General features: G+C 71.1%; 54 protein-coding genes and 1 tRNA gene (1 of these 55 cut by a window edge). 31 read left to right on the forward strand and 24 right to left on the reverse strand.

The features are described from left to right. On the forward strand, nucleotides 1-165 hold the 3' end of the coding sequence (locus FHX74_RS07990) for a Fic family protein (RefSeq protein ID WP_182559527.1). The gene continues 615 nt to the left of window position 1, outside the view; only the last 165 of its 780 coding nucleotides appear in the window; the start codon falls outside the window, past its left edge; it ends in the stop codon at nucleotides 163-165. Nucleotides 166-664: 499 nt separating this feature from the next. Here the strand turns inward: FHX74_RS07990 and FHX74_RS07995 are convergent, their stop codons facing one another. Beyond that, nucleotides 665-1429 carry an HAD family hydrolase gene (locus tag FHX74_RS07995; RefSeq protein ID WP_182559528.1) on the reverse strand — a complete coding sequence of 255 codons (765 nt, stop codon included), beginning with the start codon at nucleotides 1427-1429 and terminating at the stop codon, nucleotides 665-667. 144 nt (nucleotides 1430-1573) lie between these two features. Here FHX74_RS07995 and ssd point away from each other — a divergent pair, with 144 nt between their 5' ends. From ssd to FHX74_RS08015, 4 genes are read left to right on the forward strand one after another with little or no spacing between them, the layout of a single operon-like run. Next, nucleotides 1574-2854 carry a septum site-determining protein Ssd gene (gene ssd / locus FHX74_RS08000; protein WP_182559529.1) on the forward strand — a complete coding sequence of 427 codons (1281 nt, stop codon included), beginning with the start codon at nucleotides 1574-1576 and terminating at the stop codon, nucleotides 2852-2854. After that, nucleotides 2851-4098 carry a TadA family conjugal transfer-associated ATPase gene (locus FHX74_RS08005; RefSeq protein WP_328823702.1) on the forward strand — a complete coding sequence of 416 codons (1248 nt, stop codon included), beginning with the start codon at nucleotides 2851-2853 and terminating at the stop codon, nucleotides 4096-4098. Before ssd ends, FHX74_RS08005 begins: the two co-directional genes overlap by 4 nt. After that, on the forward strand, nucleotides 4095-4964 hold the full coding sequence (locus FHX74_RS08010) for a type II secretion system F family protein (protein WP_182559530.1): 870 nt from the start codon (nucleotides 4095-4097) through the stop codon (nucleotides 4962-4964). The genes FHX74_RS08005 and FHX74_RS08010 overlap by 4 nt, the downstream gene beginning before the upstream one ends. Beyond that, on the forward strand, nucleotides 4964-5863 hold the full coding sequence (locus tag FHX74_RS08015; protein ID WP_182559531.1) for a type II secretion system F family protein: 900 nt from the start codon (nucleotides 4964-4966) through the stop codon (nucleotides 5861-5863). Before FHX74_RS08010 ends, FHX74_RS08015 begins: the two co-directional genes overlap by 1 nt. Before the next feature lie 42 nt (nucleotides 5864-5905). Here the strand turns inward: FHX74_RS08015 and FHX74_RS08020 are convergent, their stop codons facing one another. Further along, entirely contained in the window at nucleotides 5906-6358 is a 453-nt protein-coding gene (locus FHX74_RS08020; protein WP_328823703.1) for a GNAT family N-acetyltransferase, read from the reverse strand. A 462-nt stretch (nucleotides 6359-6820) separates the two neighbouring features. Here FHX74_RS08020 and FHX74_RS08025 point away from each other — a divergent pair, with 462 nt between their 5' ends. The 3 genes from FHX74_RS08025 to FHX74_RS08035 all read left to right on the forward strand — a co-directional run bounded on the left by FHX74_RS08025 (nucleotide 6821) and on the right by FHX74_RS08035 (nucleotide 8036). Beyond that, on the forward strand, nucleotides 6821-7144 hold the full coding sequence (locus FHX74_RS08025) for a DUF4244 domain-containing protein (protein WP_182559533.1): 324 nt from the start codon (nucleotides 6821-6823) through the stop codon (nucleotides 7142-7144). Between the two features lie 68 nt (nucleotides 7145-7212). Then, nucleotides 7213-7590, forward strand: coding sequence for a TadE family type IV pilus minor pilin (locus FHX74_RS08030; RefSeq protein WP_182559534.1), 378 nt, complete (start codon nucleotides 7213-7215; stop codon nucleotides 7588-7590). A 59-nt stretch (nucleotides 7591-7649) separates the two neighbouring features. Then, nucleotides 7650-8036 carry a pilus assembly protein TadG-related protein gene (locus tag FHX74_RS08035; protein WP_268925933.1) on the forward strand — a complete coding sequence of 129 codons (387 nt, stop codon included), beginning with the start codon at nucleotides 7650-7652 and terminating at the stop codon, nucleotides 8034-8036. Between the two features lie 45 nt (nucleotides 8037-8081). Here the strand turns inward: FHX74_RS08035 and FHX74_RS08040 are convergent, their stop codons facing one another. Together FHX74_RS08040 and FHX74_RS08045 are read right to left on the reverse strand one after the other, a co-directional pair. Further along, complete coding sequence (locus tag FHX74_RS08040) at nucleotides 8082-8459, reverse strand: hypothetical protein (RefSeq protein WP_182559536.1); 378 nt, start codon at nucleotides 8457-8459, stop codon at nucleotides 8082-8084. 729 nt (nucleotides 8460-9188) lie between these two features. After that, on the reverse strand, nucleotides 9189-11660 hold the full coding sequence (locus FHX74_RS08045) for a DEAD/DEAH box helicase (RefSeq protein WP_328823704.1): 2472 nt from the start codon (nucleotides 11658-11660) through the stop codon (nucleotides 9189-9191). Between the two features lie 280 nt (nucleotides 11661-11940). On the opposite strand from FHX74_RS08045, the gene FHX74_RS08050 reads away from it, so the two are divergent. Beyond that, nucleotides 11941-14253, forward strand: a complete 2313-nt coding sequence (locus FHX74_RS08050) for a sodium-translocating pyrophosphatase (RefSeq protein ID WP_407941469.1) — start codon at nucleotides 11941-11943, stop codon at nucleotides 14251-14253. 98 nt (nucleotides 14254-14351) lie between these two features. Then, nucleotides 14352-15566 (forward strand): CPBP family intramembrane glutamic endopeptidase, encoded by a 1215-nt coding sequence (locus FHX74_RS08055; protein WP_182559538.1) that lies wholly within the window; start codon nucleotides 14352-14354, stop codon nucleotides 15564-15566. Here FHX74_RS08055 and FHX74_RS08060 read toward each other — a convergent pair. Continuing rightward, entirely contained in the window at nucleotides 15545-16519 is a 975-nt protein-coding gene (locus tag FHX74_RS08060) for an oxygenase MpaB family protein (RefSeq protein WP_182559539.1), read from the reverse strand. The genes FHX74_RS08055 and FHX74_RS08060 overlap by 22 nt on opposite strands. Nucleotides 16520-16571: 52 nt before the next feature. On the opposite strand from FHX74_RS08060, the gene hutH reads away from it, so the two are divergent. The 9 genes from hutH (at nucleotide 16572) to tmk (ending at nucleotide 29446) form a co-directional block, all read left to right on the forward strand. Further along, nucleotides 16572-18113, forward strand: coding sequence for a histidine ammonia-lyase (gene hutH / locus FHX74_RS08065; protein WP_182559810.1), 1542 nt, complete (start codon nucleotides 16572-16574; stop codon nucleotides 18111-18113). Nucleotides 18114-18162: 49 nt separating this feature from the next. Further along, the gene (gene hutU / locus FHX74_RS08070) at nucleotides 18163-19818 is read left to right on the forward strand and encodes a urocanate hydratase (RefSeq protein ID WP_182559540.1); all 1656 of its coding nucleotides are present in this window, start codon (nucleotides 18163-18165) and stop codon (nucleotides 19816-19818) included. A gap of 64 nt (nucleotides 19819-19882) precedes the next feature. Then, on the forward strand, nucleotides 19883-20968 hold the full coding sequence (locus FHX74_RS08075) for a FecCD family ABC transporter permease (protein ID WP_182559541.1): 1086 nt from the start codon (nucleotides 19883-19885) through the stop codon (nucleotides 20966-20968). After that, a complete protein-coding gene (locus tag FHX74_RS08080) occupies nucleotides 20965-22068 on the forward strand; it encodes a FecCD family ABC transporter permease (protein ID WP_328823705.1) in 1104 nt (367 codons plus the stop codon). The genes FHX74_RS08075 and FHX74_RS08080 overlap by 4 nt, the downstream gene beginning before the upstream one ends. A gap of 2 nt (nucleotides 22069-22070) precedes the next feature. Further along, nucleotides 22071-22925, forward strand: coding sequence for an ABC transporter ATP-binding protein (locus tag FHX74_RS08085; RefSeq protein WP_182559542.1), 855 nt, complete (start codon nucleotides 22071-22073; stop codon nucleotides 22923-22925). Nucleotides 22926-22972: 47 nt separating this feature from the next. Then, nucleotides 22973-24475 (forward strand): DUF7059 domain-containing protein, encoded by a 1503-nt coding sequence (locus FHX74_RS08090; RefSeq protein ID WP_182559543.1) that lies wholly within the window; start codon nucleotides 22973-22975, stop codon nucleotides 24473-24475. 84 nt (nucleotides 24476-24559) lie between these two features. Continuing rightward, nucleotides 24560-27313 carry a type I DNA topoisomerase gene (gene topA / locus FHX74_RS08095; protein WP_182559544.1) on the forward strand — a complete coding sequence of 918 codons (2754 nt, stop codon included), beginning with the start codon at nucleotides 24560-24562 and terminating at the stop codon, nucleotides 27311-27313. A 19-nt stretch (nucleotides 27314-27332) separates the two neighbouring features. Next, nucleotides 27333-28817 (forward strand): CYTH domain-containing protein, encoded by a 1485-nt coding sequence (locus FHX74_RS08100; protein ID WP_182559545.1) that lies wholly within the window; start codon nucleotides 27333-27335, stop codon nucleotides 28815-28817. Next, a complete protein-coding gene (gene tmk, locus FHX74_RS08105) occupies nucleotides 28814-29446 on the forward strand; it encodes a dTMP kinase (RefSeq protein ID WP_182559546.1) in 633 nt (210 codons plus the stop codon). The genes FHX74_RS08100 and tmk overlap by 4 nt, the downstream gene beginning before the upstream one ends. A gap of 285 nt (nucleotides 29447-29731) precedes the next feature. On the opposite strand, the gene FHX74_RS08110 is transcribed toward tmk, so the two are convergent. Continuing rightward, nucleotides 29732-30739: a GNAT family N-acetyltransferase gene (locus FHX74_RS08110; RefSeq protein WP_182559547.1), complete on the reverse strand. Its 1008-nt coding sequence runs from the start codon at nucleotides 30737-30739 to the stop codon at nucleotides 29732-29734. Between the two features lie 184 nt (nucleotides 30740-30923). Between FHX74_RS08110 and FHX74_RS08115 the strand changes: the two genes are divergently transcribed. The 5 genes from FHX74_RS08115 to FHX74_RS08135 all read left to right on the forward strand — a co-directional run bounded on the left by FHX74_RS08115 (nucleotide 30924) and on the right by FHX74_RS08135 (nucleotide 36163). After that, nucleotides 30924-32108: a DNA polymerase III subunit delta' gene (locus tag FHX74_RS08115; RefSeq protein WP_182559548.1), complete on the forward strand. Its 1185-nt coding sequence runs from the start codon at nucleotides 30924-30926 to the stop codon at nucleotides 32106-32108. Between the two features lie 468 nt (nucleotides 32109-32576). Then, nucleotides 32577-33194 carry a LysM peptidoglycan-binding domain-containing protein gene (locus FHX74_RS21070; protein WP_182559549.1) on the forward strand — a complete coding sequence of 206 codons (618 nt, stop codon included), beginning with the start codon at nucleotides 32577-32579 and terminating at the stop codon, nucleotides 33192-33194. Nucleotides 33195-33303: 109 nt separating this feature from the next. After that, nucleotides 33304-34224, forward strand: coding sequence for a PSP1 domain-containing protein (locus FHX74_RS08125; protein WP_328823706.1), 921 nt, complete (start codon nucleotides 33304-33306; stop codon nucleotides 34222-34224). Nucleotides 34225-34389: 165 nt separating this feature from the next. Continuing rightward, nucleotides 34390-36021 carry an alpha/beta hydrolase gene (locus FHX74_RS08130; RefSeq protein WP_182559550.1) on the forward strand — a complete coding sequence of 544 codons (1632 nt, stop codon included), beginning with the start codon at nucleotides 34390-34392 and terminating at the stop codon, nucleotides 36019-36021. A 70-nt stretch (nucleotides 36022-36091) separates the two neighbouring features. Next, nucleotides 36092-36163: transfer RNA gene (locus FHX74_RS08135), tRNA-Thr, on the forward strand. A 35-nt stretch (nucleotides 36164-36198) separates the two neighbouring features. On the opposite strand, the gene FHX74_RS08140 is transcribed toward FHX74_RS08135, so the two are convergent. The 7 genes from FHX74_RS08140 to FHX74_RS08170 form a co-directional block, all read right to left on the reverse strand. Continuing rightward, nucleotides 36199-37404 (reverse strand): tyrosine-type recombinase/integrase, encoded by a 1206-nt coding sequence (locus FHX74_RS08140; protein ID WP_182559551.1) that lies wholly within the window; start codon nucleotides 37402-37404, stop codon nucleotides 36199-36201. Next, nucleotides 37401-37583, reverse strand: a complete 183-nt coding sequence (locus FHX74_RS08145) for a helix-turn-helix domain-containing protein (RefSeq protein ID WP_182559552.1) — start codon at nucleotides 37581-37583, stop codon at nucleotides 37401-37403. The genes FHX74_RS08140 and FHX74_RS08145 overlap by 4 nt, the downstream gene beginning before the upstream one ends. Before the next feature lie 187 nt (nucleotides 37584-37770). Beyond that, nucleotides 37771-39291: a replication initiator gene (locus FHX74_RS08150; RefSeq protein WP_182559553.1), complete on the reverse strand. Its 1521-nt coding sequence runs from the start codon at nucleotides 39289-39291 to the stop codon at nucleotides 37771-37773. Further along, nucleotides 39288-40619, reverse strand: a complete 1332-nt coding sequence (locus FHX74_RS08155) for an FtsK/SpoIIIE domain-containing protein (RefSeq protein WP_220483597.1) — start codon at nucleotides 40617-40619, stop codon at nucleotides 39288-39290. Before FHX74_RS08155 ends, FHX74_RS08150 begins: the two co-directional genes overlap by 4 nt. 155 nt (nucleotides 40620-40774) lie before the next feature. After that, on the reverse strand, nucleotides 40775-40972 hold the full coding sequence (locus FHX74_RS08160) for a hypothetical protein (protein ID WP_182559554.1): 198 nt from the start codon (nucleotides 40970-40972) through the stop codon (nucleotides 40775-40777). Further along, nucleotides 40969-41436, reverse strand: a complete 468-nt coding sequence (locus tag FHX74_RS08165) for a hypothetical protein (RefSeq protein WP_182559555.1) — start codon at nucleotides 41434-41436, stop codon at nucleotides 40969-40971. Before FHX74_RS08165 ends, FHX74_RS08160 begins: the two co-directional genes overlap by 4 nt. Nucleotides 41437-41438: 2 nt before the next feature. Then, nucleotides 41439-41846, reverse strand: a complete 408-nt coding sequence (locus FHX74_RS08170) for a hypothetical protein (RefSeq protein ID WP_182559556.1) — start codon at nucleotides 41844-41846, stop codon at nucleotides 41439-41441. Between the two features lie 173 nt (nucleotides 41847-42019). On the opposite strand from FHX74_RS08170, the gene FHX74_RS08175 reads away from it, so the two are divergent. The 3 genes from FHX74_RS08175 to FHX74_RS08185 all read left to right on the forward strand — a co-directional run bounded on the left by FHX74_RS08175 (nucleotide 42020) and on the right by FHX74_RS08185 (nucleotide 45423). Further along, a complete protein-coding gene (locus FHX74_RS08175) occupies nucleotides 42020-43234 on the forward strand; it encodes a helix-turn-helix domain-containing protein (protein ID WP_182559557.1) in 1215 nt (404 codons plus the stop codon). Next, a complete protein-coding gene (locus FHX74_RS08180) occupies nucleotides 43231-43776 on the forward strand; it encodes a flavoprotein (protein ID WP_182559558.1) in 546 nt (181 codons plus the stop codon). The genes FHX74_RS08175 and FHX74_RS08180 overlap by 4 nt, the downstream gene beginning before the upstream one ends. A gap of 1032 nt (nucleotides 43777-44808) precedes the next feature. Continuing rightward, a complete protein-coding gene (locus FHX74_RS08185) occupies nucleotides 44809-45423 on the forward strand; it encodes a hypothetical protein (RefSeq protein ID WP_182559559.1) in 615 nt (204 codons plus the stop codon). A 588-nt stretch (nucleotides 45424-46011) separates the two neighbouring features. Here FHX74_RS08185 and FHX74_RS08190 read toward each other — a convergent pair. The 3 genes from FHX74_RS08190 to FHX74_RS08200 all read right to left on the reverse strand — a co-directional run bounded on the left by FHX74_RS08190 (nucleotide 46012) and on the right by FHX74_RS08200 (nucleotide 48411). Beyond that, entirely contained in the window at nucleotides 46012-46581 is a 570-nt protein-coding gene (locus FHX74_RS08190; protein ID WP_182559560.1) for a hypothetical protein, read from the reverse strand. Nucleotides 46582-46824: 243 nt separating this feature from the next. After that, nucleotides 46825-48030, reverse strand: a complete 1206-nt coding sequence (locus tag FHX74_RS08195; protein ID WP_182559561.1) for an MFS transporter — start codon at nucleotides 48028-48030, stop codon at nucleotides 46825-46827. Nucleotides 48031-48108: 78 nt separating this feature from the next. Beyond that, a complete protein-coding gene (locus FHX74_RS08200; RefSeq protein WP_182559562.1) occupies nucleotides 48109-48411 on the reverse strand; it encodes a hypothetical protein in 303 nt (100 codons plus the stop codon). A gap of 143 nt (nucleotides 48412-48554) precedes the next feature. Here FHX74_RS08200 and FHX74_RS08205 point away from each other — a divergent pair, with 143 nt between their 5' ends. The 3 genes from FHX74_RS08205 (at nucleotide 48555) to FHX74_RS08215 (ending at nucleotide 50846) form a co-directional block, all read left to right on the forward strand. Further along, nucleotides 48555-48860, forward strand: coding sequence for a hypothetical protein (locus tag FHX74_RS08205; protein ID WP_182559563.1), 306 nt, complete (start codon nucleotides 48555-48557; stop codon nucleotides 48858-48860). A gap of 135 nt (nucleotides 48861-48995) precedes the next feature. Beyond that, nucleotides 48996-49904, forward strand: a complete 909-nt coding sequence (locus tag FHX74_RS08210; protein ID WP_182559564.1) for a serine hydrolase domain-containing protein — start codon at nucleotides 48996-48998, stop codon at nucleotides 49902-49904. Between the two features lie 144 nt (nucleotides 49905-50048). Further along, complete coding sequence (locus FHX74_RS08215; RefSeq protein ID WP_182559565.1) at nucleotides 50049-50846, forward strand: nucleotidyltransferase domain-containing protein; 798 nt, start codon at nucleotides 50049-50051, stop codon at nucleotides 50844-50846. 117 nt (nucleotides 50847-50963) lie between these two features. On the opposite strand, the gene FHX74_RS08220 is transcribed toward FHX74_RS08215, so the two are convergent. Together FHX74_RS08220 and FHX74_RS08225 are read right to left on the reverse strand one after the other, a co-directional pair. Further along, entirely contained in the window at nucleotides 50964-51467 is a 504-nt protein-coding gene (locus FHX74_RS08220) for a hypothetical protein (RefSeq protein WP_182559566.1), read from the reverse strand. Nucleotides 51468-51959: 492 nt separating this feature from the next. Beyond that, on the reverse strand, nucleotides 51960-52262 hold the full coding sequence (locus tag FHX74_RS08225; protein WP_182559567.1) for a hypothetical protein: 303 nt from the start codon (nucleotides 52260-52262) through the stop codon (nucleotides 51960-51962). 303 nt (nucleotides 52263-52565) lie between these two features. Between FHX74_RS08225 and FHX74_RS08230 the strand changes: the two genes are divergently transcribed. Next, nucleotides 52566-53048: a hypothetical protein gene (locus tag FHX74_RS08230; RefSeq protein WP_182559568.1), complete on the forward strand. Its 483-nt coding sequence runs from the start codon at nucleotides 52566-52568 to the stop codon at nucleotides 53046-53048. A gap of 226 nt (nucleotides 53049-53274) precedes the next feature. Here FHX74_RS08230 and FHX74_RS08235 read toward each other — a convergent pair whose 3' ends face one another. The 6 genes from FHX74_RS08235 to FHX74_RS08260 all read right to left on the reverse strand — a co-directional run bounded on the left by FHX74_RS08235 (nucleotide 53275) and on the right by FHX74_RS08260 (nucleotide 56804). Continuing rightward, complete coding sequence (locus tag FHX74_RS08235) at nucleotides 53275-53808, reverse strand: HIT family protein (protein ID WP_182559569.1); 534 nt, start codon at nucleotides 53806-53808, stop codon at nucleotides 53275-53277. Between the two features lie 247 nt (nucleotides 53809-54055). After that, nucleotides 54056-55075 carry a phosphotransferase enzyme family protein gene (locus tag FHX74_RS08240; RefSeq protein WP_182559570.1) on the reverse strand — a complete coding sequence of 340 codons (1020 nt, stop codon included), beginning with the start codon at nucleotides 55073-55075 and terminating at the stop codon, nucleotides 54056-54058. 35 nt (nucleotides 55076-55110) lie between these two features. Next, nucleotides 55111-55602, reverse strand: a complete 492-nt coding sequence (locus FHX74_RS08245; RefSeq protein ID WP_182559571.1) for a hypothetical protein — start codon at nucleotides 55600-55602, stop codon at nucleotides 55111-55113. A gap of 75 nt (nucleotides 55603-55677) precedes the next feature. Further along, nucleotides 55678-56097 (reverse strand): hypothetical protein, encoded by a 420-nt coding sequence (locus FHX74_RS08250; protein ID WP_182559572.1) that lies wholly within the window; start codon nucleotides 56095-56097, stop codon nucleotides 55678-55680. A gap of 231 nt (nucleotides 56098-56328) precedes the next feature. After that, the gene (locus FHX74_RS08255) at nucleotides 56329-56502 is read right to left on the reverse strand and encodes a hypothetical protein (protein WP_182559573.1); all 174 of its coding nucleotides are present in this window, start codon (nucleotides 56500-56502) and stop codon (nucleotides 56329-56331) included. After that, nucleotides 56499-56804 (reverse strand): hypothetical protein, encoded by a 306-nt coding sequence (locus FHX74_RS08260; protein ID WP_182559574.1) that lies wholly within the window; start codon nucleotides 56802-56804, stop codon nucleotides 56499-56501. The genes FHX74_RS08255 and FHX74_RS08260 overlap by 4 nt, the downstream gene beginning before the upstream one ends. Nucleotides 56805-56970: the final 166 nt, after the last annotated feature.

Raw genomic sequence — 56970 nt, forward strand, 5'->3', positions numbered from 1 at the left:
ATGATCGTCACCGAGGCCGGCCACCTCCGCGCCGGCGCCGACTACGCCCGGCTGCTCGCGGGCTACGCCACCGGACGGGCGGACGCCGTCCGGGCCTGGGTGCTGCACTGCGTCGCCGCGATCGTCCACGGGGCTGAGGTGTCGCCGGTCGCGCGACGTCGCTGACGCGGACGGTGACCGGCGCGATGATCATCGCCGGTTGATCATCAGCGTGCGGAAGCACCCCGGAACAGGGTTGGGCCGACGCCCACCGCAGTGGACGCCGGCCCGACACGACCCTGGGTGACCATGCGTGCATCGTGTGCGTTGGTCCGCGCAAGCACGGAGTCAACAACCCTCTGTGGATGGGTGATCGCCGCGTGGGTGCCCTGGTGCGTGTGACACTCGGCTCGCTGACTCCGACTGCAGACGACCACGTGGTCGGTGCCGCGGGACCGACCACATTCGTTCTGCAGTCAGCCCTGCGCTCCGAGAGCACGTCCGTTGGTCGCTGTTCCTGCACTCGACACCAGCGATTCGGAGTGTGTTGTGGGTCTCTTTCTACTCCTCCGACAGCGGCTTGGAAAGACTTGCAGACAACGCAAAAGTGTGCATCCAACGCCTGGTTGAGAGCGGTCCGGACCACGGCGTGCGCGGCTGCCGACCAGCGCGGACCGGGGGCCGCTCAGGATCGACGGCGCCGCGCGGCGAGGCCGACCAGGACGCACGCCGCGAGCACCGCGGCCACGGCCGGGAGGAGGCGCCGCGCGCTGACGCTCGCGACCGACCCCCGCGGGCCGAAGTCGTGAACCGGCCAGCCTTCCGCGACGGCGATCCGACGCAGCGCGGCGTCCGGATTGACCGCGTGCGGCGAGCCGACCTCGCGGAGCATCGGCAGGTCGGTGACCGAGTCGGTGTAGGCAGCGCAGGCCGCGAGGTCGTGACCGTGCTCGAGCGCCCAGGCCCGGATCGCCTCGGCCTTGCGCGGTCCGTACATGTAGTCGGCGATCTCGCCGGTGTAGTGGCCGTCGACCTCCACCATCCGGGTGCCGAGCACCTCGTCCACCCCGAGCAGCGCCCCGACCGGCTCGGCGAGGTCGAGACCGGTCGAGGTGACCACCACCACGGTGTCCCCGGCGTCCTGGTGGGCGCGGATCAGCGTCCGCGCTTCGTCGAAGACCAGCGGCGTCACCACCTCGGCCAGCTGCTCGCCGACGATCGACCGCAGGTGGTCGGCGTCCCATCCGGCCACCAGCGCCGACAGCGCGGCGCGCATCCGCTCCATCGCCGCGTGGTCCACCCGGCCGCGGACCAACGCCGCCTGGGCCAGCGCGCTGCGGGCGACGTCGCGCCGGGTGATCAGCCGGGCCACGTAGAGCGGTCGGGCGAAAGCGAGCACCACCGAGCGGGACAGGATCGTCTTGTCCAGGTCGAAGAAGGCGGCCGGCACCCGGGCACTGTACGTGCCCGCGCCGGCAGGCGGCGGTGTTGTCCGGGCACCCGGTCCGTCCACAGGTCCGGGCCGGTCGGACCGCCGTCCACAGCGGAGCCGGACTCCCGCTGCCGGTCCGTGGCACCGTCCCAGGGTGCGGGTGTGCGAACAGCGAGCACGCTCACCCACCGCCGTCCCGACACCCTGGACGCCCGCTCCGGTCCGAGCCGTACGGCCTCCGCCGGGCGCGGCGTACGGCCGCTCGTCGTCGGTGCCGATCCTGGGCTGCTCCGGCAGCTGTCCGCCGTGGCCGCAGCGGCGTCGGTCGAGCCGGAGCTGGCGGCCGACGCCGCCTCGGCGGTCCGCGCCTGGCGCACGGCACCGCTGGTGCTGGTCACCGCCGGGGCCGCCGAGACGTTGGCGCACCGGGGCCTGCCGCGCCGGGCGGAGGTCTTCCTGGTCGGCGAGGGGACGCAGCGCGCCGAGCTCGAACGGTGGTCGGCGCCCCTCGGCGCCGCGGTCGTCCTGCTGCCGGAGGCCTCGCCCTGGTTGACCACCACCCTGGCCGACGTGGCCGGGCGCGCCGCCGGTCACGGTCGGGTCGTCGCGGTGCTCGGCGGCTCCGGTGGGGTCGGCGCCTCGACCGTGGCGGCGGCCCTCGCCGTCGGCGCGGCGGAGGCGGGACACCGCGCTCTGCTGGTCGACCTCGATCCCTGGGGCGGCGGCATCGACCTGCTGATGGGTGCCGAGGACCAGCCCGGGTGGCGCTGGCCGCGACTGGCGGGTGCCCGCGGGCACGTGGCCGACCTGCTCGAGCACCTGCCGCGCGCCGCCGAGGTCTCCGTCTTGTCGATGGAGCGGGTGTCGAGGACTCGCGACGGCGAAGAGAACGGGGAACCGTCTCCGGCGTCCGTCCGCTCGGTCCTGGCCTCGGTGGTCCGACGCTGTGCGCTGGTGGTCGTCGACCTGCCGCGCAGCCCGGGACCCGCAGCCGACGAGGTGGTGCGGGCGAGCAGCGAGGTGGTCGTGGTCTGCGCCGCCGAGGTGCGAGCGATCGCCGCCGCCCGGGTGCTGCTCGACCGGCTACGGAGCGAGGGGCACGACCCCGCCGTCCTGGTGCGGCGCTCCCGCGGGGCGCTGCCCGCCGAGCGGGTCGCCGCGGCCCTGGATGCTCCACTGTTGGCCGTGCTGCCCGACGACCCCGCGGTCCACCGGGCCGAAGCGGCCGGCGAGCCGCCCGGCCGGGCCCGGCGCAGTCCGTTGGCGCGGACGGCGAGCACCGTGTTGGGCGAGTTGCTCGCCGATGTCGACCACGACGGCCCGCCCGACGGTCACGCCCGCAGCCGGGCCGACAGCGACGCCGATCCCCACACCGGTGCGCCTGCCGACGGACCGGCCGGGGCCCCCGGGCGGCAGCGACCCGGTCGGAGGGCGGTCGCGTGAGCACCGCGGCGACGTCCCCGCCGATGCGGAGGATCACGCCGCCGCGGCGGGCCCGGCCGTCGGAGCCACCCGCAGCACCTCCGCCGGCCGGCGGGGCTGTCCCCGCCGGCGACCTGGACCGGATCCGCGCCGTCCTGGTCGACCGCGGCGAGCGCGCCGACCCGTCGAGCGTGGCCGCGATCATGCGGACCGAGGGGATGGTGGTCAGCGACGCCTCGCTGGCCGCGACCGTCGAGACGTTGCGCCAGCAGAGCGTCGGCGCCGGCCCGCTCGATCCGCTGCTCCGCTCCGACGGCGTCACCGACGTGGTGGTGAACGGTCCCGACCAGGTCTTCGTCGACCGCGGCGACGGTCTCGAGCTCTCGGCGGTGCGCTTCGGGTCGGACGACGAGGTCCGCCGGCTGGCGCAACGGCTGGCAGCCTCGGTGGGGCGGCGGTTGGACGACTCCGTCCCGTTCGTCGACGCCCGGCTGTCCGACGGCACCCGGGTGCACGCAGTGCTCGGCGTGCTCGCCGACCGGGGCACCTGCCTCTCGCTGCGGGTCCCGGCGCGACGGACCTTCTCGCTCGACGAGTACGAGGCTCGCGGCTCGATCGGCTCGGGTGGGGCCCGGCTGTTGCGCCGGATGATCGCCCGGCGGGTGCCGTTCCTGGTCAGCGGCGGCACGGGCTCGGGCAAGACCACGCTGTTGGCGGCCCTGCTCGGGCTCGTCCCGGCCTGTGACCGGATCGTGGTGGTCGAGGACTCCCGCGAGCTCGCCCCGGCGCACCCGCACGTCCTGCGGCTCGAGGGGCGGCCGCCGAACGCCGAGGGGGCCGGCGCGGTCACGCTGACCGACCTGGTCCGCCAGTCCCTGCGGATGCGGCCCGACCGGGTGGTCGTCGGCGAGGTGCGCGGAGCCGAGATCTGCGACCTGCTGGCCGCGATGAACACCGGGCACGAAGGCGGGTGCGGGACGGTGCACGCCAACTCCGCCGGCGACGTCCCGGCCCGCCTCGAGGCCCTGGCCGCGCTCGGCGGGATGAGCCGCGCCGCGCTCCACGCCCAGCTGGCCTCGGCACTCAGCGCTGTGGTCCACGTCCGGCGCGAGCGGGACGGCCAACGGCGGGTGGCCGAGATCGCGGTGCTGGTCCGCGACCCGGGCAGTGGCCTCGTCGAGAGCCGGACCGCCGTGGCCTTCGACCGCGACGGCACCAGTCGACTCGGCCCGGGCGCCGCGCGGCTCGACGAGGTGCTCCGGTGACCCCGACCCTCGAGCTCGGTCACGGAGCCGCGCTGGTCGTGGCGGCCGTGCTCGCGCTGGCTGCGGTCGGCGCCGGGGTGTCCGCCCCGGGGAGGGTGACCGCCCGCCGGCTGCTGGCGCTGGACGAGCCGGTGCCTACTCCGGGGGTGCCGCGGACCGGTCGGCACCGGCACCGCGGTCACCGTGTCGTGCTGCCGGTGGTCGGGCTGCTGATCGTCCCGACGATCGCGGGGGTCCTGGTCGGCGCCGCCGGCCTGCTGCTGGGGATCGCCGCATCGGCGGTCACCGGGACGGTGGGCCTCCTGCTGGCCCGTCGTGGTCGCCGCCGCCGGGCCGAGGCCGCGCGGCGGGACGTGGCACAGGCCTGTGCCCTCCTCGCCGGTCAGGTGCGGATCGGGCAGGTCCCGGCGAGCGCGCTGCGCTCGGCCGCGGAGGACTGCCCGGTGCTGGGTCCCGCGGTCGACACCCTCGAGCTCGGCGGCGACCCGGTCGAGTGCTGGCTGGCCCAGTCGGCCCGGCCGGGACACCTCGGCCTGGCCGACCTGGCCCGGGCCTGGCGGTTGGCGGCGGTGACCGGCGCCGCCCTCGCGCCCGTGCTCGAAGCGGTCTCCGCGGGCCTCGAGGCCGACCGGGCGCTCGGTCAGGTCATCGCCACCGAGACCTCGGCCCCGCGGGCCACCGGCAAGATCATGGCCGTCCTGCCCCTGGTGGGCATCGCCCTCGGCTACGTGCTGGGCGGTGACCCGGTCGCCTTCCTGCTGCACAGCCGGGCCGGCTGGGCGTGCCTGGCCGCCGGCTCCCTCTGCGCGTGCAGCGGGGTGCTGTGGATGGAGAAGATCGCCGACCGTGGAGCGAGGGATCCGTGATGGGCATCGGGCTGTTCGACGCGGGACCGGCCCGGCTGTTCGGCGTCGTCCGCGCCGTCGGGGTCATCGGTCTCGTCGACCCGGACCAGGGTGCGCTGCTGGTCGCCGCCTGCGGGCTGGCGCTGGCGACGGTGCTGCTCGGGATGGCCTCACCGGCCGGGCGTCTGCGCCGGCTCGCCCGGCTCGACCGACCCGATGACCAGGACGGGCCGACGGACGTGGGCCCGGTCCGGTCGGCCTCGCGGAGGGTGGCAGGCCTGCTGGCCGCGCGCCCAGAGGCCAGTCCGCTCCGCGCTCGGGTGGCCATCGCCGCGGTCACCGGGGTCGGCGTCCTCGCGGTGTCCACCGTCGCGCAGGCCTTCGCCGCGCCCGGACGGCTGGTCGCCGCCCTGCTGGCGGCCGCCGTCTGCCTGGTGCTGGCCGGGAAGCTCGAGCCCGGGGCCGCCCGCGAGCGACGGCTCCGGGCGGTGATCGACCTCCCGCACCTGCTCGACCTGCTGGCCGCCGGGCTCGGCGCCGGCCTCCCGCTCCGGGTCGCGGTCGGCCAGGTCGGACCGCTCGTCGGCGGTCCGCTCGGCGAAGCCCTGGATCAGGTGCTCCGCCAGATCGAGCTCGGAGTCCCCGAGGCGCGGGCCTGGCGAGCGCTGCGCGACCACCCGGCCCTCGGCCGGCTCTCACTCGACCTGGCGCGTTCGGTCGACTCCGGGCTGCGGCTGTCGGCGACGCTCGCCCACCACGCCTCCGACGCGCGCGGCAGCCGCCGGGCGGCCCTCGAGGCCCGGGCGCGTTCGGTCGGGGTGCACAGCGTGCCGCCGCTGATGGTCTGCTTCCTGCCGGCCTTCCTCCTGATCGGCGTCGTCCCCACCGGGGTCAGCGCCTTCCTGCACGCCCTGGGCTGACCCGTGTAACCCGGCCTCTGTGCGGGTCGGCGTGCCGTCGGCTCAGATCGCGCGCACGAGGATCTGGGTCGGCCCGGGCCAGTCGATCCCGGTCCGCTCCTCGAGCGGGCAGAAGCCGAGCGCCCGATAGAAGGCGCGGGTGGCCGCGTAGCCGGCGTGCTCGAAGCTCGGACCGACGGTGTGCACCACCAGGTAGCGACCGCCGTCCGCGGCGAGCTGCCTCGCGTGCGCCTCGACCAGCTCGCGTCCGATCTCACGGCCACGCCAGGAGGGGTCGACCGCGATGAGGTGCAGTTCGGCGCTCTCCGGATAGTGCCGGTGGAGCAGGGCGAACCCCACGACCTCACCGGCACGCTCGGCGACCAGACAGGGGAACGCGTCGTTCGCGACGTCGTTGACGTACTCCTCGACCGCCTCCGGGATGCCGAACCAGTCGGGGAGGGCGGTCAGGATGCGCCGGGCGGATTCCGGGTCGCGGCGGGCGGTGATGGTCACTGCGTCGCGATCGCGCGCTGGCACGGCGGGCCGGTTCGGGTGCGGGTGGGTGTCGGGCATGGGGTGTTCCGTTCCTGATCATGGCGCGCCGGTGCCGCTGGGCGCACGGATCATCGATGGGGTCGCTGCTGAGGAAGGCCGGCTGGATGCCGGCGCCGACTGTCGGACCGGACGGTGCGCGGGAGGTCACGACGGTCCCTGGGAGTTCGCCTCGGTGACCGAGGCGTCGCTCAACGGAACACCGCCCGAGCCTAGACCGAGCGGTCGTCGTCGGCGAGGTGTGGTCCGGAAGGAGTCGGGTGTTGTCCGGACGCCTGGCCGTCCACACCCCGGCCGTCCGGCCCGGTCCGTCAACAGCGCGAGGTCGGTGTGCGACCCGGCTCGCCGGACCGGCCCAGTGTCCTGGGCAGATCCACCACGGATCAGGCATCGACAGGGATGCCGTCGACAGAGGAGTGGAAGATGTCCACCTTGATCACTACCGGCGCCGTCGCCACCGACGCCGCCACCGAAACCCCGCGCCTCCCTGCGGTGGAGCTGCCGCTCGCCCAGCGGATGGTCATCGGCTGCCTGGCCGCCGTCATCGGGCTCGGCCGCCCGCTCGCCCGCGACCAGCGCGGGATCACCACCGTCGAGTACGTCATCGGCATCGTCGCCGGGATCACCATCGTCGGCGTCCTGGTGCTGGCGCTCAGCAACCCGAGCGTGCAGCACGCGCTCGTGGGGCTGATCGAGCACCTCTTCGGGATGGGCGCGGACCCCGCGAAGCAGGTCAAGAAGGGGTGAACGCCCGTACCGGTGCCGGGCGGGAACGTCCGGCACCGGTTCACCCGCCACAGCAGAGGGAGCGACGGATGAGCTTCGGACACCGCCTCGCGCGGTGGATCCCGGGCGGACGCGGGATCACCACGGTCGAGTTCGCCGTCGGGCTGCTCGCCACGCTGGTCGTCCTGACCATGCTGGCGTGGATGATCTTCCTGCTCGGCATCAGGATCGCCGCGGTCGACGCGGCGGGCGCGGTGGCCCGGCAGAGTGCGCGCGGTGACGCCGCCGGGGTGCGCGCGGCGGAGGCGGGAGGACCGGCCGGCGCCCGCTACCGCATCGCCCGCGGCGACGGATCGGTCAGCGTCACGGTCACCGTCGACGCGGCCCCGGTCGCCGGGCTGCCGCGCTACCGGGTGACCGCGACCGCGGAGGCCGTGACCGAGCCGGGAACGGAGCAGGGACCGTGAGGCCGTCCGGAGGTATCCGGGGTCGGGCGACACCCGCGGACCGGCGGGGCAGCGGCACGATGCTCAACCTGATGATCATGCTCGTGCTGCTCGCCGTCACTGCGGCGGTGCTCGGCTTCGCCGGCTACGCCACCGCGCGTCACCAGTCGCAGAACGCAGCCGATCTGGCCGCGTTGGCGGCGGCTCAGACCGAGGGCAGCTCGGGCGCATCGGTCGGCAGCGCCGGCACGACCGTTGCCGACGGACCGGCGCCGGCGCCGGCGCCGGTGTGCACGGCGGCGCGCCGGGTCGCCCGGGCCAACGGCGCCGAGGTGACGGGCTGCGAGCTGGTCGGGTCGCCGTTCGACTTCGTGGTCACCGTCCGGGCCGAGGTCGCGCTGCCGGTCCACCTGCCCGGTCTGCCCGACACCGTCAGCGCCGAGGCGAACGCGGCTCCGGTGCGGTGAGTCTGGACGGCCGCGCGGGCGGCTCGGGCTCAGCGGCGCTCGGGCTCAGCGGTGCTCGGGCTCCCGCCCGGCCTCGTCGGGAGCGCCGGGCCGGCCGGGATAGCTGCGCTTGCTGGCCGGCTTCCGCTCGGCGTCGGCCGCGGCCTGTCCGCTGGCGGCCTTGAGCAGCGTCCGCTGCTGGCGGCGTCGCGCGGCGCCTCGTCGCAGACCGGCCCGGATCAGCGCCAACGCGATGATCAACACCAGCATGGCGACCGCACCCGATCCGAAGAGCCCCAGCTCGTTGGCCGGGATCCGCGCCCCGAACAGCGACAGCTGCAGCAGCCCCGAGCTGTCCAGGGTCATCGGGTCGAGCCCGTTGATCACGATCACCAGCGTGAACGCTGCCACCAGCACCAGCAGCACGACCCCCAGCGCGACCATGCGCTCATTATGGCGACGCCGACCACCGGATGCCGCTGCCCTGGGCCCGATCACCACCCCGCGCCCTGAGCGCGATCGCGCCTCGAGCTTGTCGAAGGGCCGTGGGCGTTTCCACGAGCTCAGCGCGCGGGGTTGGCGCATCGGGTGACCGTGCCCTGAGCGCTTGCTCCACCCTGGCGCTCGGGCGTGATCGCCACCACCGTGCCCTGAGCCTGTCGAAGGGCGGACGGCGCTTCGACAGGCTCAGCGTGCGGGGTTGGGTGCTTTGACAGGTTCAGCGTGCGGGTTTGGGCGCTTCGACAGGCTCAGCGTGCGTGCTTCGCGGATCGCGTGATCGTGCCCTGGGCGCTCGCCCCAACCGGGTGCCCGAGCGCGATCGCGACCACGGTGCCCTGAGCCTGTCGAAGGGCAGAGAACGCTTTGACAGGCTCAACGCGCGGGGTTGGGCGCTTCGACAGGCTCAGCGCAGCGGCGCTTGGACAAGCTCAGCGCGCGTGCTTCGCGCTTCGACGGGCGTAGCGCGCGTGCCTCGCGCTTCGACGGGCTCAGCGGGCGGCGCTTCGACAGGCTCAGCGCGCGGGTAGGCGCTTCGACAGGCTCAGCGCGCGGGTAGGCGCTTCGACAGGCTCAGCGTGCGAGCGGCGCTTCGACGGGCTCAGCGCGCGGCGCTTCGCGCTTCGACGGGCTCAGCGGGTGGCGCTTCGACGGGCTCGGCGTCCTGCCGTCGCCTCAGCCGACCGGAGGCACGCCCAGCAGGGCGGAGAGCAGCCGGGTGGCGGCGGCCTTGTCGAGCATCTGGTTGGCGTTGCCGCACTTGGGGGAGACGACGCAGGCGGGGCAGCCCGCCTCGCAGGGACAGCTGCGGAGCTGGTCGAGGGTGGCGGTCCACCACTCCTGGGCGACGGCGAAGCCGCGTTCGGCGAAGCCGGCTCCACCCGGGTGGCCGTCGTGGACGAACACGGTCAGCTGCCCGGTGTCGGGGTGCACGAGCGTCGAGAGACCGCCGATGTCCCACCGGTCGCAGGGCGCGAACAGCGGCAGCAGACCGATCGCCGTGTGCTCGGCCGCGTGCGCGCCCGCCGCCAGGGTGTGCTCGGTCTCCTGGTCGAGCGCCCGCAGCGATCGGTGGTCGAGGGTCCACCAGACCGCGGTGGTCCGGAGCCGGACCTCGGGGCTGTCGAGCGGGTTCTCGTCCCACACCGTCCCGGTCTGCTCGTCGCGTCGCAGGTAGGCGAACACCTGCGAGGCCACCTCGACGTCGCCGAACACCAGCCGGCCGTTCCCGATCCGACGCGAGGTCCGCTCGCCGAGCACCCGGACGTCGTGGGTCCCCCGGGCCTGGGTGACGTAGCCCGGCGCCGCGCGGTGCACCACGGCCTCGCCCTCGTCGCGGTCGAACTCGTCGACCAGGTAGGTCTCGCCCTGGTGCAGGTAGACCGCGCCCTCGTGGACCGTGCCCTCCGCGTTGACCGGGTCGGTGGTGCCGACCACCCTCCCGGTGCCCGCCTCGACGATTTCGACCGTCCGCCCGCCGGCCGACCGCAGGTCGATCGCCGCACCGGCCCGCCCCTCGCGAGCCCAGAACCAGCCGCGCGGACGCCGCCGCAGCACCCCCTGGCCCTCCAGCCGTTCGACCAGCCCCGGCATCGACGGCCCGAACCAGCGCACGTCGTCGCTGGTCAGCGGCAGCTCCTGCGCCGCCGCAGCCAGGTGCGGCCCCAGCACGTACGGGTTCTCCGGGTGGAGCACGATCTCCTCGACCGGGTGGTCGAAGAGCAGCTCCGGGTGCCCGACCAGGTAGGCGTCGAGCGGGTTCGCCGCCGCCACCAGCACCACCAGCGCCTCGGTGCCGCGCCGCCCCGCCCGGCCGGCCTGCTGCCAGAACGCCGCCCGCGTCCCCGGAAAACCCGCGATCACCACGGCGTCGAGCCCGGAGATGTCCACGCCCAGCTCGAGCGCATTGGTCGCCGCCACCCCGGTCACCGCCCCGGTCTGCAGAGCGGCCTCGAGCTCGCGCCGGTCACCGGCCAGGTAGCCGCTGCGGTACGAAGCGATCCGCCGCGTCGCGCGCCCCGCCGCGCCACCCGCCGCGCCACCAGCCACGCCGTCAGCTGCGCCGAGCGCGAGCCCGACCGGCCCGGCACCCGCCGCGACCTCCGACCGGCCCTCGGCGAGCTCGACCAACCGCTGCGCCCGCACCGCCACCTGCTCGGCCAGCCGCCGTGACGGGATGAACGCCACCGTCTGTCGTCCGCTGTCGACCAGGCCGGCGAGCAGCTCGGCCGCGTCCTCGGTCGGCGCGTGCTCCGGCTCCCACAGCAGCACCTCGACCGCGCCGTGCGGCGAGCCGTCCGCCGACACCACCTCGATCGGCTCCGCGCCGCCGGGGCCCGGGTCGTCGGCCCGCCCGTCCGCCGGCTCCTCCCCGATCAGCGCGGCCGCCGACCGACGGACCGCCGCGTCCCCGCCGCCGCTGGTCGCCGAGGACAGCACGAACACCGGGTCGGCGCCGTAGTGCGCACAGAGCCGCCGGAGCCGGCGCAGCACCACCGCCACCTGCGCGCCGAACACCCCGCGATAGCGGTGCGCCTCGTCGACCACCACGTACCGCAGCGTGCTGAGGAAGCTCGACCACCGCTCGTGCTGCGGCAGCAGCGCGTGGTGGAGGAAGTCCGGGTTGGTCAGCAGATAGCCGGCGTGGTCGCGGGCCCAGTCGCGCTCGGCCGGCTCGGAGTCGCCGTCGATCGCCGCGACCCGCCAGCCGGGCAGGCCGAGCGTCCCGGTGACCCGGAGCTGGTCGTGGGCCAGCGCCTTGGTCGGGGCCAGGTAGAGCGCGGTGTGCGGGCGGCGGGGCCGGAGCAGCCGGCTGCGCAGATCGCCCGCGGACCCGCTCGCCGTGGACCCACGCGCCGGGGCCACCACCTCCGGTCCGCCCGAGGTCGCCGCCGCGACCGCCATCAGATAGCCGAAGGTCTTGCCCGAGGCCGTCCCGGTGGTCAGGGCCACGTGCCGTCCGGCGACCATCGCGTCGGCGGCCAGCCGCTGGTGCCGCCACGGGCTCGCCATCCCGGCCCGCACGAGACCGGCGCGGCAGTCGGCCGGCAGCCACTCCGGCCAGCCGGCCACCTCGGCGCTCCGCCCCGGCAGCAGCCGGCGGTGGCGGACCCGGTCCAGGTCCAGCAGCGGGGCGACGTCCAGCACCCGGCAAGAATCGCACACAGGGCCGACAACGCCGGTCGATCCGGCCGGGTGCCGGGTTCTGCGCCCGGCTGTCGGACAGGTTTCCGGCACGAGTTCTCTCGTCCGGGACGAGACCAGTGGTGCGTCTGGTTTAGACTCCGGTCCGACCGGCGGGGCCCCGAGCAACGTGTGCTCCTGGTCTGACCCCTTTTTCGTGTTCCGGTAATTCGTTCGAGTGGGAGCTCTCTTGATGTTCGCTGGCTCTGCCGTTCCGTTGGCGGTGACGCTCAACGGGACGTTGGTGACCTACGTCGTCGTGGTCGCCGTCATCGCCCTCATCGCCCTCGGGATGGCCGTCGCCTTCCGCCGCCAGGTGCTGGCCGCTGGCGAGGGCACCGACAAGATGCGCGAGATCGCGCAGGGCGTCCAGGAGGGCGCCTCGGCCTACCTGGGTCGCCAGTTCCGCACCCTGGCGATCTTCGCGGTGATCGCCTTCCTGCTGCTGCTCGCCCTCCCGGCGCACAGCGACGACGGTGCCGGCGCCCACTGGGGTCTCCGGATCGCCCGCTCGGTCGCCTTCCTGGCCGGTGCGGTGTTCTCCGGTCTGATCGGCTACTTCGGCATGTCGCTGGCCGTCCGGGCCAACGTCCGGGTCGCCGCGGCGGCCCGGTCCGAGGGTCGCGACCCGGCCATGCGGATCGCCTTCCGCACCGGTGCGCACGTCGGCATGGCCACCGTCGGCCTCGGCCTCGTCGGCGCCTCTCTGGTGGTGCTGTTCTTCAAGGGCGACGCCCCGACCGTGCTCGAGGGCTTCGGCTTCGGCGCCGCGATGCTCGCCATGTTCATGCGGGTCGGCGGCGGCATCTTCACCAAGGCCGCCGACGTCGGCGCCGACCTGGTCGGCAAGGTCGAGCAGAACATCCCCGAGGACGACCCGCGCAACGCCGCCACCATCGCCGACAACGTCGGTGACAACGTCGGCGACTGCGCCGGCATGGCCGCCGACCTGTTCGAGTCCTACGCGGTGACCCTGGTCGCCTCGCTGATCCTCGGCAAGGCCGCTTTCGGCGCCATCGGGCTGGTCTTCCCGCTGATCGTGCCGGCCATCGGCGTGATCACCGCGATCATCGGCATCTTCCTGACCCGCCCGCGGGCCGGCGAGAACGGCCTCAAGACGATCAACCGGGCCTTCTACCTCTCGGCGGTGATCTCGGCGGTGCTGTGCGCGATCGCCGCCTTCGTCTTCCTGCCCAGCAGCTTCGCCGGGCTCTCCGGTGTCACCGCCCAGTACGACGGGCCGATCAACGACCCGCGGATCGTCGCGCTGATCTCCGTGGTGATCGGCATCGTGCTGGCCGCGATCATCCTGTCGCTGACCGGCTACTACACCGGCACCGAGGACCGCCCGGTCAAGGACGTCGGCAAGACCTCGCTCACCGGTGCGGCCACCGTCGTGCTCGCCGGTATCTCGGTCGGGCTGGAGTCGGCCGTCTACACCGCGCTGGTGATCGCCGCCGCGGTCTACGGCGCCTTCCTGGTCGGCGGCTCCGGGATCGTCGGGCTGTTCTGCATCGCGCTCGCCGGCTGCGGCCTGCTGACCACCGTCGGCGTCATCGTGGCCATGGACACCTTCGGCCCGGTCTCCGACAACGCCCAGGGCATCGCCGAGATGTCGGGCGACGTCCACGGCGAGGGCGCGCAGATCCTCACCGAGCTCGACGCGGTCGGCAACACCACCAAGGCGATCACCAAGGGCATCGCGATCGCCACCGCGGTGCTCGCCGCGACCGCGCTGTTCGGCTCCTACACCGACTCGATCCGCACCGTGCTGGTCGAGCAGTACGAGCGGTTCTCCGCGCAAGCGGTGGTGTTCAACCCGGGCACCCTGGTCGGTCTGCTGGTCGGCGCGGCGGTGGTGTTCCTGTTCTCCGGGCTCGCCATCAGCGCGGTCGGCCGGGCCGCCGGCGCGGTGGTCTACGAGGTGCGCCGCCAGTTCCGCGAGATCCCCGGGATCATGGAGGGCACCACCAAGCCGGAGTACGGCCGGGTCGTCGACATCGTCACCCGCGACTCGCTCCGCGAGCTGGCCACGCCCGGTCTGCTGGCGATCTTCGCCCCGATCGCGGTCGGCTTCGGCCTGGGGGCGCCGGCGCTGGCCGGCTACCTGGCCGGGGCCATCGCCTGCGGCACCCTGATGGCGGTGTTCCTGGCCAACTCCGGTGGTGCCTGGGACAACGCCAAGAAGCTGGTGGAGGACGGCAACCACGGCGGCAAGGGCTCGCCGGCGCACGAGGCCACCGTCATCGGTGACACCGTGGGCGACCCGTTCAAGGACACCGCCGGCCCGGCCATCAACCCGCTGATCAAGGTGATGAACCTGGTCGCGGTGCTGATCGCCCCGGCCGTCGTCGCGATGTCGCCGCTGAGCACCGACCCGAACCCGATCCGCTACCTGATCGCGCTGGTCGCGCTCGCCGTGGTGGTGGTCGTGGTGGTGATCAGCTCGCGCCGTCAGGTCGGGATCTCCGGCGAGGGCAGCGGCGACGGGTCCGGCGACGCCGGCACCGGCGCCGGCGGCACCACCGCCCCGGCCGTGGAGACCGCCCAGCGCTGACCCGCTCGTACCGAGCACCCGACCGGCCCCGCAGTCGCTCCGACTGCGGGGCCGCGTCACGTCCGGACGCTCCGGTCGGCTGTCAGACTGGACGGACCATGTCCGATCAGCACCCCGGTCACGACGCCTGGCCGACCCGCCCCGAGCAGCCGTACCCGCCGCAGCAGGGCTATCCGCCGCAGAGTCAGCAGCCCTACGGCCAGCAGCCCTCCCCGCAGCCGGGCCAGCCCGGCCCGTACGCCCAGCAGCCGTACGGGCAGCAGCCGTACGCCCAGCAGCCGTACGCCCAGCAGCCCTACGGCCCGCCGGCCGGCTACCCGGCGCTCGCGGTCCGCGCGCCCAAGCCGTCGCCGCTGCCGGACCACCCGGTGATCTACCAACAGCTGCTCCGCGGCGGTCGTCACCGCTGGTGGAAGCCGATCCTCTCGATCGTCATGTTCGTCGCGGTCGTCTTCGTGCTGATCAACCTGCTCAGCCTGATCCTGATCCCGATCGGCATCGCCACCGGTCACTCGGCCGACCTGGCCCAGTTCGTCGACCGGATCCTCGACCCGAAGGCCGGGATGGGTCCGCTGACCTTCGCCTTCACCAACCTCAGCCTGATCGTGCTGATCCCGGTGGCCATGTTCACCGTCTGGGCGGTCCACCGGACGCCGCCGCGCTATCTGATCTCCGTCGAGGGACGCTTCCGCTGGCGCTGGTTCGGGCGCTGCCTGGCCCTGCTGGTGCCGCTGTGGCTGGTCTACCTGGGCATCGGGTTCCTCACCGACCCGCCCACCGGCGCCCGTCCGGAGCACTGGGTGGTGCTGATGATCATGGTCGTGCTGACCACGCCGCTCCAGGCGGCCGGGGAGGAGTTCGCCTTCCGCGGCTTCCTCGGCCAGGTGATCGGGTCCTGGTTCCGCAAGCCGATCGTCGCCGCACTCGCCCCGCTGCCGTTCTCGGTCGGGCTCTTCGCGCTGGCCCACGGCAGCCTGCACGTCTGGATCCTGGTGGACCTCGGCGCGTTCGCGCTGGCCACCTACCTGCTGATGTGGCGGACCGGCGGGCTCGAGGCCGGGATCGCGCTGCACGCCGTCAACAACGTGCTGATCATGGTGATCACGCTCTACCTTGGTGGCTTTGAGGAGGGCTTCGTCAGCTCCGACACCACCGGCAGCTGGAGCGCCGCGCTGATGAGCGTCGCCGTCAACGGGCTGGTGCTCGCGCTGCTGCTCTGGCAGGCGCGCCGGGCGAAGATCACCCGCCGCTACCAGCCGTCCGTGCCCGCCGAGACCCCGGTGGCCAGCGGCTACGCGACCCTCCCGGGCTGATCCGCGGCGCCGTCCGCCCGGTCCGCGGTGCCGTCCCCGGTGGCGTCCCCGGTGGCGAGCCGGTCGTCGCCGTCGTCGGTCGTTGCGGCCAGGGCCCAGCGCAGCGCGCCGAGGGCGAGCCGGGTGGCCGGCGCGGCCAGCACCCGGTCGGTGACCGGCAGTGTCGGCAGCGACAGCTCCGCGCGCGCCCAGGCCGGCAGGGTGGCGATGGCCCCGGCCGCGAGGAGCCGGTACCCGGCCCGCGCGGCGGCGGGCAGCGGCGGGTTCCGGAGCAGCAGGTCGCGCGCCTCGCGGGCCGGTTCGGTGCACCGCAGCTCGGGTCGGAACGAGGCCAGCTGACGGTCCAGCATCCGCCGGTCGGTCGGCGGCTCGGGCACCCCGAGGTCGGCGGCCACCTGCGCGGTGTCGGCCAGGTAGTCGTCCACCCCGGCGTCGGTCAGCGGGGTCGCGCCGTAGCGCTGGTGGGTGGCCAGGAAGCTGTCCACCTCGGCGATGTGCACCCAGATCAACAGCCGCGGGTCGTCGGCGCGGTACGGGGTGCCGTCGGGCATCGTCCCGTGCACCCGCCGGTGGATGCCGCGGACCCGCGCGATGGCCCGGGACGCGTCGTGGTCGGTGCCGTAGGTCGTGGTGGCCAGGTAGTGGCTGGTCCGGTGCAGACGTCCCCAGGGGTCGCCGCGGAAGCCGGAGTGGTCGCTGACCGCCTGCATGGCCACCGGGTGCAGCGACTGGAGCAGCAGGGCCCGGATGCCGCCGACGAACATCGCGGTGTCGGTGTGCACCCGCCAGATCGCGTGGTCGGGGGTGAACCGGCGCGGGCCCGGCGTGTTCCAGATCCGCTCGTGCGCGGCGTCGAAGTCGTCTCCGGCGATCCGTCGGTGCACCGAGGCGGCCAGCCCGCTGCGGACGCGGTGCACCAGCGATCCGGCGTCGACCAGCCTGAGCCCTGCCATGTGGCGAGCGTAGGTGTAAGCCGAAACGGTCTAGCGTGACCGCGTGGACGGTGTGCAGACGGTCGTCGGCGTGGGCACGGGCCCGGTCTCCGAGGCCGAGCTGGTCGCGGTGGCCCGGGGCGGCGCCGCGGTGCGGATCGACCCGGACGCCGCCGCCGCGATCGCCGCCAGCCGGGCGCTGGTCGAGGCGCTGGCCGACGACGTCGAGCCCCACTACGGCATCTCGACCGGGTTCGGCGCGCTGGCCAACCGGCACATCCCGCCGGACCGGCGGACCGACCTGCAGCGCAGCCTGATCCGCAGCCACGCGGCCGGGTCGGGCGATCCGGTCGAGCCCGAGGTGGTGAGGGCGATGATGCTGTTCCGGCTCTCCACCCTGGCCACCGGCCGCACCGGCATCCGCCCGGCGACCGCCGAGCTGTACGCCGGCCTGCTGACCGCCGGGATCACCCCGCTGGTCCGCGAGTACGGCTCGCTCGGCTGCTCGGGCGACCTCGCCCCGCTGGCCCAGGTCGCGCTGACCCTGATGGGGGAGGGCGAGGTCCGCGACGCCCACGGCCGGCTGCGCCCGGCCGCCGACGCGCTGGCCGCGGCCGGGCTGTCCCCGGTCACGCTGGCCGAGAAGGAGGGGCTGGCGCTGATCAACGGCACCGACGGCATGCTGGGGATGCTGGTGCTCGCCCTGCACGACCTCGACGGGCTGCTGCGGGTCGCCGACCTGACCGCGGCGATGAGCGTCGAGGCGCTGCACGGGACGCCCAAGGTGTTCGCCGCGCACCTGCAGGCGTTGCGGCCGCACCCCGGCCAGGCGGCCAGCGCGGCCAACCTGGTCCGGCTGCTCGAGGGCTCGGCGATCGTGGCCAGCCACTCCGGACCCGGCTGCACGCTCGTCCAGGACGCCTACTCGCTGCGCTGCACCCCGCAGGTGCACGGGGCGGTCCGCGACACGATCGCGCACGCCCGCCGGGTCGCCGCCGTCGAACGGGCCAGCGCGGTGGACAACCCGGTGGTCACCCTCGACGGCCGGGTCGAGTCGAACGGCAACTTCCACGGTGCCCCGGTCGCCTACGTCCTCGACTTCCTGGCCATCGCGGTCGCCGACCTGGCCAGCATCAGCGAGCGTCGCACCGACCGGGCCCTCGACGTCCACCGCAGCAACGGGCTGCGGCCGTTCCTGGCCGACGACCCCGGCGTCGACTCCGGCCACATGATCGCGCAGTACACCGCGGCCGGGATCGTCAGCGAGCTCAAGCGGCTCGCCGTCCCGGCCAGCGTCGACTCGATCCCCAGCAGCGCGATGCAGGAGGACCACGTCTCGATGGGGTGGGCGGCCGCCCGGAAGCTCCGCCGCTCGGTCGACGGCCTGCGTCGGGTGCTCGCGGTCGAGCTGCTCACCGCCGCCCGCGCGCTCGACCAGCGCGGGCTGCCGCCGGCCGCCGGGACCGCCGCGGTCCGCGATCGGCTCCGCGAGGCCGGGGTCGAGGGGCCGGGGCCCGACCGCTACCTGGCCCCGGAGCTCGAGACCGCCGTCGCGGTGATCGCCGACGGGTCGGCCCTGGCCGCGGCCGAGAGCGTGATCGGCGCCCTGGACTGACCCGGCGCCGCGAGGCAGGACCCGACACGACAGACAGGAGAGTGGAGCGATGGAGGGTGCACGCGAGGTCCGCGCACCGCGCGGGACCGGGCTGAACGCCCGCAGCTGGCAGACCGAGGCGCCGCTGCGGATGCTGATGAACAACCTCGACCCGGACGTCGCCGAGCGCCCCGACGACCTGGTCGTCTACGGCGGCACCGGCCGCGCGGCCCGCGACTGGCCGAGCTTCGACGCCCTCGTCCGCACCCTCAAGGGGCTGGCCGACGACGAGACCCTGCTGGTACAGAGCGGCCGTCCGGTCGGCGTCATGCAGACCCACCCGTGGGCGCCGCGCGTGCTGATCGCCAACTCCAACCTGGTCGGTGACTGGGCGACCTGGCCGGAGTTCCGCCGGCTCGAGCACCTCGGGCTGACCATGTACGGCCAGATGACCGCCGGGTCGTGGATCTACATCGGCAGCCAGGGCATCGTCCAGGGCACCTACGAGACCTTCGCGGCGATCGCCGAGAAGCGGTTCGGCGGCACCCTGGCCGGCACGCTGACCCTGACCGCCGGGTGCGGCGGGATGGGCGGCGCGCAGCCGCTCGCGGTCACCCTCAACGAGGGCGTCTGCCTGATCGTCGACGTCGACCGCGGCCGGCTCCAGCGCCGGGTCGAGACCCGCTACCTCGACGAGGTGGCCGAGGACCTCGACGCCGCGGTGGACCGGGTGCTGGCGGCCAAGGCGAACCGCGAGGCGGTCAGCGTCGGGGTGGTCGGCAACGCCGCCGAGGTCTTCCCCGAGCTGCTCCGGCGCGGGGTGGAGATCGACATCGTCACCGACCAGACCTCCGCGCACGACCCGCTCAGCTATCTCCCGCTCGGCATCGAGCCCGACCAGTGGCACGACTACGCCGACAAGAAGCCCGAGGAGTTCACCGACCGGGCCGAGGAGTCGATGGCCCGGCACGTCGAGGCGATGGTCGGCTTCCTCGACGCCGGCGCCGAGGTGTTCGACTACGGCAACTCGATCCGCGACGAGGCCCGCAAGGGCGGCTACGACCGCGCCTTCGACTTCCCGGGCTTCGTCCCCGCCTACATCCGGCCGTTGTTCTGCGAGGGGAAGGGGCCGTTCCGGTGGGCGGCCCTGTCGGGTGATCCGGCCGACATCGCGCGCACCGACCGGGCCGTCCTCGAGCTGTTCCCCGACGACGACCGGCTGCAACGCTGGATGCGGGCGGCGGGGGAGCGGATCGCCTTCCAGGGTCTGCCGGCGCGGATCTGCTGGCTGGGCTACGGCGACCGCGACCGGGCGGGCACGGTCTTCAACCACCTGGTCGCCGCGGGCGAGGTCAAGGCGCCGATCGTCATCGGCCGGGACCATCTCGACTGCGGCTCGGTCGCCTCGCCCTACCGCGAGACCGAGGCGATGCACGACGGCTCGGACGCCATCGCCGACTGGCCGCTGCTCAACGCGCTGGTCAACACCGCCTCGGGGGCGACCTGGGTGTCGATCCACCACGGCGGCGGGGTCGGGATCGGCCGCAGCATCCACGCCGGTCAGGTCACCGTGGCCGACGGCACCGCACTGGCCGCCGAGAAGATCGTCCGGGTGCTCCGCAACGATCCCGGCATGGGCGTCATCCGGCACGTGGACGCCGGCTACGACGAGGCGGTCGAGGTGGCCGAGCGGCACGACGTCCGGATCCCGATGCGCGAGGGCTGAGGTGACCGAGGTCGCACGGCTCGAGGGTTGCCCGGCCCTGCGACACCGAGGTTAGGCTTACCTTATGACTGTCGGGGCAGCGCTGCGGTCCGCCGCGCCCGGCGTCCCGGTCCCCGCGCGCGCGACCGGGCCGTCCGGCCCGCGGGCGCGCCGCCGGTCGCTGCTGGTCGGCGGCCTGGTGCTGTGCGCGGTGGTGCTGGCCCTGCTCGCCCTGGTCAGCCTGGCCGTCGGCACCCGTGCGGTCCCGCTCGGCACCGTGGTCGAGGCGCTCACCCGCTACGACCCGGCCGACACCGACCAGCTGGTGGTGGTCACGCTGCGGATCCCGCGGACCGTGGTCGGGCTGCTGGTCGGGGCCGCGCTCGGCCTGGCCGGCTGCGTGATGCAGGGCGTCACCCGCAACCCGCTCGCCGACCCCGGCATCCTCGGGGTCAACGCCGGCGCCGCGCTGTTCGTGGTGCTGGCCATCGGTGTCCTCGGCGTCTCCTCGGTCGGCGGGTACGTCTGGTTCGCCTTCGCCGGCGCGGCGCTGGCCGCCGTGGTCGTCTACGCCGTCGCGGCGGTCGGTCGCGAGGGCGCCACCCCGGTCAAGCTGGCGCTGGCCGGAGCCGCACTGACCGCTGGGTTCGGGGCGGTCACCACCGCGCTGCTGCTGCTCGACCAGCGCACCTTCGACGAGTTCCGGTTCTGGCAGGTCGGCTCGCTGACCGGTCGCGATCTCGGCGTGGTCGCCGCGGTGTCGCCGTTCCTGGCGGTCGGTGGGCTGCTCGCGCTCGGGCTGGGTCGCTCGCTCAACACCCTCGCGCTCGGCGACGAGGTGGCCCGCGGTCTCGGCGCCCGGGTCGGGACCGTCCGGCTGGTCTCGGCGCTCTCCGTGGTGCTGCTCTGCGGGGCGGCCACCGCGGCCGCCGGCCCGATCGGCTTCGTCGGGCTGGTGATCCCGCACCTGGCCCGGACCCTGGTCGGGCCCGACCACCGCTGGCTGCTGCCGTACTCGATGCTGCTCGGGCCCGTCCTGCTGCTCGCCGCCGACGTGCTCGGCCGGGTGATCGCCCGCCCCGCGGAGGTGCAGGTCGCGATCGTCACCGCGGTGATCGGCGCCCCGGTCTTCATCGCGCTGGTCCGGCGCCGGAAGCTGGCCACCGCGTGACCGCCACCGACCTGCGTCCTCCGGCCGAGCGCGCCGCGGCCGAGCCGGACCGCCCGGCCCGCGGACGCGCCGCCGCCCGGGCCGCGGTGACCGGGGTCCGGCGTCGCCGGGCCCGTCGCACGCTGCTCGTCTGTCTCGTCCTGGTCGTGCTGATCGTCGTCGTGCTGGTCGCCTCGATGATCACCGGCGACGTGCCGCTGACCGTCGGCCAGGTCTGGTACGCCCTCACCGGTCGCGGGACCGCCGGCACGAACTTCATCGTCTACCAGCTGCGGCTGCCGCGGATCGAGACCGGGTTGCTCACCGGGGCCTGCTTCGGGGTGGCCGGTGCGATCTTCCAGAGCCTGGTCCGCAACCCGCTGGCCAGCCCCGACATCATCGGCGTCAGCTACGGGGCCAGCGCCGGTGGCGTGGTGGCCATCCTGGTCCTCGGCTGGAGCGGGTTCGCGCTCTCCGGGGCCGCGCTGGTCGGCGGGCTGGCGGTGGCCGCGGCGATCTACCTGCTGGCCTGGCGCGACGGCATCTCGGGCTACCGGTTCGTGCTGATCGGCATCGGGTTGTCGGCGGTGCTCGCCTCGGTGATCAACTACGCGATCACCCGGGCGCAGGTTTTCGAGGCCCAGTCCGCGCTGGTCTGGCTCACCGGCAGCCTCAACGGCGCGTCGGTCGACCAGTTCGCCACCCTGCTCCCGCCGGCCGCGGTGCTGCTGGTCGCCGCGCTGGTCGCCCGCCGCTGGCTCAGCGGGCTGCAGCTCGGCGACGAGCTGGCGGTGGCCACCGGTGTCCCGGTCGAGCGCGCCCGGCTGGTGCTGATCCTGATCGGGGTCGCGCTGGCCGCCGTGGCCACCGCCGCCGTCGGGCCGATCGGGTTCGTGGCCTTCGTGGCCGGTCCGATCGCCCGGCGGCTGACCCGCGGCACCGGCGACGCCCTCGTCGCGCCGGCCCTGGTCGGTGCGCTCGTGGTCACGGCCGCCGACTACGCCGGGCAGCACCTGCTCCCCGTCACCCTCCCGGTCGGCGTGATCACGCCGCTGATCGGGGCGCCCTACCTGCTCTGGTTGTTGATCACGTCCGGCAAGACCCGCTTCGGAGGTTCCTGATCATGGCTCTGCTCGAGAAGGCCCCGGCCCTGGCCGGGCCGGCCGCCCCGCCGCACCGGCTCAGCGCCGAGGGGCTGCGGCTCGGCTACGGCGACCGGGTGATCGTCGACGAGCTCGGGCTGTCGATCCAGCCGGGCCGGATCACGGTGCTGGTCGGCGCCAACGGGTGCGGCAAGTCGACCCTGCTCAAGGGCATGGCCCGGCTGCTCACCCCGAGCCACGGGGCGGTGCTGCTCGACGGCAAGAGCGTGCACGCCACTCCGAGCAAGGAGATCGCCAAGGTGCTCGGGCTGCTGCCGCAGTCGCCGACCGCACCCGAGGGGATCACCGTGGCCGACCTCGTCGGTCGCGGCCGCTACCCGCACCAGGGCTGGTTCCGTCGCTGGACCGCCGAGGACGAGGCGGCGGTGACCGACGCGCTGACCGCCACCGGCACCCTCGAGCTGGCCGACCGGCCGATCGACGAGATGAGCGGCGGTCAGCGGCAGCGGGTCTGGATCGCCATGGCGCTGGCCCAGCAGACCGACCTGCTGCTGCTCGACGAGCCGACCACCTTCCTCGACCTGGCCCACCAGATCGACGTCCTCGACCTGCTCACCGACCTCAACCGGCGGCGCGGCACCACGATCGTGATCGTCATGCACGACCTCAACCTCGCCTGCCGGTACGCCGACGAGCTGATCGCGATGTGCGGCGGCACGCTGATCGCGCAGGGCGCACCGGCCCAGGTGATCACCGCCGAGACCGTCCGCGAGGTCTTCGGGATCGAGTCGGTGGTGATCAACGACCCGCTCTCCGGCACCCCGACCGTGGTCCCGGTGGGGCGTCACCACTGCGGCGGCCGCACCGACCGCTGACCGTCCCGCCCGGATGCGTCCCGTGGTCCGGGTGTGAAGATGGCGCGGTGCTGAGCGCGGGACGGATCGAGGAGCTGGCCGGTCGTCTGGACGCGGTCGGCTACCGGGTCGACGCCGTGCTCGAGGCGCTCGGGCCGGCGGCCCACGCGGCGCTCGGCCGCAACCAGACCGTCCCCGGCGAGCGCGCGCTGGCCGGGCGGGACGACCCGCTGGCCACCCTGGTCCGGCTGTTCCCGCTGCAGCTCGACGTCGACCGGGCCGCCTTCGACGCCGCCCTGCCCGGCTGGTTCGACGACCTCGCCGGGATCGAGCTGATCACCGCCGACGCCGCCGGCCGGGTCCGGGCGCTCTCCGACCTGCGGCCCTACGCGGCCGACGACGGCGTCGACGGCTGGGTGTTCAGCGACCTCACCCCGGGCCTCGACGGCGGCCCGCCGGTGCTCCGGCCCGACTACGTGCTCGGGGTCTCCCCGGCCTCGATCAGCCTGGCCCAGCTGACCATCCGCGACCGGGTGGGCACCGCGCTCGACCTCGGCACCGGGTGCGGCGTCCAGGGCCTGCACCTGGTCCGGCACGCCGACCGGGTGGTCGGCACCGACGTCAACGCCCGGGCGCTGGCCATGGCCGCGCTCACCGCCCGGATCAACGGCGCCGAGCTCGACCTCCGGGCCGGTGACCTCTACCAGCCGGTGGCCGGGGAGCAGTTCGACCTGATCGTCACCAACCCGCCGTTCGTGATGGCCCCGCCCGGGCCGGCCGATGGCCGGCTCACCTACCGCGAGGCCGGGCTGACCGGCGACGAGCTGATGCGCCGGGTGGTGGTCGAGGGGGCGGCCCGGCTGGCCCCGGACGGGGTGCTGCAGGTGCTCGGCAACTGGGCGCACCCCGACGACGACGCGGGCAGCGAGCAGGGCTGGCAGCGCCGGTTGCGTGGCTGGATCGAGCCGACCGGCTGCGACGCCCACGTCATCCAGCGCGAGCGGCTCGACGTCGAGCAGTACGTGGAGATCTGGCTGACCGACGCCGGGCTGGCCGGCACCGACGGCTACCGCGCCGCGTTCGGCCGCTGGTGCGACTACTTCGCCGCGCTCGGGATCGGGGCGGTCGGGATGGGCTGGGTCACCTTGGTCCGAGCCGGGCGCGACGCGCCGGTGATCACCCTCGAGGACTGGCCGCACGCGGTCGAGCACCCGATCGGGCCGGCCCTGGGTCGGCGCCGGCACGCCGTCGACCTGGAGCGCAGCTTGAGCGACGAGGCGTTGCTGGCCGGACGCTGGCGGCTGGCTGAGGACGTCACCGAGGAGTCGTTCAGCCGGCCCGGCAGCGCCGACCCGTACGCGGTCGTCCTCCGCCAGCAGCGCGGGCTGCGGCGCGCGCACCAGGCGGGGACGGGGATCGCGGGCGTGCTCGGGGCCTGTGACGGGGAGCTGCGGCTGGCCGAGCTGGTGGCCGCGGTGGCTGGCATCATCGACGTCGAGGAGCGGGCACTGAGCGCGGAGACCGTGCCCGTCGTCCGGCAGCTGATCCTGGACGGGATGATCTCGTCCTAGACTCGCGCCGGGCCGGGTGACATCATCCCGGCGTCCGGGGGACGGCACTCAGGCCGCAGGCACCGGAAGAGAACGAGAGGCATCGTGGCAGCAAAGGGATCAGGGCGAAGCCTGGTCATCGTCGAGTCACCGACCAAGGTGAAGACGATCGCCGGCTACCTCGGCGACGGGTACGTCGTCGAGTCGAGCCGCGGCCACGTGCGCGATCTGCCGACCGGCGCCGCGGAGGTGCCGGCCAAGTACAAGGGTGAGAAGTGGGCCCGCACCGGCATCGACGTCGACAACGGCTTCGAGCCGATCTACGTGGTCAGCCCGGACAAGCGCGCCACCATCCGGGCGCTCAAGGAGGCGCTGGCCGGCGTCGACGAGCTGCTGCTCGCCACCGACGACGACCGCGAGGGCGAGGCGATCGCCTGGCACCTGCTCGAGGAGCTCAAGCCCAAGGTCCCGGTCCGCCGGATGGTGTTCCACGAGATCACCGCCAGCGCGATCGCCGACGCGGTGGCCCACCCGCGCGACCTCGACACCGACAAGGTCGACGCGCAGGAGACCCGACGGATCCTCGACCGGCTCTACGGCTACGAGGTCTCCCCGGTGCTGTGGAAGAAGGTCATGCCGCGGCTGTCGGCGGGCCGGGTGCAGTCGGTGGCGACCCGGCTGGTCGTCGACCGCGAGCGCGAGCGGATCGCCTTCCGCAGCGCCAGCTACTGGGATCTCGACGCCGTCCTCTCCACCGGCACCGGTGCGGGTGGCAGCGACGAGAACAGCGCCGAGCCGCGGCAGTTCCCGGCCCGGCTGACCCACGTCGGGGCCTCCCGGGTGGCGCAGGGCCGAGACTTCGACGACCGCGGTGCGCTCAAGTCCAGTGATGATCAACTCGTCCACCTCGACCAGCAGCGGGCCGAGGCGCTGGCCGCGACGCTGCGCGAGGCCGTCTACGCGGTCACCTCGGTCGAGTCCCGGCCCTACCGGCGCAGCCCGTACGCGCCGTTCCGCACCACCACGATGCAGCAGGAGGCCGGCCGCAAGCTCGGCTTCACCGCACAGCGGGCGATGTCGGTGGCCCAGGACCTCTACGAGGGCGGCTACATCACCTACATGCGGACCGACTCGGTCACGCTGTCCGACTCCGCCGTCCGCGCCGCCCGCACCCAGGTGACCCAGCTGTTCGGCAGCGACTACCTGCCGGACAAGCCGCGCGTCTACGCCAATAAGGCCAAGGGCGCCCAGGAGGCGCACGAGGCGATCCGTCCGGCCGGCGAGAGCTTCCGCACCCCGGCGCAGACCGGGCTGCGCGGCGACCAGTTCCGGCTCTACGAGCTGATCTGGATGCGCACGGTGGCCTCGCAGATGCGCGACGCCGAGGGCCAGACGGTCAGCGTCAAGATCAACGCGCGGCCGGCACAGGGCGAGGAGTGCACCTTCGCCGCCAGCGGTCGGACGATCACCTTCCACGGCTTCCTCAAGGCCTACGTGGAATCGCGCGACGACGAGGGCGCGACCGATGATCAACAGACCCGGCTCCCGCAGCTGTCCGAGGGCCAGGGGCTGACCGCCGACGAGGTCACCGCGTCGGGTCACGAGACCCGTCCGCCGGCCCGCTACACCGAGCCGTCGCTGGTGGCCAAGCTCGAGGAGCTCAACATCGGCCGGCCGTCGACCTACGCGACGATCATCCGGACGATCACCAGCCGCGACTACGTCTTCAAGCGCGGCTCCGCGCTGGTGCCGACCTGGCTGGCCTTCGCGGTCACCCGGCTGCTCGAGGAGCACTTCCCGCGGCTGGTGGACTACTCCTTCACTGCGCGGATGGAGGAGGTCCTCGACCACGTCGCCGACGGCGACGCCGAACGCGTCCAGGTGCTCAGCGACTTCTACTTCGGGGCCGGGGACGAGGAGGGCCTGCGTCGCCTGGTCTCCGAGCTGGGCGACATCGACGCCCGGCAGATCTCGACCTTCCCGCTCGGCGACCTCGACTCGGGGATCGTCGCCCGGGTCGGCCGTTACGGCACCTACGTCGAGGACGCCGAGGGCAAGCGCGCCTCGGTGCCCGACGACCTCCCGCCGGACGAGCTGACCGTCGAGCGGGCGCGCGAGCTGCTGGCCAAGCCGATGGGGGAGGAGCGCGAGCTCGGCACCGACCCCGACACCGGCTATCCGGTGGTCGCGCGCAACGGCCGCTTCGGGCCGTACGTGACGGAGGTGCTGCCCGAGAACGTGGCCAAGAAGGAGAAGCCGCGCACCGGCTCGCTGTTCGCCTCGATGGACATCGAGACGGTCAGCCTGCCCGAGGCGTTGCGGCTGATGAGCCTGCCCCGCGTGGTCGGGACGGCCGCCGACGGCACCGAGATCACCGCGCAGAACGGCCGGTACGGGCCCTACCTCAAGAAGGGCACCGACTCGCGCTCGCTGACCAGCGAGGAGCAGATCTTCGACATCACGCTCGAGGAGGCCGAGCAGATCTACGCGCAGCCGAAGCAGCGCGGGCGGGCTGCGGCCAAGCCGCCGCTCAAGGAGCTCGGCGCCGACCCGGCCACCGGCAGCCCGATGGTGATCAAGGACGGCCGGTTCGGCCCGTACGTCACCGACGGCGAGACCAATGCCACGCTCCGCAGCACCGACTCGGTCGAGGCGATCACCGCCGAGCGGGCGGCCGAGCTGCTGGCCGAGAAGCGGGCCAAGGGCCCGGCGCCGAAGAAGCGCGCGGCCAAGAAGACGACGGCCAAGAAGACGACCACGAAGAAGTCCGCCACCAAGAAGGCCGCCGCCAAGGCGCCGGCGACCAAGACCGCGAAGAAGAGCACGGCGAAGAAGGCCGCCTCGAGCACCACCGGCTGAGGGCCGGTCGAGGACGATCATGGTGCCGTCGCGATCCGGCAAGCACGCCGCGCCCGACCCCGCCGGCGGGGACAGCTCGGCGAACGGTGCGGCGCCACCCGCGCCGCCGGCCCGGGACGTCGGCGTCCGCTGCTGGGACCTGCCGTTCTCGGCGACCCCGCCGCGGATGATCAACCCCGAACTCGGGCTGCCCAACCTGGTCAGCCGGACCTCGCAGGACGCCAGCTACAGCATCGACGTCACCCTGCTCGACACCCCCGACCACCGGCTGCTGCGGGCCGGGGTGGTGCTCGCGCACCGGGTGGTCGACGGCCGCGGCGAGTGGTACCTCGGGTCGACCGGGTGGGAGCCGTTGCTGCCCACCGAGCGGATCGAGCCGATGGGCCAGGCCGAGCTGCCACCCGACTACGTCGACCTGGTGATGCCGTTGCGACGTCGGGCCACGCTCGGCCCGGTGGCCGCGCTGACCTGCGAGCGTCGCGAGTTCGCCTTCAAGACGACAGCCGGCGCCGTCCAGGCGGTGCTCCGCGACGACCGGGTGACGGTCAGCCGCGGCGGACTGGTCACCGCCCGCTACCGCGAGGTGACCCTGACCCCGCAGCCGCCGGGGCTCGAGGCCGACCAGCTGCGCTGGATCGACCAGGCGCTGCTGTCGGCCGGTGCCACCCGGGTGCCCGGCTTCCCCGAGCTGACCGCCCGGCTGGGTGCCCCGGCCACCGGGCGCACCGACTTCCCCGAACCGCGACCGGTGACCGGTGGGTCGCCGTTCGCCCGGTTCGTCTCCTCGGTGGTGACCGGCGGGGTCCGGGAGATCGTCCGGGCCGATCTGGCGGTCCGCACCGGCGACCCGGCCGGGGCCGAGGCACTGGCCGAGGCGGCCGGTGAACTCGGCGCGACGCTGCAGGGGCTGTCCGCCGCGCTGGACCCCGACTGGCTGCAGGGCCTCGACGAGGAGCTGGTCTGGCTGGCCGGCGAGGCGCGCGCCGGCGCCGCCCGCGAGGACGGGCTGGCCGGGCTGGCCGCCCAGCTGCGCCGGGAGCGCTATCTGCACCTGCTCGAACGACTGGTCACCGCGACCCGCGGCCCGCGGCTCGGTGCCTCGGGCGACCTGGAGACCACCGAGGTGCTGTCCACGCTGCTCGACAGCGCCGTCGCCCGGTTCGGCGCGGTGGCCGACCGGCTGACCGCCGACGGTCCGTCCGCCGACTGGGCGGACGCCTCGTCGGCCGCCGACGAGCTCCGGCTGGTGGCCCGGGCGGTCACCGGGGTGCTCGGCAAGCCGGCGGCGCGCACGGTGCGGCGGTTCCGGCGGCCGTTCCGGGCGCTGGAGACGGCGCTCGACGTCGGCGGGGTGGCCGACGGGCTCAGCGACGACCTGGAGACGCTCGGGCCGGTGGAGGCGTTCGAGCGCGGCCGCGCCTACGAGCGGACGCTGGGCGAGGTCCGGGAGGCGCGCGAGCAGTTCGTGGCCGCCTGGACCCGCGCCGCGGCCAAGCTGCGATGAGGGCCGACCGCGGGCTGTTCGTGGTCTTCGAGGGCGGCGACGGCGTCGGCAAGACCACCCAGGTGAGCCGGCTGGTCGACTGGCTGGCCGCGCAGGGACGCCCGGTGCTGCGCACCTTCGAGCCCGGGGACACCCCTGCCGGCCGGCAGATCCGGGCGCTGGTGCTCGACCCGGCGACCGGCGACCTGGCGCCGCGGGCCGAGGCGCTGCTGTACGCGGCCGACAAGGCGCACCACCTGCACGCGCTGGTGCTGCCCGCCCTCGCCCGCGGCGAGGTGGTGGTCTGCGACCGCTACGTCGACTCGATGCTCGCCTATCAGGGGGCGGGCCGGGTGCTCGACGAGGACGAGGTCGAGCGCGTCGCCCGCTGGGCCACCGGTGACCTGCGCCCGCACCTCACCGTGCTGCTCGACCTCGACCCGGCCGAGGCCGTCGCCACCAAGATCGACAAGGACCGGCTCGAGGCGGCCGGGGACGCCTTCCACCTCAGCGTCCGCAGCCACTTCCTGGCCCTCGCGGCCCGGGACCCCGAGCACTACCTGGTGCTGCCCGCCCGCCGTCCGGTGGACGAGCTCGCCACCGCGATCCGCGACCGGGTGGCCACCCTGCTCGCCGATCTCCCGCGCTGAGCCTCCGCACCCGCGCGCTGAGCCTCCGCACCCGCGCGCTGACCCCCCGCTCCCGCGCGCTGACCCCCCGCTCCCGCGCGCTGACCCCCCCTCCCGCGCGCTGAGCCCCGCTCCCGCGCGCAGAGCCTGTCGAAGCGCGGTCCCGCGCGCTGAGCCTGTCGAAGCGCGGACCCGCGCGCTGAGCCTGTCGAAGCGCGGACCCGCGCGCTGAGCCTGTCGAAGCGAGAGCCTGCGCGCTGGGCCCTCGGACCGGCGCGCTGAGCCCGTCGAAGCGCCGGCCCCGGATCACTCCGCCCGGTGCACCTCCACCATGGTCTCGGCGACCCGGTAGCCGAACCGCTGGTTGGTGCGGAGCATGGCCGTGTTGGTCGGCGCGGTCCAGGTGTGCACGGCGGTCGCCCCGGGGTGCTCGGCGAGCAGCAGGTCGAGCGTGCGCAGCTTGAGCAACAGCCCGAGCCGGTGTCCGCGGTGCGCCGGCATCACCAGGGTGTCCTCCTGCCAGACCGTCCCGGTCTCGACCCGGGGGAGCAGCAGCTCGGAATAGCCGGCCAGCCCGCCGGTCGCGTCGTCCCGGGCGGCCGCCGTGAGGGTCACCCAGTCGGGGCGACGGCGTTCCTCCCCGGCCCGGAGCCGCTCGACCGTCCAGGGCCGGGGCGTCGGCGGTTCCTCGCCGGCCGGGACGTCGGCGTCCATCTGGGTCCGCATGGCCAGATAGGCCGCCACGTGCTCGTCGGGGCACCGGTCGGTCCAGGCCAGCGCGGTGTAGCCCACGGATCCCTCGACGGCCAGCTGCCGCAGCCCGGCCAGCCGGTCCGCGTCGGGCGGCAGGTCGAGCACCAGGTGCAGCTCGGTGTGCACCCGGCGGGCGCCGAGACCGGTGGCGAACTTCCAGCCGGCGGACTCCTCGACCGGCGCGTCGCCGACCACGAAGAAGAAGCCGTCGGCGACCGTCCGGCCGAGCTCGCGCCCGACCTCCTCGGCGGCTGCGGCCAGGGCCCGTCCGACGCCGCGACGCCGGTGCTCGGCCAGCACCGCGAGCTCGACGTCGACCCGGTCGAGGTCGACCTCGACCGTCCAGCTCAGTTCCGCCGCCCCTACCGGCCGACCGTCGTCGAGCGCCAGCAGCCAGAGCCGGCGGGCGTGGGCGGGCGGTGTCGCGTACGACGCGGCCAGCGCCGCGAAGGGCTGGTAGACGGCGTCCGGGCGGCCGTCGACCCAGGCGGCGCGCATCGTCGCGTACCAGCGCCGCTGTGCGGCCTCGTCGTCCTGGCCGATCCGGGTGATCTCGAGCATCGGGTCAGCCTGCGGCCCGCGGGCCAGGAGGGCAAACGCTCGGGCCGCCGGTGCGCACGGAACCGCGGCTCGATCGACGGGGTCCGCGCCGCCGAGCGGGGATGGGCCGCCGGTCACCCGTCGAGTCGCGGTTTCGTGCGCGGACGGGGGTGAGGCTGTCGGTGCCAGCGGGCAGAATCGAGCCGTGACCGCACCGACCGCCGAGCGCGACGCCGACCAGCTGACCGGCGTCTGGTCCGAGCTGATCGGGCAGTCGCGCGCGGTCCGGGTGCTGCGGCGGGCGGCCAACGGCGACCCGCACGCGATGAGCCACGCCTGGCTGATCACCGGCCCGCCCGGGTCCGGCCGCTCCAACGCCGCGCGCGCCTTCGCGGCGGCGCTGCAGTGCGACGGCGACGGCGGCGGGGGGTGTGGCGACTGCGCCGGGTGCCGCACGGCGCTCTCCGGCGCGCACCCCGACGTCACCGTGGTCCGCACCGAGATGCTGTCGATCGGCGTCGAGGAGGTCCGCGAGCTGGTCCGGCGCGCTGCGATGAGCCCGACGCTCGGCCGGCGTCAGGTGCTGATCGTCGAGGACGCCGACCGGGTCACCGAGCGCGGGGCCGACGCGCTGCTCAAGAGCGTCGAGGAGCCCGCACCCAAGACGGTCTGGATCCTCTGTGCGCCCACCCCGGAGGACGTTGTGGCGACCATCCGGTCCCGTTGCCGGTCGCTGACCCTGCAGACCCCGACGATCGCCGGCGTCGCCCGGCTGCTCGAGCAGCGCGACGGGATCGATCCCGACCGGGCCGCGTTCGCCGCCCGCGCCTCCCAGGGCCACGTCGGGCGGGCCCGGGTGCTGGCCCGGAACGACGAGGCCCGGCGCCGACGGGACGCCGTCCTGCAGATCCCGTTCTCGCTCCGCGACCTCGGCGCCTGTCTGGCCGCCGCGGAGACGCTGGTGCAGGCCTGCACCGAGGAGGCGGCCGGGCTGACCGCCGAGCTCGACAGCCGCGAGCGGGCGGATCTCGAGGAGGCGCTCGGGTTCGGCACCCGCGGCGCCAAGCCGCGGCAGGCGCAGGCGGCGATGAAGGACCTCGAGGACCAGCAGAAGGCCCGGGCCAAGCGGATCCAGCGCGACGCCCTCGACCGCGCGCTGACCGAGCTCACCGGGCTCTACCGCGACGTGCTCAGCGTCCAGACCGGCAGCGGGGCGGAGTTGATCAACGTCGAGCTCGGTCCGCAGATCGCCCGGCTCGCCCGCTCGTCGGGGCCGGACGCCACCCTGCACCGGATCGACGCTCTGCTCGACTGCCGGACGGCGCTGGAGACCAACGTAGCTCCGCTGCTCGCCGTCGAGGCGCTGCTGATCTCGCTCGCCCGCGGGTAGGCCGGCGGCCGTTCACGACGGCCGTCGCGCTGTCAAGAGCGGCGTTCCTCACGATTCCCTCAGACCCTGAAGTCGCTCCTGAGGTTTTCTTACCGGGAGTTGCGCCGAACCTTCAGCCTCCATACGCTCATCCGAAGTTCGTGGCCGTTTCGTTACCGAAGTTGTGGCGTGGCTGCGTGCAAAGTCCATCGGCCTGTATCCGACATGCGGGCCGACGCGTGTGTCCGGAGCGCCTGCACCACCTGCCGAGCCGGACACCTGCCTGCTGGTCGCGCCGCGACCCGGGCGGCCGGGAACGTCCCGGGCGAGGGGCAGGGGTGAGGTCCACCCGGGGTCAGCGGATGCGGCGCGACAGTCGCCGCGCGCAGCACGACTCCTCCACACGGGCACAGCCCGGCGCCGTCGGTCCGCCGACGACGTCCGATCCGCCTGATCACCTCACCGGCGCACGTCAGGAAGGAAGAGGACTTGTCCAACTCCACCACCGTCAAGCGCATCGTCGGCACCTCCGCGGCGGTCGCCGTCTCGGCCGGCGTGGGCCTGGCCGTCGGGGCCACCCCGGCGAACGCCGCCACCGTCTGGGACCGGGTCGCGGCCTGCGAGTCCAGCGGCAACTGGAGCATCAACACCGGGAACGGCTTCTACGGCGGTCTGCAGTTCAGCCTGTCGACCTGGCGCGGCTACGGCGGCAGCGGGATGCCGCAGAACGCCTCGAAGGCCGAGCAGATCCGGATCGCCAAGAAGGTCCTCAAGAGCCAGGGCCCGGGCGCCTGGCCGGTCTGCAGCGTCCGCGCCGGCCTGACCCGCGCCAACGGTGCGGCCGCCGGTGGGGGCAGCTCCGACAGCAGCTACTCGGCCCACAAGAAGACCAAGAAGGCCAAGCACAGCTCGGGCAAGACCAGCAGCAAGGACAGCAGCAGCAAGGCGCGTCGCGGCAGCAAGTCGATCACCGTCCGCAGCGGCGACACCCTGGCGAAGATCGCCCACCGTTACCACGTGAAGGGTGGCTGGAAGGCCGTCTACAAGCTCAACCCGCAGCTGAAGAACCCGAACCGGATCTTCGTCGGTCAGCACATCTACGTCTGATCACCGCGGCCCGATCCCCGCACGGGATCGCTCGCAGGATCCACCGGAGCCCGGCGACCGTCACGGTCGCCGGGCTCCGGCGTTCGCGGGCAGGTCCTAGGCTGACCGGGTGCCATCAGTGATGGCCGTCTCGTTCGAACGCTACGGCCGGCTCTACTACCTCGACCCCGGCGACGGCAGCTACGCCGTCGGGGACAAGGTGCTGGTCCCGACCGACTCCGGCGCCGAGGTGGCCGAGTGCGTCTGGGCCCCCGAGTGGGTGACCGACGACGAGGGCTACCGCGACCTGCCGGTTTGTGCCGGCCACGCGCGCGAGGACGACCTGGCCCGCGACGCCGCCCACCGACGTCGCCGCGCCGAGGCCAAGCTGGCCGCCAAGAAGTTGATCAAGAGCAACAACCTGCCGATGAAGGTCGTCGGGATCGACGTGCTCGAGCAGCAGGGCGGCGCCGACCAGCTGGTGGTGGTCTACTTCACCGCCCCGCACCGGGTGGACTTCCGGGTGCTGGTGGGCGAGCTGGCCCGTGCGCTGCGGGCCCGGATCGACCTCCGTCAGGTCGGCTCGCGGGACGCCGCCCGGCTCACCGGTGGCATCGGCAGCTGCGGCCGTGAGCTGTGCTGCGCGACCTTCCTCAAGGACTTCGAGCCGGTCAGCCTGCGGCTGGCCAAGGCGCAGAACCTGCCGCCCAACCCGATGAAGATCTCCGGCGCCTGCGGCCGGCTGATGTGCTGCCTGAAGTACGAGCACCCGCTCTACGTGGAGTTCGCCCGCGAGGCCCCGAAGATCGGGACGTCGGTCGAGACCCCGCAGGGCGACGGGGTGGTGGTCGGGCACCGGGCCGCCGCCGACGCCGTGGTGGTGCGGATGAACGACTCCGGCGAGACCATGAGCTGCTCGCGCGCCGGCGTCTGCGGCTCCCGCGCCGCCTTCACCGAGCGCACCCCGACGGCACCGGCCGAGGACGCTCCGCGGACCAAGCGCCGTCACCGTCGCCGCCGCGACCCCGACGTGGACCATCCCGCTCCCTGAGCCTGTCGAAGGGCCTGAGCTTGTCGAAGGGCCTGAGACGTTCCCTGAGCCTGTCGAAGGGCGCACGGTGCGCTGGACCCCACCACGGTGCCCTGAGCCTGTCGAAGGGCGCACCACTCGCACCCACAGCCCGCGCGACCACCCGCCACGTACGCTCGACGGATCATGCGCAGCCGACGACCGCTCCGGGCTCTCGGGCTGGTCGTCGCCGCGGTCGTCGTGACCGGCTGCGGTCTGGTGTCCCCGCCGACCAGCACCGACCGGACGTCGGCACCGACCTCGAGCGCGCCCACGGCCACCCGGACCGCGAGTCCCAGCCCGACCCCGGCGCCGACCCCGGCCGGCCGGCCGCCGGGGACGGACAGCACCCGGCGTCCGCTGGCCACGGTGCCGGACGTCCGCCCGGCCGGGTTCACCGTGCCGCCGCCCGGGTCGGGGACCAGCCGCTACACCCGGCAGCCGGTCGACTGGACCGACTGCGGGCGCGGGGTCCAGTGCGCCTCGGTGCTCGTCCCGCTCGACTGGAGCAAGCCGGACGGGCAGGCGATCACGCTGGCCATGGCCCGGCGACCGAGCACGGCACCGCGGCCGAAGGGCACGTTGTTCGTCAACCCCGGCGGCCCCGGAGGCTCGGGCATCGACCTGGTCCGCGGTTTCGCCCCGCCGGGGCTTGGCGCGTACACGATCGTCGGCTGGGACCCGCGCGGGGTGGGGGAGTCGACACCGGTCGAGTGCGAGAACGGGACGGCGATGGACCGCTACACCGCGATCGACTCCTCGCCCGACAGCGCCGCCGAGACCCGGGCCTGGATCCAGGCGAACTACACCTTCGGCCGGTCGTGCCTGGCCCGGTCGGGAGCCCTCCTCGAGCACATCTCGACCACGGACACGGTGCGTGACCTGGACCTTCTGCGGCAGCTGATGAGGAGCCCGAAGCTCGACTACCTCGGCTTCAGCTACGGGACGGCGATCGGCGCGCGGTACGCCCAGCTGTTCCCGAAGAACGTCGGCCGGATGGTGCTCGACGGCGCGGTCTCGCTGGGCAGCGGCGGTGTGAGCCAGGCGGTCGGCTTCGACCGGTCGCTGACCGACTTCGCCGACTGGGCCGCCCGCAACGACTCCGCGCTCGGCGGCAGCCGCGAGGCCGTGCTGGACGCGATCACCGGGCTGTGGGACCGGCTGGACGCGACGCCGTTGGCGATCCCCGACGGTCGGCCGCTGACCCAGACGCTCGCGGTGACCGGGACGATCTCGCTGCTCTACGAGAACGCCGAGGGCTACCGGGTGCTCGACACCGCGCTGACCCGGGCGGTGCGCGGGGACGGTCGTGCGCTGCGGAGCCTGGCCGACCAGTTCAACCGCCGCAACAGCGACGGGAGCTACGGGCAGCTGAACTACGCCTTCCCGGCGATCCGTTGTCTGGACGGCCGCGACGGCGGGGTCCAGGGCGCGCTGGCCGGGTGGCGGGCGGACCGGCGAGACGCGAGCACGTTCGGGAAGTACTTCGGCCCCGACTTCACCTGCCCGACCTGGCCGGTGGCCGCGCGACCCGGTCCGACCGGCTCGCCGGACGCCAAGGGTGCGGCGCCCATCCTGGTTGTCGGGACCACCCGGGACCCGGCCACGCCGTACGAGCAGGCCGAGGCGATGGCCCGTCAGCTCGACTCGGGCCGGCTGCTGACGCTGCGCGGCGAGGGGCACTTGGCCTACGACCAGAGCGCCTGCATCCGGGCGCGGGTCGACGCCTACCTGGTGTCCGGGACGCTGCCGCCGACCGGCACCGTCTGCACCTCCTGACGCGTTTTCGCACTGCCCGGGGCCCGTCGTTATGATGGGCGACCGTCCGCCCGGCGCACCGCGCGGTCGCGCCGCCTTAGCTCAGGGGTAGAGCAACGCACTCGTAATGCGTAGGTCCGGGGTTCGAATCCCCGAGGCGGCTCCGCGCATCATCCCTAGTCAGCGAGTTTTTGCCCCTCACTCTTGGCCCGTCAATGGCCCATTCGAGTCCTCGCTGGCAGCCACAATGGCAGCCAGGGGCCCCGAATCGGACCCTCCCAGCAGACTCTCCATGCGGTCCGCCGAGAGTCGCGACAGGTCGGGCGAAACGTGGCTATAGGTATTGAGCGTGATGCTGATCTGGGAGTGTCCAAGCGTCTGCATGACAACTCGAGCCGGCACGCCTTGGGCCAACATCAACGACGCGGCGGTGTGACGCAGGTCATGCAGCCGCACCCGCCGCAGGCCAGCCTCCTCGAGCCAGCCAATGAAGTTGCGGTAGTCGTTCCGCGGAGAGAACGGCGTCCCGACCTTTGTGGTGAAGACCAGACCCCAGTCCTCCCAAAACTCACCCGCCGCGACACGATCGGCGTCTTGCTCTTCGCGCCGAAGCTTCAACGCCGCCATGATGCTCTCCGACATCGGGACCGTCCGCTTTGATCGGGCAGTCTTCGGCGCAACGAGCTCGAGGCCATTGCCGGACCGGTACTGCAACGCCTGCCGCACCCGCACCGTCGCCTTATCGAAGTCGACATCAGCCCACGACAATCCGAGCGCCTCGCCCTGACGCATCCCGAGCATGACTGCCAACATCCAGCGCGCTTCGAGCCGGTCACCCTGGACGACGCGCAAGAAGCGCCGAGCCTCCTCGACACTGAACGGATGCACCTCCTTCGTCTCGACCGACGGCGGGTCGACCGCCAGCACCGGGTTCCATCTCATCACCTGCCACCGCACCGCCACGTTGAGAGAACGACGCAGCAACGCGTGCAATCTGCGGACACTGCCAGGCGAGAGCACCCGTAGTTGATCTTGGTAGAACGCCGAGATGTCGGCGGCATCGAGCTTGTCTAACCGGATAGCCCCGAGGACCGGCGCGATGTAAAGCCTCACCTCCTGGCGGTACCGGCTCAGAGTTGACGGTCGGACCGTCGTGGCCGCCACCTCGGTCAGGTACCGATCGAGCCAGCCAGACAGCGTAGGAGCCCGATCGTGAGACAGCCGGCCCGCATCAGCTTCACCGGCCAACCGACGCGTCTCCTTCGCGACCTCAGCCTTCGTCCGGCCCCGGATGTACTTCCGGCGACGCTTCCCACCGTGCCAACCCAAGTCGATGACACCGCGCCAGGTCCCGTCGGAGAGTTGATAGACCGAGCCATCCCCCGACACCCGGCGCCCGCTCATGCCGCCGTCGTTTCCGTCTCGACAAACCGCTGGATCGACGCCTTCGAGATGCGCCGGATCCGACCGATCTTGATCGACGCCAGTTCGCCGGCGTAGATCAGCTCGTAGATCCGGTTCTTGCTGAGATTGAGCATCTCGGAGACCTCGGCCACGCTGTAGAGAACTCGCTCCATGATCATCTTCCGTTCTTCCGGCGGTGGGGGGCTTCGGCCTCCCCGAGTTGGTGATGGTGTGGTCTCCGACCTTCTGGTCAAGGGCACTTCGTGTCCGTTGGATTCGCTTCGCTCACCCTTGACCAGGTGGTCGGAGACCAGACTTCGCAGTGGTCGGGGAGGCCGAAGCAGACGCCGAAGCACCCTGGTCCGGTCAGCCGTCTGGGTCGCTGTCGGTTGCTGAACGGGATTCCCCGGCCCGCTGTTGTTTGGCTTGCTCGTACTGGGCTCGCCAGCGGGACCGCTCGAGGACAGATTCGAGGATGACGCGGGCGTAGGTGATCGGATCGGGTCGCGTGTCGGTCCACACGAACCGCGGGGAGCCGTCCGGAAGAGTCACCGACGCAGCGAGTCGTTCGATCTCCGGTGCCACGATTCCTGAGTTGAGGAGTGCTTCCCGGACGACGGTGGCCCGGTCGGCTTTGTGCTGTTGCAGGGTCTTGCCGGACCACTGCCGCGATACGAGGACCCGTCGGCCGCCCAGGCCGAGGTGCTCGCGGTCGTGTGCTTTCGCCGTGCAGTCACCGGCGCGGAGGCCGGGGCCCGGGTTCTTGGGTTGAATGCCATAGCGCAGCCAGTTCGCGCACGCCTCGGAGCACGGCAGCCAGCGGAGTTCGGCGTGTAGGCGGTTGACGTGCGCCTCGACCTCCGGGTCGGGGGTGTCTGGGTCGGTGTAGGTGGTGGCGATCGATTTCGCCAGGTACTTCGTCAGATACCGCACGGCCCGATTAGCGTCTTCGGACGGGGCGATGATCCCCGCCATGTCGAGCTGCGACCCGAACCGCATCGTGTGCGCCGGCCGGCGGTCGGGGTCGGCGTCGGCCTGGTCGAGCGCCTCTTGCCAGGTGGGCAGCATGACACCGGTGTCGGGATCGCAGTAGCCGTCACCGGTCCACTCCGGCACCCGGTGCACAAAGACCGGTCGGTCAAAGGATGGCCACCACACCTGGACGTAGGTGGCCTTCACGATCTGCCGCAGTAGCGACCGGGGGATGGCACCCCGGACGGCGGCGTGCAGGTGCGCGGCGAGGCGTTTCTGGGGTTCGACGGCGGCGAAGTACTGGACCTTGTAGCCGGCGCAGCGGCGGACGTGCTGCCAGAACCGGTCGACCAGCTTCGGGAAGTGCAGTGCGTCCAGCGCTGCCCGACGGTAGTTGTAGCTGCTGGGGTCGACCGGGGTCCCGTTCGCCTTCACGGCGCCGTAGGAGGGCATCGTCAGGGTCAGGAACATCGAGGGTCGGTAGGTCTTCCCGTCCGGCGTCTCGAACGCCCGACCGACAGTCCGGTCCTCACACGGCACCCGCGGCAGATCCGGCACATCATCGCGCCGACGCGTCGACCGCACCCGCCGGCTACCCTCATCGCCTTCGTCGTCGGCCTGGTCCTCGAGAACGTCGCCACCGTCCAGGTTGGGTACCTCTGGCGCAGCTCGTGGGGGTTCGTCGGTGCGGTGCCAGCCCTCAGCGCACTGCTGCATCCGGAGCCGGCGGTTCTTGTCTGCACACGACGGGCACACGTCCTCCCGAGTCGAGTTGCACGGCAGGGCGACCTTGGATTCGGTGCCGTCGGCCTGGTCGATGACCCGTCGGACCAGCGGACGCACACAGACCTTCTGTGCGACCGCCAGCTCGTGCGCCATTTCGGGCGTGATGCGCGGGACGGTCGGGGCACTCATGCCGCGTCCTCGACCGACCGGAGCAGCTCGAGCCGTGGCCCTTCAGAGGGTGCCGGGGCGAGCCGGTCGGCGATCAGGTCGTCGGTGACGTGAGAGAACCGGACCCTGACCGGCTCAGCGATTCCGTCGACGGTGACGTAACCCACGCCGGGCAGGGTGTCGGGGATCTTGTCGGCCTCCGCACCCCGATCCCGCGCACCCGGGCCGAGCACGAGGTGAACCTGCTCGGCCTCGGACAGCCGCAGTGCGATGCGGGTCGGGAACAGGTCCCGCAACGGCAACACGTCCTTCCGCGGGTCCTGCACCGCGCCCACCACCACCACCCCCACCGCGCGCCCCTGGGACAGCAGCAGGCCGAGAGCGGTCTCGATCCGCTTCTTCGCGGTCCGGTCCAACACCCACCCGGTGAGCGCGGCGAGCTCGTCGACCAGGACCACCACCAACGGCCCCTCCGGGGAGGGTTGGTGGAGGCGGGTGATGCCGCGGAGCCGGTCCTGCCGCGACCGCATGACCTCGACCGCATCCTCGAGGAGGTCAGCGAATCCGGACTCATACCCCTGGCCGGTCGAGCTGTCGCCGTGGCAGAACCGGTCAAAGAGCGGCGCGCCGAAGGCAAGTTCCATGCCGCCCTTCGGGTCAATCGCCCACACCGACACCAGACGGGCCTCGATCGCCGGCTGCAACCCGAGCAGCAGGGACCACAGCACCGACCCCTTCCCCGAGCCCGTCGCCCCCACCACCAGCAGATGGGAGCCGATAAGTCGAAGCCGCCACGGCAGCCCGTCCTCACCCAACGCCACCCGCGGACCCACCGCCAGATCCGCAACGGTTGAAGCGAACGGATCCACCACCCGGGTCAGCGGGTCCCGGGTGAGGAGCCACAGCTCGACCTCGTGCACCCGCCTAGCCACGGACCGGACCCGGCAGGCCTGAGCGCCGAACGTCTGCGCGAGCCGGTCGGCCTGCTCGGCGTAGTCGTCGACGGTCTGACCGGGCAGCATCCGCACCCGCACCCGATCGACAAAGCCGGTCGAACGAACCCGCAGCAACGGCGGCACATACCGGACCTGACTCGAGGTGCCGACGGTTGAGCTGGCCGAGGCGACCGTCAACCCGGCCGTCTCTAGAGCGGTCGACCAGCGCCGCCGATACACCCAGCCCGACCGCCACACCGCCGACACCGGCCCTCCGACCAGGCGGCGGAACCACACCGGTCGCCACACCCGCATGCTGACCAGTCCTGCGGCCATCACGCCCGCCCCGACACCGACCGGCAGCGCCCCGACGTGCTCGACCAAAACCACCAGCCCAGCCACCGCGCCGAGCACGGCGAGAGCCCCCGGCGAGCGGACTAACCACACCAGCAGTCGAGTCAGTCGGCGGGCCAGCCAGAGCCCAACCATGGCGCCCAGGGTGAGCCGGACCGTCGGCTGGACCAGCCGGGCCGGGCTATCTGAGGCGCGGGTCAGCGAGAGTCCCATGGTCAAAGGCTCTCGACCATGCCGGCCGCCCACGCCCCGACCTTGGAGACGGTCGAGTAGACGAGATCACCGACCGGCGAAGCCCCCAGCACCAGGCCGAACAGGATGCACACGATCACCGCTGAGGCCCGGGCGACCCGCAACTTGAGCATGAGCACGATGACCAGGCCGAGGATCACCGCGACCCCGACGACGCTCACGAGGCAGCCCTCATACCGTGCGAAGGGATCGAGGCGCGAGGGGCGGCCCAGTCGATCAGGGCGGGGAGCTCGACGAACTCGACCCGGTTCTCCGGCGTCAGGATCAGGTCGGCCTGCTGGTGCGATCCGCCGGCGTGGGCGAGCGCTGCCAGGATCAGGCCCAGGTTCGGCCGATCGACACCGACCAGGATCCCGGACAGATCGTGCAGCGGTCGATCACCGGTCAACGCGGCCACGACCGCGAGCACCCGCCGCTCCGCCCCGGACAGGCCACCGGAGTAGGTGTCGATCGCGTCCGGATCGAGGTAAGAGCAGCCCGGACGGCCGGTCGGGCGCACCCACGGCACCCCCTCGACCGCGAACCGGCCATCGAAGGCACGGGCCAGCAGCTCGACCGCCGCCTCATCCGCATACGAGCCGCGGGCCCACACCCGCAGAGAGTCCGCGGCACTTCGCGCGACCACGATCAGGCCACCTTCGACGACGCGTTCGCACCACTCGAGGCGGTCTTGCGGTACTCGGCGGCATCGACCATCCTCAGCGCCCGCACACTCAGCCCGACCTTCGTCCGGCCCCCGTTGTCGTTCAACCACGGCGTGACCGTCAACCCCACGAAGGCCACCGGCCGCAACGGAGCGTGCTCCATCTCGGCCGGCAGCACCGGCTGATGGGGGGCCGGCAGCTTCACCTTGAACGTCCGCTCCCGTGCCTCCGGGTCGAGGTCCATCACCTCCACCGTCCACATCAACTCGCCGGTGTCCTTGTCTCGCGCCTGGACCGGGTTCTCCCGGGTCGAGGCCTCGAAGTCGTTCAACGGCTCGACCTTCAGCCCGTAGAGGCCGAGCGGGAACGCTTGGTCGAAGTTGACCGGCAATGCTCCGTTGAGGGACATGAGGGGCTTCCTTCCGGTGATGTCTCAGCCTCGTGCTGGGACGGATTTGTTGCTGTCAGTAGAAGCCGGGACCAGAAGGTCGACCCGGACAAATTGTCCGGGTGTGCTGCGCCAGCACCTCCCGAGCCGTCGTAGGGTGCGCCTACTCTGAGAACATGAAGGGCGCCGGAGACCACTTCACCGTCGGAGAGCGAATTGCGTTCTACAGACGGCGTCGCGGCATGACCCAAGGTGTTCTCGCCGGTCTGGTTGGCCGATCGGTGGACTGGCTGAGCAAGATCGAGCGCAACGAACGGGAGCTGCGCCGCCTAGACCTGTTGGGCGAGGTAGCGCAAGCGCTACGGATCGAGATTGGAGATCTTCTCGGGACGCCGGTTCTGGTTGAGGACGAGAAGCCAACCGACGACAACATTCCTGCGATCCGCGATGCACTGATGAGCCACCGCCGGCTCTCCCGCACGCTGTTCGGCGTGGGTGACCCGGACCAGGTTGGCCTGTCCGAGGTTGCCACCTTCGCCCGCCTCGGATGGGATGACTATCAGGCTGGCCGCATCGGTCGGGTGATCGCCGGACTTCCGGCCTTGATCATTAGTGCTCAGGCACTCGAGGAAACTGGGGACGGTGCGAGTTTGATCACCGCGGCCAGGGTGTATCACCTGGGCGCGTCGACCCTGGCGAAGGTCGGAGAATCAGACCTCTCGTGGATCGCGGCCGAGAGAGCCATGGAGACCGCAGAGAAGTCCGGCTCAGCCCTGGCGCTGGCCTCCTCCGCGCGCGCCGGCACGCACGCACTGCTGTCGGTTGGCCGATTCGACGATGCGATGCAGCTCGGTCAGACTGCCGCCGACTGGCTCCGTGACCAAATCGACGACAACGACGCGGCGGGACTCTCGATCGCAGGAATGCTGTACCTCCGCACCGCCATCGCCTCGGCACGTCGTCAGGACCGCAGCACAACGAACGAGCTGCTGGCCCAAGCTCACGAGTACGCGTGTCGGCTCGGTCACGACAGCAACGAGTGGCACACAATGTTTGGCCCGACCAATGTCGAGCTGCACCGGATGCATGCTGCGCTCGACCTCGGAGACGTGGCTTGGGTAGTCGAGCACGGCCCGACCGTCGATGCTTCACCGCTGAATGTCGAGCGCCAAGTCACCCGTCGGATCGATATGGCAAGGGCCTACGCCTGGACCGCGAGAGACGAAGACGCACTAGCTGAGCTGCTCACAGCCGAGAAGTCAGCGCCGCAGATCGTCCGACACAGCGCCGTCGTTCGCGACACCGTCAAGGCGTTGCATCGCCGGGGTCACAGCCGTGGCACGAACCGTCCTTTACTCCAGCTCGCCGACCGCTGCCGCGCAATCCAGTGAGCACCATCGGAGTCATCGCCGCCGCGGCCGGTGGAGTCGAAACGCTGCGCACGGGTCTTGTTGCTCCGCTGATCAAGGCTGGTCACCAAGTTGCCGTGACCCTCACGCCAACCGCTGCGTACTGGCTTGACGACATCGGCGAAAGTTCCCAACTCGAACAGCTCACTGGCTATCCAATAAGGTCGACCAGTCGGCTTCCCGGCGAGAAGAGCCCGCACCCAAAGATTGACGTCTTCCTCGGTGCACCTATGACAGCCAATTCTGTGGCCAAGCTCGCAATGGGTATCGCCGACAACCAAGCCATGACAGTTCTCTGCGAGAACATCGGCACGAAGGCCCCCATGATTATCTTCCCCCGGATCAATGCCGCACACTCCCGCCAGCCGGCGTGGAATGATCATTTGGAGCGTCTCCGAAGCGCCGGAGTCGAATTGGCATACGGCCCTGATATCTGGCCGCTCTTCGAGCCTCGCGCAGCTGGACCCCGTCTGCTGCCGTGGGACCAAATCATAGAACTAGTTACGAAACATTTCGCGACTTGATCTAAGGGTCGGTGGTAGCCGGCGGTCACGCGGACGCGTGCGGTTGCCGGTGGTGACGCGGAGCGTGCGGTGATCCGGATGCCCGAAGTGACCTCGACGCGAGTCTGACCTAAGAGTCGACGTCGATGCCCTCGCTCAGAAGTCTTACCTTCAGCTCACTGGCAGTCAGAAGTGACTTGAGCCGATGAACCTCGTTCAGAAGCCTTCCCCGCTCGACCACCAAGTCGGCAACGCGCTGCCTGAGCGACTCCATCTCCTGCGACTCCGCTGCATTCACCAGGTCAGGATCCATCAAACCTTGCTCAGCTTGGCTGAGCCTCGAGCTGCCGCGTCAATCAGCTCGCCGGCGCACAAGGGTGCGACTGTCACGACACGACGCCGCCGATAGCCAGACGCGTGCGGTTGCCGGTGGTCACGCGGACGCGTGCAGTCGCCGGTGGTCGATGGAGCCCCTGGTCGATGGTCGGTGGGCGCACCAATAACTCTCAACGATCGGTCAGAATCGTGAGCCGGATTTTGCCAGCTGCTAGAAAAATTCAGGTGAGTTGCGGTGCCATCGCAGCGCGCTGCTGTACTCACGACGACACTCACAACGCATGGCTTCCGGGGGGAGCGGCTCAATAGCGAGCCAAGCCGTGCGCTATCGATTGTTTCTATTGGTGGCTGTCTATTGGATGCAGATAGATGGAAGAAATCTAGGGAGCGGATCACGCAGCGGGTCGACAGCGAACACGGGCAGTTCACGGTAGTCACGCGGAGCGTGCGTTAACCGGTGGTCACGCAGTGCGTGCGGTGGCCGGTGGTCACGCGGACGCGTGCAGTTTCCGGTGGTCACGCGGACGCGTGCAGTTACCGGTGGTCACGCGGACGCGTGCAGTTACCGGTGGTCACGCGGAGCGTGCGGTGGCCGATGGTCACGCGGAGCGTGCGGTGGCCGGTGGTGGAACGGACGCTAGAAGTTGCCCCACCGCTCGTTGATGTGCTCGAAACATGGCCATTCCCACTCGGCTGGTCACCGGCGAGACTACTGGCGTGAACACCCCCGGTTCTCCCCCTGATGCCAAGCAGGCTGCCCTGGAGCTGAGCGAGGTACTCGCCGAGAACGCAGCAGCTCTGGCCAGCGACGACCTGGCGACGGTGGCCGCCGCGATGACCAGGGTTCGGGCCGGCGCTCGAGCTCTCGAAGCAGGCCTCACTTCCAGAGGGTGGGGCGGAGACGTTCTCTATGGGTGGGGAGAGCCCGACGAGGACGAGCTCGAAGACCGCTGGCCCGAAACAGTCGATGACGACGAGTCGGACGGAGCGGTCATTCCGTCGGACGGTCCTTTCCTTCCGTCATCTGCGCTGAAGATGACCTACCAGTGCCGCGCTGACTTCTATCTGACCGATGAGCAGGCCCTCATCGATTGGATTGTTGAGCATGCCGGCGACTGGGGACTGCACGGCTGGGACCGTCCCTATGTCGAGAGCCGTGGCGCGTTCGATTGCTTCACCGACTTGGTCTCGCAGCCCCGGCTGGACCTGACGGACACCGGCTTGCTGCCAGCCGGTAGTCAGGCGGTGACCTACCAAGTCGACAGGACGCTCTGGGAGATGCACGAGGACGATGTCGATACCGCCGGCGACGCGTTCCCGGTGAACGGCTAGCCGCAGGACGGATCCTCGAGCGGGCAGAGGTCGCGGTTGCCGGTGGTCACGCGGACGCGTGCTATAGCCGGCGCGTCACCCAGAGCTAGAGGTCGCTTCGAGCGCAGAGGCGACCAGTGACTCGAAACGACTCTGGTAAGCCGGTTCGATCAGTGACTCGACGCGAAACAGGTACCAGCCTTCGTTGGACTTCAGTTCGAGACTGACCCGCGCTCCGTCGTTGTCCGGCGACGCCTGGACTCGGAAGGTGAAGGGCACCCTCGCCCCGCCTGAGGGTCCCAGAACACCCCACAGGCGCATCGAGAGGCGAGACCCACCTTTACCTTGGGCGTGCGTTGGCGCGTCACGTTCCACACTGAGGCCATCCGAGGTGAAGCGACTGACGATCGCGTCGATAGCAGCAGCAGCCTCAAGCGTTGTCTCGAAAACCTCTGAATGCGTGATAGGTGCGACCACAACGAGAGTGTGTCAGGCGATGGCCCAGCATGACGGCTGTCTTCACAAGCCGGTGGTCACGCGGACGCGTGCAGTTACCGGTGGTCACGCGGAGCGTGCGATAGCCGGTGGCCCATCGGACGGCTCTGATCGCTAGCGGAGGTGCGGCTGTGGTCCAGCCACAATCGCTAGGTTCTTCTCGTAAGTTCGGCCGAAGTCCACGCGCGTGATCGTGTCGGTGCGGTGCCTCTGGGCCTTCGGTTTCCATCGACCCTCGATATCGACTTCGTGAAGCCGCAGGTTTCGACGCCCCCACTTGTGCGGGCGGCCGATGTAACACACGTTGGTGCGGCGGAGCTCAGGATGGATCGTGACCAGGTCGGAGTGAGCGGCGATGCTGTCGACGAGTTGCTGGACCCCGTGATCGAGATCGATTGGATGCCGAGGTGCTTCGAGCGGCCAAACGCTCTGCGCTTGCAGGGAACGGCGCACGAACCGATTGGAGGGATCCCAGTACAGGCCCTTGATGTCATCAATGCGGACCGCAACGTAGCCGTCGGGCGAGCCGTCCGTGGGCACGGCGAGCAGCACCCACTTCGAGCCGATCGCAACCACGTAGGCGTCCAGCGAATCGCAGCCCTTGATTCGACGCTCAAGCCGTAGACAGTCATGCCGTCTCATTGCGCGGGTCAGATCTGCGACTCGCTTCTTCCGCCCAGCCATGGTCAGAGTATGTCAATCACCTAACCCGCGCCGCTGGCGAAGCGGTGGTCACGCGAAGCGTGCAGTTGCCGGTGGTCACGCGGACGCGTGCGGTGGCCGGTGGTCACGCGGAGCGTGCGGTACCCGGTGGTCACGCGGAGCGTGCGGTACCCGGTGGTCACGCGGACGCGTGCAGTTGACGGTGGTGACGCGGACGGGTTGGGCCCGCCCGTTTGAGTCGTAATGCGGAGCGAACCGCCGAGGCTACGCAGCGAAGGCTGTGCGGCTGCGGGCGGCGAGGATGAGGGCAAGGAGCAGGACGGGAACGCCGAGCAGGAACGGGGCGTGGAGTCCGAGACCGGTGGCAGCGACACCTCCCACGGCGGCTCCGAGAAGGGATCCAGCGGTGATCAGGACTCGGTTGACGCTGATGATTCGCCCGAGCAGACGCGGGGGAACCTTGCGTTGGATGGTGGTGCGCACCTGCACGTTCCAGATGGCGAAGGCCATGCTGCTCGTGGCCATCACCGCGGCGGTGACCACCACCGAGCTCGTGGTGCCCAGCGCAAGCTGACCGAGTGCGGCCAGCAGCAGGGCGGTCAGCGTGCTCTTCTTCGCCCCGGCGCGTCTGGCGAGAGGAGCGGCGAGCAGGCCGCCACTGACGCCACCCACAGCGCCGACGGCCAGCAGGACTCCGTACCAAGCCGAGCCCAGGTGCAGAACCTGCTGGACGTAGAGCACGAGCAGGGCGAACCAGGCGGTGTCGGTGATGGCCAGGGCGATGCTGGTGGCCGGCACGGCCCAGAAGTCTCGGTGCTCTCGCAGCCAGGTCAGGCCCGCTCGGATATCGGATCTCTGGTGGGAGGCGTCGGACTCGGCCACCAGCTCGGTAGCTCCAACGAGGGCGGGGATGCTCACCACCAAAGCCACAGCGATGGCCAGTGTTCCGCCGTTGACCGCGAAGGGGAGGACCACGGCGATCCCGAACAGGTAGCCGCCCAGAGGCGGGCCGACGAACTCGCTGCCGGTGATCTCAGCACTCACCATCCGCCCATTGGCGACGTCCAACTGCTCTCGGTTCACGATCGAGGGCACCAGGGTGCTGGCGGCCGTGTTGCGGACCACGTCGGTGACACCCGAGGCGAACACCACGACGTAGAGCACGGCGATCGACGCACCACCGCTGGCGATCAGGCCGATGAGACCGGCTAGGAAGGCCAGCCGAACGGCATCGGCCGCGATCACGATCCGCCTCCGGTCGAAGCGGTCGGCCAACCAGCCCGCCGTCAGCCCGAAGAGCAGTCCAGGGAGCTGGGTGGCCACGGCCACGCCTGAGATCAACAGCGGATTCCGCGTCAGCGACACCGCAAGCAAAGGAAAGGCTGCAGCCCGGACGCCGTCGCCCACATTGGACAACAAGGTGGCGGTCCACAACCGGCGAAACGGGGCACCCAGGGCAACGGCCGTCATCGGGACCCCTCCATGAGCACTCTGCCGACGTTGGCTGACAACCAATCAGAGCTGGCACTCTCGGGTCAAGAGTGCCAATCACCGAGAACACTTCGTCGCGACGGACGTCGGTCGACGTGAACCATTACCGGTGGTCACGCGGAGCGTGCGGTTGCCGGTGGTCACGCGGAGCGTGCGGTTGCCGGTGGTCACGCGGAGCGTGCGGTTGCCGGTGGTCACGCGGAGCGTGCGGTTGCCGGTGGTCACGCGGAGCGTGCGGTTGCCGGTGGTCACGCGGAGCGTGCGGTTGCCGGTGGTCACGCGGAGCGTGCGGTTGCCGGTGGTCACGCGGAGCGTGCGGTTGCCGGTGGTCACGCGGAGCGTGCGGTTGCCGGTGGTCACGCGGAGCGTGCGGTTGCCGGTGGTCACGCGGACGCGTGCGATGGCCGGTGGTCACGCGGAGCGTGCGATAGCCGGTGGTCACGCGGACGTCGTGTGCATCAGGAGCCGCGATCGATGCGTGAGCGGATCTGTAGCTTGTCAGCATGCCCATGGACGACATGACCACACTCCCGGTGGCCTCGGTGCATGACTATGTTCGAGCCGCACATGACCTGGCCGACGGTCGCTTTGGCGATGGAGCCGTGTTCCTGGCTGGCGAAAGCGCAGCCCGGCTGACCGAGCAGCGGATTGACGATTTCTCTGACCGGCTAAACGAGTTGATCACTGAGTTCTTCGCGCCTGACGCTGCGCAATGGGAGTCGCCCATCAAGTACAGCTTTCGCTGGATCCTGATGCCAGTCGACACGGCGCCGGATGATGATGTTCGCGCGCAATCCACCACCTGGTAGCCAGGGTGGTCACGCGGAGCGTGCGATAGCCGGTCGTAGGAGCGAGCCGTATGTTCTGCGGACGCTTCTGGGAAACGCGCTCTGAGGACCGCCGCCCTCGATACGCCCGGTGGAGGTGTCCCTAAGCTGCGGCGCATGCCGAGAGCGAGCAGCATCGAAGCTGGGGTCGAGCGGTTCCGACACGCGGTGACGGAGCGACACCTTGGAGTCGAGGGGTTACACATCCATACCCGGAATGGCGCGCCGATCGCTGTTCGCTGGGTCTCCGATGACCGCAGAGAGGTCTACTCGGTCTCCAAAACCTTCACCTCCGTAGCCATCGGTATGGCCCGCGCCGAAGGGCTGCTCGACCTCGAAGCTTCCGTGCTGACCTTCCTGCCAGAGTTCGCGGCCATCGCCGCACCAGGCATCGATGCCGTCACGATCCATCAACTTCTGACGATGACCTCGGGAATCGGCTACCGCTGGCAGGGCGAGGACAACGACCATCCTGGCGACCCGGCCGCCGATATCCTCTCGACACCGCTGGACGCTGAACCGGGCGAGCAGTTTGCCTACCGCGGCGGGAACTCCTACCTGCTGAGCCGAATCATTTCCGCGGTCAGCGGCCAGGACATGCGCGACTATCTGATGCCACGGCTCTTCGTGCCCTTGAAGATCGGCAATCCCCAGTGGCTGCGTTGCCCGCTCGGCTTTTCGATGGGCGCGGTCGGGCTGCAGCTGCGCACCGAGGAGGTCTCGCGGCTCGGCATCACCTTGCTGAACCGGGGACAGCACGGCGGGAGACAGGTTGTCCCTGGCGATTACGTCGACCTGATGCACGATGAGGCGATCAGCTCCAACCTCGAGGGAGTGCAGGGCGCTTACGGACTGCACTGTTGGCACTGCGACCGAGACGACGCCTGGCGGATGGATGGACTGTACGGCCAGTTCAGCATCATCTTTCCGCGGCAGCAAGCATGCATCACCCTGACCTCGCACTACGAGCAGGCAACCACCGACATCCTCGACGCGGTCTGGGACGAGCTCGTTCCAACACTGTGAACACAGAATCCGTTGGTCACGCGGAGCGTGCGGTAGCCGGTGGTCACGCGGAGCGTGCGATAGCCGGGGTCACGCGGACGCTCACCAAGCGGCGGCTGGAGAAACTGACTTGCGGGGCGACCTCCTGGCCCGCAGGCTTCCCGGGTGCACCGGGTGTTCGAGACGCTGGAACGCGCACGTAGGTGGGTCCGAGTGGACGTTCGGATCCGGGCCGCCTTGATCCACGGCTCCGTCGTCCAAGGTGACACGACGCCCCTGTCTGACCTGGACCTCATCGTGATCGCCGAGCCCGGCGAACGGGACGCGATCTGGGCAGATCGACTGTCCATCACCGACCGTCTGCTCGGTGCGCCGGCAGCGGTGACCGAGGTGCTGCCGCAACGGCCCTACCGCTGGCAGGCCCGCACCCTCGACCTGGCCATGCTCGACTTCACCATCGACGAGACCTACATGGCAATGTGGGACGGCTTCGAGGGCCCTGTCGAGTTCCTCATCGACCGCGCCGACGTCCAGGCCCGTTTCGAGCAGGACATGGCAGCCCAGGCGACACCCTCAGCCTTTGATGCTCGCGTCGATTGTGATGACACCTGGGGCCGGCTAGCCAAGCTCACCGCGCTCACCCTCCACGGCCGCCGCCACATCGCGCGCACCGGCCTCCACGATCTGATCGGTAACAACCTGCTTACCCTGCTCGACCGAGATCCCTACCGCATCGGGTCGATCGGAGACGCCCACGACGTTCAGCTGGTCCAGCAGCTCGACTTCATCTACCCGGCGAGTAGTGAACCCGCTGAGCTTCAGCGGGCACTCATGGCAACCGCCCACTGGTACGGCGAGCTCCTCACCGCATGGGCCGCTCGGACCGGCAAGGACCGCCCCACCTGCCCAATCGAAGGACCCGTAACCGAAGCCATCCAGACACTCGCTAGATCCCAGGAATGATCCGACGAGCGGGGTGCGCCTCCTAGTCGAGGCGGCTGAGCGGAGCCGGTGGCCACGCGGACGCGTGCGGTTGCCGGTGGTTGAACGAGACGGTTCCGCCACCCGTCCGAACTCACCTCAAGGCCGCAGGTCTGGTCCGTAGACGAAGCCGCGGGCTAGGTAGTTCGGGACGGTGTGCGGGTGTTCGTCCGGCCGAGTCCACAGCCAGACCCGCTCGGTGAGCTGGCCGTTCGGTGCAGGCGTTGACCACATGAGCTGGGTGAGGCGGGTCAGGAAGTCTCCACCGATTCCAACGCCCTGCATCGTCGGCACCACTCCGATGACCACGAACGCTGCGTCACCTCGCCCAGACCAGCCGACTTCTGCCATCGCTACATCAGCACGACCCATGCGTCCTATGAAGGCCTTCATGCCGGGCTCGGACAGCTCATCTGCCCATTGCTGCTCAGTCCAGCGGCTACGACCGCCGCCACCCAACGGCTCCCAGATGATTCGGTACAGGCGTCGCAAAGCGGCAGCCGCGGGATCCGGGGCTGCGAGAATTTCCAACTGCTTGAGTCGTGGGCTCGGCTGCAACTGCGACGGTGTCGTCATCTCCAACACGATGCCCTCACTGCTCATGCAGACGAGGTTAAAAGACGAGCTGCTGATCGGTACCGCCGAACGTGGCAGTCACAAGTGGGGTAGCGACACGTCGTGCTAGGCCTCGGCAGAGCTCGGTGGTCACGCGGACGCGTGCGACAGCCGGTGGTCACGCGGACGCGTGCGACAGCCGGTGGTCACGCGGACGCATGCAGTTGCCGGTGGTCACGCGGACGCATGCAGTTGCCGGTGGTCACGCGGACGCATGCAGTTGCCGGTGGTCACGCGGAGCGTGCGATGGCCGGTGGTCACGCGGAGCGTGCGATAGCCGGTTGTCACGCGGACGCGTGCAGTTGGCGGTGGTCACGCGGACGCGTGCAGTTGGCGGTGGTCACGCGGACGCGTGCAGTTGGCGGTGGTCACGCGGACGCGTGCAGTGGCCGGTGGTCACGCGGACGCGTGCAGTTCACGGTGGTCACGCGGACGCGTGCAGTTCACGGTGGTCACGCGGACGCGTGCAGTTCACGGTGGTCACGCGGACGCGTGCAGTTCACGGTGGTCACGCGGACGCGTGCAGTTCACGGTGGTCACGCGGAGCGTGCAGTTCACGGTGGTCACGCGGAGCGTGCAGTGGCCGGTGGTCACGCGGAGCGTGCAGTGGCCGGTGGTCACGCGGAGCGTGCAGTGGCCGGTGGTCACGCGGAGCGTGCAATACCCGGTGGTCACGCGGAGCGTGCAATACCCGGTGGTCACGCGGAGCGTGCAATACCCGGTGGTCACGCGGAGCGTGCAATACCCGGTGGTCACGCGGAGCGTGCGATACCCGGTGGTCACGCGGACGCGTGCAGTTCACGGTGGTCACGCGGACGCGTGCAGTTCACGGTGGTCACGCGGACGCGTGCAGTTCACGGTGGTCACGCGGACGCGTGCAGTTCACGGTGGTCACGCGGAGCGTGCGATAGCCGGTCCACGATCGGCGCCACGTCGCGGGGCTGAAGTCGAGCCCAACCGTCCCAGAACGCATGACCTGATCGTTTCACCGCACGTTGGGACGGAGGCGATGGTCGAGCGGACGCTCCCAGCACCCACCTCTTCTTACCCCCGGAGTCGAACGCTCGCAGCAGTTAAGGTTTGGACGTGCTGACCGTTATCGTTGCTGCGGTTCTGTCTGTGGCAGGCGGCCTTGTGATTGCTCGTGTGACTGGTCAGGTCGGCCTAGTTCGAAGAGTGGAGCGGTACCTAGCTATCGCAGAGAAGCTGCCACCCGGCGACGAGAAGGCCAACCTGAATGCGACGGCCGTGGTCCTGTCGCGACAATTGACCCGCTCGACCGCCGAACGAATCCATATTGGACTCACCTGGTTCGCAGTTGCTGGAGCGCCATTCTGCATATTCGTCATCATCGAGGGTGTGCGAGCTGCGCCGCAGGGTCTCGTAAGCGCCGCTCCTGAGCTCCTAATTCGAGACTTGGTTGCGGCAAGAAGCGCTCTCGGGCTCAGCTTCCTCTGGCTGACATCCGTTGCCATCTGCGGCGCCTGGGGGCAGGCAGTGACGAGGGCATTGCTCATTCCTGCTGCAGAGTGGCTGCGTGGCCGGTTCCGCAAGGCAGATGGCGGATAAGTACAGACCCAAGCGCCGCATAACTCGGACGGCTAGGCCGAGCGGGGACTAGCCGTTGCCGGTGGTCACGCAGTCGCACACAGGGACCGGTGGTCACGCGGACGCGTGTGGTTGCCGGTGGTCACGCGGAGCGTGCGATAGCCGGTAGTCACGCGAGCCGCGCGGCCGTCGACGCTCGAGCACGATTGCGCGGAGGATGACTTACCGAAAGCTCGCCTGCCAGCGGTTAAGAGCGCGCGGCATCGAAGGCCGCTTTGACGGCGCGGGCCAGGTCGGCTCCATCGAGGACAGGCCCACGCGGATCGACTAGTCGTCGCGATCCGATCGGCGAACCCTCGTAACGAGGGATCAACTGAATATGCAGGTGGTTGACTTCCCCGTCGCACATCGTGACCTGATAGACCCGTTCAACACCCGTGAGCGACGCACGCAGAGCGCGCGCCACATCACGACACACCGTGAAGAGTCGAGCGGTCTCGCCATCATCTAGTTCAGTGAAGTCCTGAACGTGGGACTTCCAGACAACAATGGAATGCCCGGGCGCGCGTGGATCGAGCGCCAACGTCACCCGAACGTCCGCTTCATCGACGATCAGATCCTGCGGACCCAAGACGTCACCGTGAGACATCTCGCGGCAGGTGTAGCAGATGCTACGGTCCAGCAAACTGCTGACAGTCTGAGCAACCTGGTCCCGTCTATTCGACCACCGCAACACCTCATCCCTCGTCGGCATTCGACGCGGGATGAACGTGGTGGGCACTCCGACCTCACTGCTCCTCACTTCGCGCACAGTTCCAGGGTCACACAAGAGTGGCCATCTCGACGTGGCATGTCCCAGACCAAAGCAACATGTGTCTCAGCCGCACAATCTCCCTCCGAAGACACACACAGTTGCCGGTGTTCTCGCGGAGCGTGCGGTAGCCGGTGGTCACGCGGACGCGTGCAGTTGGCGGTGGTCACGCGGCCGTGTGCCGTTGCGGTGGACAGTGCCCCATCTTGAAGCGCCTTCAGCAGTAGCGAAGGCTGCGCTTAGCCGTCTCGGCAAGTGCCCTTACCGTGCGGAGCCGTTCGAGCGACCACTGAATCGTAGGTTCTTGCATCGGGTCCTTCCCGGCGGCGAGGAAGTGACCAAACCCGACACCAGCACAAACAAGAACCCTGAACGCGATGGCACGTTCGAGGCCATCGCGATCGGCGCCGGCCAGAATCATGTGCTCGCTGTATCCGGCTAGCAACGCATCGATCGACGCTGACTCCGCGTGGTCCGGCTGGTAGATGAGCCCGCCGGTGGCGCAGGAGAGGAGGGCAAACGCCAAGTCGATGATCGCTGGCCCAAATCCAGAACTGTCCCAGTCGAAGAAGTGGACTTGTCCCGATTCAGCTCGAACACAGTTCCATTGGTGCGCGTCTCCGTGGAGGAAGGTTTGCGTGAGGCCGGTCTGCTCCTCGAGGCCGTCTGCGCAGGCATCAACGAGTGACTTCCACTGCCGTGCAGTGTTCCGATTGGGGAGGTCGTGTTCGTATGGCAGGAGGTTGCGGAGCGCGAACCGCAGCTCGTTGGCGGGCAGCATGCCTGCGCGCTCGACCACTGGGGCGCCGTCGATGGTCCGCGGCATGGCAGCGGCGATGCCGTGGCCATGGTGGTGGAGTTGTCCAAGCGAGGAGCCGAACTGATACAGATCTTCAGGGTCCCGCGACAGCGCTCGGCCCTCGATATAGTCCATGACAAGGAGCTCGTCCTGCCTCGACCCGGTCCGATGCTTCGTGACCGGCGCTCCGTTCCGTGCGCGCAGCAGCTTCGCTGCGGGAAAGCCGGCGTTTGCCAGAGCCTCGAGCACGCCGGCCTGGCGCTCCAGGTCGCCCTGGCCAATTCTGGCGACATAGGCACCAGCATCCGACTCGACGAGGAACGTAGGGTGATCCGCAGAGAATCGGCGGATCAGTGTCGGTTGCAGCCCGTACTGATCGACCAAGCAGCTTTGAAGCAGCTGTATGTCGAGATCGCCCTCGGCTGGCTTCTCACGCATCGATCGGGGTCAGGGTTGCATCGAATCGGGTGTGCTCATCTGCCGAAGCTTGAGCGATGAGGAGCTGCTGTGGCAACGCAATATCTTTCCCAGTCGACTTCTGCCCGGCGCCGGGCCCGCTCGGGCTTTCCGTCTGACGGGTCGACCGCTGCGGACATGAGGCCACTCAGACGAGACGTGACCTCGAGGTGGCGGGTGGTCACGCGCACCCGTGCAATGACCGTGGTCACGCGGAGCGTGCGATAGCCGGTGGTCACGCGGAGCGTGCGATAGCCGGTGGTCACGCGGAGCGTGCGATAGCCGGTGGTCACGCGGAGCGTGCGATAGCCGGTGGTCACGCGGAGCGTGCGATAGCCGGTGGTCACGCGGAGCGTGCGATAGCCGGTGGTCACGCGGAGCGTGCGATAGCCGTTGGTCACGCGGAGCGTGCGATAGCCGTTGGTCACGCGGAGCGTGCGATAGCCGGTGGTCACGCGGAGCGTGCGATAGCCGGTGGTCACGCGGAGCGTGCGATAGCCGGTGGTCACGCGGACACTCGTCGCATCCAGTCGTCGGACTTCTATAGGCAAATGAAGGCGCACCCGATGTCAAGCTGCTCCAACTCAAGGGGCCGACGAGCGGATCCTCTCCCCAAGAACGTCTACTACTCCTTCGTCGGTCCAACCGCTACCAAGGCTCCCCCAGGGGGTCAGAGACTCCCCCCGCAGCCAGTCGAGGACATCAGCTGGGTCGGCGTGACCGCCGGCTTCTCGACGCGGTACGACGACCTCGTCGAAGACATTCACACCGTCAGCGACACGGCGCCAGACGAGCTTGTCGTCACTGGTTGTGTAGATCAGCCAAGTCGGGGAGTCGTCGACGGTGATGCAGCTGCAGATCCAGAGAGCCATCTCTGCGGGTACCTGGCCCAGTGGGAGCCGCTCCGGGCCGCCTTCGGCTTGGACGGCCGCCGTCAGCAGCGCCTCGACAAGCGGGACTGCGGGGTCCTCCCAAGTCTCCCGCGGGCGCCTGAATCCGAACATGCCGGGACGATAGGCCGCAACCAGCGCAGGCGCCTCCGAATATGGTGCGCGCGTGCCGATCGTCCGGTCGACGCGTGCGGTTGCCAGTAGTCACGCGGACGCGCACGGGCTCAAGCACCGCCGATTGGCTGCTGAATCGAAATGACGCCCGCCGATCAGCGTGCGGTCGTCATTGATCAGCGCGGTGCGACGGATGCGAGCTGCCCCTTGTCTCGATTGGTACCGGCGGCTTCACGGTCGATAGCGGCGGGCGCGATGGCGGTCTACGAGCACAGCGAGCGCCACGACCACCAGCGCAACGATGACCATCACCCAGAGCGGGACGTGGAACCAGGCGCACAGGCTATACAAGGCGAAGGTGAAGAAGGCCAGCGTGGCGAGGACGACTCCTTGACGAAGGGTCACCGGGAGGCCTGGTCCGTGGCTCGAGCTCGCTTGTTCGACAGGTACCAGAGGATCGCGGACCGCGTATAAAGAACGATCTGCACGCCCGTCAATACCACCCAGAGACCCTGGAACCACCACGACCGGTGATCCCAGAAGCCGGCTGCGATCTGGGCACCACCGATGACGGTCCAAAGTAGAGCGGCGGCGATTGAGGTCCCCAAGGACCCGGTCATAGCGCCCTTGGGCCGGTCCGGGCGCGAAGGTCCGGTCCAGAACCGGATGAAGCGCTGGCGCATCGTCCGCTCCTGCTCGTCGGTCACATTGGCAGCTTGCCAGGGGGCAGTCGCACCGACGGCCGGATATGCAAGTTTGGTGGTCGCCCAGACGCGCGGTGGCCAGTGGTCACCCGGACGCGTGCGGTAACCGGTGGTCGCACGGGCGCCTGCATCAGTCCGAGCCGGGGTGGCCGACCTTGCCGCGTCCGAC

Source organism: Microlunatus kandeliicorticis (assembly GCF_014137855.1).
GTDB lineage: Bacteria > Actinomycetota > Actinomycetes > Propionibacteriales > Propionibacteriaceae > Microlunatus > Microlunatus kandeliicorticis.

Excerpts from the sequence above, each read along its gene's own strand:
- FHX74_RS08015 (WP_182559531.1), top strand. The coding sequence starts at position 4,964 with ATGGGCATCGGGCTGTTCGACGCGGGACCGGCCCGGCTGTTCGGCGTC.
- FHX74_RS08025 (WP_182559533.1), top strand. The coding sequence starts at position 6,821 with ATGTCCACCTTGATCACTACCGGCGCCGTCGCCACCGACGCCGCCACC.
- FHX74_RS08030 (WP_182559534.1), top strand. The coding sequence starts at position 7,213 with ATGAGCTTCGGACACCGCCTCGCGCGGTGGATCCCGGGCGGACGCGGG.
- FHX74_RS08035 (WP_268925933.1), top strand. The coding sequence starts at position 7,650 with ATGCTCAACCTGATGATCATGCTCGTGCTGCTCGCCGTCACTGCGGCG.
- FHX74_RS08040 (WP_182559536.1), bottom strand. The coding sequence starts at position 8,459 with ATGGTCGCGCTGGGGGTCGTGCTGCTGGTGCTGGTGGCAGCGTTCACG.
- FHX74_RS08055 (WP_182559538.1), top strand. The coding sequence starts at position 14,352 with ATGTCCGATCAGCACCCCGGTCACGACGCCTGGCCGACCCGCCCCGAG.
- FHX74_RS08060 (WP_182559539.1), bottom strand. The coding sequence starts at position 16,519 with ATGGCAGGGCTCAGGCTGGTCGACGCCGGATCGCTGGTGCACCGCGTC.
- hutU (WP_182559540.1), top strand. The coding sequence starts at position 18,163 with ATGGAGGGTGCACGCGAGGTCCGCGCACCGCGCGGGACCGGGCTGAAC.
- FHX74_RS08075 (WP_182559541.1), top strand. The coding sequence starts at position 19,883 with ATGACTGTCGGGGCAGCGCTGCGGTCCGCCGCGCCCGGCGTCCCGGTC.
- FHX74_RS08085 (WP_182559542.1), top strand. The coding sequence starts at position 22,071 with ATGGCTCTGCTCGAGAAGGCCCCGGCCCTGGCCGGGCCGGCCGCCCCG.
- FHX74_RS08100 (WP_182559545.1), top strand. The coding sequence starts at position 27,333 with ATGGTGCCGTCGCGATCCGGCAAGCACGCCGCGCCCGACCCCGCCGGC.
- tmk (WP_182559546.1), top strand. The coding sequence starts at position 28,814 with ATGAGGGCCGACCGCGGGCTGTTCGTGGTCTTCGAGGGCGGCGACGGC.
- FHX74_RS08110 (WP_182559547.1), bottom strand. The coding sequence starts at position 30,739 with ATGCTCGAGATCACCCGGATCGGCCAGGACGACGAGGCCGCACAGCGG.
- FHX74_RS08130 (WP_182559550.1), top strand. The coding sequence starts at position 34,390 with ATGCGCAGCCGACGACCGCTCCGGGCTCTCGGGCTGGTCGTCGCCGCG.
- FHX74_RS08140 (WP_182559551.1), bottom strand. The coding sequence starts at position 37,404 with ATGAGCGGGCGCCGGGTGTCGGGGGATGGCTCGGTCTATCAACTCTCC.
- FHX74_RS08145 (WP_182559552.1), bottom strand. The coding sequence starts at position 37,583 with ATGATCATGGAGCGAGTTCTCTACAGCGTGGCCGAGGTCTCCGAGATG.
- FHX74_RS08150 (WP_182559553.1), bottom strand. The coding sequence starts at position 39,291 with ATGAGTGCCCCGACCGTCCCGCGCATCACGCCCGAAATGGCGCACGAG.
- FHX74_RS08175 (WP_182559557.1), top strand. The coding sequence starts at position 42,020 with ATGAAGGGCGCCGGAGACCACTTCACCGTCGGAGAGCGAATTGCGTTC.
- FHX74_RS08190 (WP_182559560.1), bottom strand. The coding sequence starts at position 46,581 with ATGGCTGGGCGGAAGAAGCGAGTCGCAGATCTGACCCGCGCAATGAGA.
- FHX74_RS08195 (WP_182559561.1), bottom strand. The coding sequence starts at position 48,030 with ATGACGGCCGTTGCCCTGGGTGCCCCGTTTCGCCGGTTGTGGACCGCC.
- FHX74_RS08205 (WP_182559563.1), top strand. The coding sequence starts at position 48,555 with ATGCCCATGGACGACATGACCACACTCCCGGTGGCCTCGGTGCATGAC.
- FHX74_RS08210 (WP_182559564.1), top strand. The coding sequence starts at position 48,996 with ATGCCGAGAGCGAGCAGCATCGAAGCTGGGGTCGAGCGGTTCCGACAC.
- FHX74_RS08220 (WP_182559566.1), bottom strand. The coding sequence starts at position 51,467 with ATGAGCAGTGAGGGCATCGTGTTGGAGATGACGACACCGTCGCAGTTG.
- FHX74_RS08240 (WP_182559570.1), bottom strand. The coding sequence starts at position 55,075 with ATGCGTGAGAAGCCAGCCGAGGGCGATCTCGACATACAGCTGCTTCAA.
- FHX74_RS08250 (WP_182559572.1), bottom strand. The coding sequence starts at position 56,097 with ATGTTCGGATTCAGGCGCCCGCGGGAGACTTGGGAGGACCCCGCAGTC.